Raw genomic sequence first — 57671 nt, 5'->3', positions numbered from 1 at the left:
GATTTAGATGAAGAGGGAAAACTTTTCTATGTTGCAATTACAAGGGCTAAAAAAAGGCTTGTACTAACGTACCCTAATAAAGCGAAAAATTACAATGGTAGTGAGTATAATACAAGTGAGAGTCCCTTTATAGGTAAAATTAATAAAGAATATTTAGACTTTAAATAAGAAGGTTAATTTCAAAAAAATTAATATAATAAATGTTTAATTTTAGCAAAAAAATAGATATAATGATTAACGAGGTATAAAATTATGCCTCGTTAATTTTATATGAAATAGGAGCGTTTAATTATGAATTTTGAATATATAACAGAAAAAAATGTGGCAATAGCAGCAAATATTTTTATGAATAGTTTTAATGTAGAACCTTGGTTTGAAAAGTGGACAGAAGAAACTGGAGTTAAAAGGCTTTCACAAATAATGAGAGGTGAAGGTTCACTTGGAGTTATAGCTTATGAGAATAATGAGCCCATGGCAATGATTGTTGGACATGAAGAAGATTATTATGATGGAACAAGATTTCTTATAAAAGAATTTTGTGTAGATGCTACTAAAAAGGGTGCAGGTGTTGGAACAAGAGTTTTAAAATATTATGTAGATGAGCTTAAAGAGAGAAAAATAGTTCATATAAGTTTATATACTATGAGAGAAAAAAGAGTAGTAAATTTCTATGAAAAGAATGGATTTAAAGAAATAGAAGATTTAGTAATGATGGAACTTATATAATTTAGTCAGGCATTAAAATAATTATATTGAAAAAATAACTTTATATTGGTAATATTTTACTAAAGAGTGAATCCTGTGGAAGTATTCACAGGATTTTTTAGGGGGTATTATTATGAAAAAAATAACTATTTTATTAGTAACAACTATGTTAATGGGGGGGATATTAACTGGATGTCAGGTAGAATCGAGTATAAGTATTGATAAAGATGATGAGAGAGAATTAACTACAGATATATCTCAAATACATAATTTGGATATAGTTATTCCAAGGGGAACAACAAGTCTTGCAATGTCTTTGATGATAGAATCAGATGATGAAAAAAATAATATAGATACAGATGACGCCCATAATTTATATGATTTAGAATATGAAATTACAGAAAGTACAGATGTGCTCATGACAGCTGTTATGAAAGGTGAACCTGATATAGCGATAGTTCCATCAAATATAGCACTAAAAGCTTATAATTCAGGAATGTCATATGAGCTTTTAGGTACAATAGGGTTTGGGTCATTATATTTGATTTCTACTAATGGAGATGAAAATTTTGATGATATAAAAGGCAAGGAAGTTTTTAATATAGGAAAAGGTCTAACACCAGATATAGTATTTAAGACGTTGCTTGATAAAAAAGGAATAAAAGAAGAAGACGTCAAGTTTAGTTATGTTGGAGGGGCAACAGAACTTGCACCAACCATTTTAAGTGGAAAGGCAGAGTATGCAATAGTTCCAGAACCAGTATTATCAGTTATTATGGCAAAAAATAAAAATATAAAAATTATAGCTAGCTTAAATGATGTTTGGAAAGAGAGTTTTAATTCAGAGAATGGATTTCCGCAATCAAGTATAATAATAAAATCAGATTTAGCTCAGAATAAAGAGTTTGTAGATAAGTTTGGATTAAAATTAGATAAATCAGTTGATGAAGTTAATGAAAATCCAGTTTTAGCAGCAGTGCAAGAAATTAAAAATGGATCAAAATTTGAAAATTCTATTTTAGAAAGTTCTATAAAGAGAGCAGAAATAGATTTTATTAAAGTAAATGAAACTATCGATGATTATAATGATTACTACAAAATTTTAAATAAGTTAAATCCACAGAGTATAGGTAAAAAACTTCCAGATGATGAGTTTTTCTATGAAAAGTAAAAAAGGAATTATTATCGCGGTTGTTATTTGGAGTTTAATTTGGGAGGTATTAGCAAAGTTTATAGGGAATGAAATTTATCTTCCACAGCCATTAGAAGTTTTAAAGAAGATATTAAAAATATGTACTGAAGAAAACTTTGTTATAAATATTAGTAAAACTCTAATAACTTCAATTATAAGTTTTAGCTTAGCAGTTATATTATCTGTAATTATAGGGATGTGTTCAAGTTTTAATAAATATGTTTATAATTTTATTTACCCATTAGTTGCTATTTTAAAGTCAATTCCAACAATTATAGTTATTTTAATAGCACTTATATGGCTTGATAAAGAGTATGTTTCTTTTCTTGTGGGAATTATGATAGTTTTTCCTCTTCTATATGAATTAGTAGTAAAGAGTATTATAGATACTGATGTAGCTATACTTGAAATGACAAAGATTTATAAAATAAAACTTTATGATAAGATTAAAACTATTTATTACCCACAAATACAAAGGGAAATTCTTAATATGGGAAGTTCAAGTTTTTCCTTAGTATTAAAACTTATAATAGCATCAGAGGTTTATAGTCAACCAAGTTATGGTATAGGGGCACTTGTTCAGGGGGCTAAAATTAATTTTGATATGGTAGGGATATTTGCATGGACAGTTATAATAATTTTAATTTCTATATTTGTAGATATTTTATTTAAGATTATGCACAAGTCTTTAAAAAGGGTGTGAGATTATGTTAAGTTTTAGGGGTATAAATATATCTTATGGTGAGAATAAAATCCTTTGGGGATATGATATAGAATTTGAAGAAGGTAATATTAATTTTATAATGGGTAAATCAGGTGTTGGTAAGACAAGCCTGCTTAGATATATAGTAAATAAACTTTTAAGTGAAAAAGATATTAGTATTGTTTTTCAAGAAGATAGGCTTATACCTTATATAACTGTATATAAAAATTTAGAGCTTGTATTAAAGGATAAATATAGGAAGGCAGAGATAAAGGTAAGAATAGATAGTATATTAGAAGCTTTTCATTTAAAAGAGTTTGGAAAGTACTATCCAAGGGAACTATCTGGTGGCATGAGGCAAAGAGTAAGTATTGCAAGGGCGATATTATATGATGGTGATATTCTTATTATGGATGAGCCTTTTAAGGGGCTTGATAAAAATACAAAAGATATAGTAACAAGCTTTGTAAAAGAACATATAGATAAAAATAAAAAAACTACGATAATAGTAACACATGATATTGAAGATTATAAAAGGCTAGGTGGAAAACTTATAAATATGACTTAACTAATAGTTGAATTATCATATAGAAACTTATACTATGGCTCCATTGTTTAGATTCTATGGAGTCTTTATATTTGAATTAGACTCGTTTATGGGAAATGGCACTAAGGAAGAACAAGTAGTATGTTTAAAAAAGTTGCTTTTATCACAAAGTTTGGTTTTAAAAAGATGATGTTAAATTCACTTAGGAATGAAAGTAAATATGAAGAGTTATTAAAAAGAAAAGACATAGCATAAATAGTTGATAGAATTAGATAAAAGAAGGTTTTGTAAGGAAGTTGAAATAATCAATTTACTCACTTTTTTAACAAGAATATATCGGTAGTATAAAATTTGATAGATGAATTACAAAGTTATGAAATGTTATAACTAATATTTAGTAGTAATATCAATAAATATTAAAGTTATCGTTTATCTTTTGTTACATTACTTTTAAGTGTAAGTGATATTCTAAGTATAGGAATTTTACGAAGCGAATTATTCGCAACAAGTTTTACAAATATATTTTAGGATGGAGATTTACGAGATGATAAGAAGAAAGAAAGATGGTAAATTAAATAAAACACTAGCGGTAGTGATAGCAGCGCTTGTGGTTGCAGGAATTGGAGCGGGGACATATTTTTATTCAAAAGATTCAAATATGGCACCAAAAGTTAAACATATAGCAACTTTAACAAAAACACAAGAAGCTAAAGTGGTCACAACAACAATAGGTGCTAGCAAGGTTACAGCTACAGATATTACAAAAGCAGCAGCACCAGGCAAGGGTACAGGCCATGGAGCTACTTATGAAGATCCAGGTTATGATGCAGCAACAGGCACATCACCAATATTAAATGATGGAAAAGGACAAGCGGTTTCGACAATAAAATCATCATATACAAAAGTTCCAGACTTAGGGGCAGAAGCAGGTGAGGTATCAACAGCAGACTTAGCATTAATGAAAAAAGGATATGATGCACCTTATAAATTAGGATATGTTAATCCTATGCCAAGTTGGTATCATCCAAATGAAATAATCCCAGGAGAAAATATTATTAAATCAGCTAATAGTTATGCAGTGCCGGTTAACCAAGTAGCATTAATGGTTTCAGGACATTCAAAAATCAAACAAAAAGAAGTATTCTTAACATTTGATGATGGTCCAAGTATAAATAATACACCTAAAATACTTAAAATACTTAAAGATAACGGAGTACATGCTTCATTCTATGTAATTGGTGACCATATGAAAAATAATGGGCCAATACAAAATATTGTAAGACAAGAAATTATGGATGGGGATGCAGTTGGAGATCATACATTTACACATCAATTAGATAAACTTTACCCAATAGTAAATGGAACTTCAACAGTTAATGTTCCAACATTTATGACACAAATAAATGATTGTAAAGATTTAGAGCACTTTGTTTTAGGACCACATTTTGATACTAGAACTTTAAGACTTCCAGGTGGATACATGTCAAGAGTATACTATAAAGATCCACATTTAGCAGAGTTTAATAAAGCTTTAGATCAAGAGGGATGGACAGCAATGGACTGGACATCAGATTCAGGAGTTGCAGCAACAACTAGAGAGATAAGCCCAGCAGCAATGCTTGCAGCTTCAACAAAAGGTTGGAAAGATATGCCTCAAGATGTAATATTATGTCATGATGCAGGTGCTAAAACTGATACAGTTAAAGGTCTTCAAGGTGTTATAACATTCTTTAAAGACCACGGATATAAATTCATGGTAATAAAAAATGCACCAACACAATCATTTGATGGAATAGCAGATAATGATTTTAGTACTGATTCAAATCAAGGTCAAACACCAACTACAAAATCAGGATATTAAGATAAGAAGCTATGGATAATTAAATCCATAGCTTTTTTTGTTGAATAATTAATGCTTTTTTACATTTTTTGTTGTAAAAAAGACTTATATTGCTATAGTTTGATAAAAATATTTTTAAATTACTAAAAAAAAAATATAAATGTAAAAATTATGTTACAATTTTTTGAAGAGATTAGTATAGAATGAATATATAGTTAAGAAATAGAAATACTTAAGATGAAAAGGTTACAAAGGTGGTAAAAAATGATGAATAGAAAAGGCAAGTTGATAGCAATTGCATTAATAGCGGCACTTTCAGTTGGGGGAGTAGGTATATTTACTTACAATAAAATCAATTCTAAAACAGCTATAGCAAATCCTAAAATTAATACAGAGAAAACAGATCAAGTACATAAAGAGCCAAGCTCTACGGATATAATACCTAATAATAATATAATATATTCAGCAAAAAGTTACGGAGTTCCAGCAAATGAAGTAGAAAAAATGTTAGAAGGAAAGGATACAGATAATAATAAACAAGTATTTTTAACATTTGATGATGGACCAAGCAAATATACACCAGAAGTTTTAAAGATATTAAAAGAAAAAGATGTACATGCTACCTTTTTTGTATTAGGATCTCAGTTAGAGAATTCAAGCAAGAACAAAGAATATTTAAAACAAGAGATATTAGATGGAAATGCAATAGCAAATCATACATTTAGCCATAGTTTTAAAAAATTATATCCACATAATAGAGTAGATGTAGATGTATTTATGGGAGAGATAAATAAAACTAACAATATTATGAAAAGTATTTTAGGGAATGATTTTAATGCGAGAGTTTTAAGAATGCCAGGTGGATATATGTCTAGAAGATATTACCATGATGAAAATTTACCAGAATTAAATAGTAAATTTGCAAAAGAGCATATTACATCAATAGATTGGGATGGTGAAACAGGTGATGCCACAGGAAGAAGGTATACACCAGATCAACTTGTAAATAATGCAATAAAAGAAACTAAAAATGACACACATATAATTTTATTAATGCATGATTCTGCAACTAAAAAATCAACAGTTGAGGCACTACCAGATTTAATTGATTATTATAAATCACATGGGTATGCATTTAAAGTTATAGAAAATCCTACAATAGAATCATTTAATACGGCAAAAGAGATTAAAGTAGAAAATACTAAAAAATAGTTAATAAAGTAAATTGAGCACTAATACGATTAAATTTATAGAGTAGCAAAGGAAGAATAAAATATGAGAAAAAGCGCATTGAAAAAATTAATAACAACAGTTATAGTTATCGGAGTTATTGGAGGTTTAGCATATTATGGCTTAAGTGGAAGTGGATCAAATACAAAGATAGCAAATGCAAAAATACAGACTGATAGTGCAATCAAAGCAGCTAAATCAATAAAAACAGCAGAGCAGATAACAAAAGAAATGGAACAAGTAAAAGTGTTAAAAGATATGCAGACAGGACATTGGGCTTCGAATAAAGCATTAGGATATATAAATCCTATTTATAAAGGATATGACCCAAGTTTAATACTTCAAAATGAAAATATAATTAAATCAGCAGATAGTTATGCAGTGCCAGCAAATGATGTTGCAAAGATGATTGATGGGACATATAAAGGAACTCAAAAAGAAGTATTCCTTACATTTGATGATGGTCCAAGCCCTAATAATACACCTAAAATTTTAAATATATTAAAAGAAAATGATGTACATGCAACTTTCTTTGTAGTTGGTAAATTTTTAAAGAGTTATCCAAAACTTCAAAATGTTGTTAGAGAAGAACTTATGAATGGAAATGCGGTAGGGGATCATACTTTTAATCATGAATATACTGAGTTATATCCAAATAATGAGGTTAGTGTATCAAATTATATGAAACAAGATAATGAAACAGCTACTTTATTAAAAGATTTACTTGGACCAGACTTTAATACTAGAATTCTTAGAATGCCAGGTGGATATATGTCAAGAAGATATTATAATGATCCACATCTTACAGCATTAAATAAAGCTTTTGATAAAGAAAATATAACAGCTTTAGATTGGAATGCAGAAACAGGGGATGCAGAAACATCAGGACAATTAGATGTTAATAAGTTAGTTGCAAATGTTCAAAATGCTATTAAAGGAAAAAATCAAGTTATCATATTAATGCATGATGCAGGTGCAAAGGTTGATACGGTAACAGCACTTCCAGCGGTTATAAAATATTTTAAAGCTCATGGCTTTGCATTTAAAGTTATAAAGAATGCACCAAAAAGTTCATTTGAAAATATACCAGTAATTACAAATAGTAACTCAAATCAAGAGTAATTTTAAAAAAAATAACATAATTTACCAATTATGTAGTATAATAATTATAGGTTATTGCAGTAATCTATTTAAGAAGGACAAGCATTGTAAAATGTTTGTTCTTTTTTGTATATTTAAATATTGAACAAAATAGAAGTTTAAACATATATTAGATTATAAGAAAATCTTTATTAAAATAGATAGGAGGTGACTAAAAGGTATGGGCACTAGCAGGTATATAAGAGAGACTAGGGATAAGGATATGATAAACAATTATAGAACAAGTAAACTTTGCGAAAGAAAAAAAGGGTTAAAGTGCGACTATGTAATAGAAGAGGCTGAATATATAGAAAGCGAATATTTAGATATTATGAATATAAAATATGAATCTTCAAGTTATAGATTAGATTGTACCTTGAATAAAATAAAATATTTAAAAATAAGTGGGTATGTAAAGGATGAATTTAATACAGGTGTAAGCGGTGTTATGATTAATTTGTTTAAACAGGTCATATGCAATAGCCAAGTAACTTATTTAAATAAAGCAGATGCTATTTCAGATGCAATTGGTTACTTTCAATTTGTTATTTATAGAGATTACGATATAGATGATTATTTAGTTAAAATAAGTGATGGTGATATCTTAATTTAATAAAATTATTTTATATAATTTTATTAAAGGGAGTAGCAAATTAAGAGAAAAGTGAATATAGTATATTATATTTAAACAACCGGAGGAAAAAGTAATGAGTAAAAATTATTTCAATAGCAATTCAGCATATTATGGTTCAGGATGTGGTGGAAACACTGGGTCAGGAACAGGTTGCGGAGGAAACAGTGGATCAGGTTCAGGCTGTGGTGGAAACACTGGGTCAGGTTCAGGATGTGGCGGAAATGGTGGATCACCTATAGACGAATGTGATGAGTATTTAAGACAGTACGTTGTAGGTAATAGTGTAGATTTTGATATTGACGAATGTGATTCAGAAATTAAAGCTGATATTACAGTTGGAACAAGAGAAACAGTAAGAGTTTGGGGACAAATTAGAGATTGTGATGGAAATTCTGTGCCTTATGCTTATTTAAAATTAGTAAGAGTAAGTAATAATGGTATGGAAGGAATCGCTCATACTATTACAGACTGTAATGGATATTATCAATTTGATATTTGTAGATGTACAGATGGTGGAAATGGAACAAGATTTACAATTTTAGTTGGAAAAGCTGCTAGAGGAAGAGAAAAAGTAGTTTCAACAGGAATTAGTGGAACAAATTGTGGTGGAACAGTTTGTAGTTTAGATAATTGTAATTGTTAATTAAAAATAAAAATTAAATTGATTTATAAAAGTAAAAGCATTTTATATGTTTTTACTTTTACTTTTTATGGAGAAGTTTACATATACATATATCAGAAGAAGTTTTAATGGTGATGTTAGGAGTGGTATATGTGGGAATAAAAATATCAGGGAGAGTATTTGATAGTAGTTCAAGCGAGTATAAAGGAATAGATGGTGTTGATATAGTACTTATAGGTGTAAGAGGGGAAGTTCTAAGAGGAAGAACGGATAAAGATGGTTTTTATTTTTTTGATAATATTAAGGAAGTGGGAGTATATAAGGTAATTGAAGATATTAAAGGAAAAAATAAATTTGGGAATATAAAAAAGTTTAGAAATTCTACAAATTATAAATCTTATAAGATAGAAGTTACAAAAGAGGATATTCTAACTGCAAAATTCATAGAAAATATAAATTTCTCACATGATAATATGAATTCTTTTTTTGTAGTTAAAAATAATGAAAGAGTTGTAATTTCACCGATAGGAGATGTTTTTTTAGTAGATACATTTAATGGAGAAATAATGTTTGAATTTAACATGAATATAAATATGGATTTTTCAAATGTTAATTATAACAAAATGGATGAAAATTATTATTTTATTTCAGGTAATAAAAATAATGAGGTATTTAGATTAACTGAAAACAATGAAATATTAAAGATAGCTAATATAGATGGCCTTTCAAAGTATAATTTAGAAAAAATTATAAGTAATATAAGTGTTGCTGGTGAATTGTATTTTATGAATAAGAATGATGATAAAATATTTGTACTTTCATTGAATCCATATGATAGCGAGTTTTGTAAGTTGAAAAATGATTTTATAAAGTTAAATATGAAAATTAATTTAGATGCATTCACACATAATATTGTTGATAATAATATTTATGGTATAGGAAAAAATACAAATGAACTTAAAAGGATTGATGTTAATAGTGGAGAGGTTACAACTTTAATATTAACTGGTGGTATAGATAGATGTGAGGTAAGTATAATGTTTTCTGATCAGCTCGGATACATATATGCAATTGATAATGTAACGGGGAATATTTATAAAATAATAATAAGTTTAAATGGGGCTAGAGCTTCAAGACTTGGAGATAGAGGGATAGTAAAAGAAGAATTTGGACGGTATTTAAATAAAAAAAATATGGAGAATAGTACAGAAAAACAAGAAAATTCAAAGTTTATAGGAGTACAAGAAAAAAATAATAGTAGGATAGAAAGTTTTGATATAGAAGAGTGTAGTATTGATTACTATGAAGGTGATATTCAAATTAATCAGATAATAAAAAAAGAATATATTGATGAAAATGATATAGGAAGAGGGCGATTAAATAAAAAAGGGACTGAAATTACAGAATTTGAAATTTTAGAAAATGTTGACTATGGATCATTAAATATAAATATAACAAATGGGAATTGGGCATATATTCCTAACTGTAATTTTAAAGGAAATGATTATTTTGTAGTTTCTTTTAAAGAAAATAGTAAAGATATAAAAATAAAGGTTGAAATTATTGTTAGGGAAGGAATTGAAGAAGTTTCGATAGCAAGTTTTAGAGATGATGAGAGAGAAAGTATATATGAGCTACTAAATAATAAGACTATAAATGAAAGAATTAATAATTATATTGAGGGAGAGTTTAATTATAGTATAAAAAATGGTGCTAGAAAAGGAGTTGCACAGATAAATAGAGATACAGGTATTTGGTCTTATGAGCCATATATTGCAGCGGTAGGAGCTGATGATTTTGAAGTTTTAATTTCTAATAGAACCGCTGGGTATAAAGTAGAAACTATAAATTTAGATATATTAAATCCTAAATTATATATAGAAAAAAGTTGTGATAAGGAAAGTATTTCTTTTGATGGGTCTTTAGGTTATAAAATATATGTAAAAAATATAGGAAATATTATAGCTGAGAATGTTATTATAAAAGATTTAATTGATGGAGCACTTTTATTTGAAAAAGGAAGTTTGAAAATAAATAGGGTAGGTCATGAATGCAAAAGTTTAACTTTTATTGAGGTTGGAAAAATAGATATTGATGAAAGTGTAGAGATAGAATTTAAAGTTTATTTAAACAAGGTGATAGAACAAAAAGATGAAGTTGTAAATAGGGCAAGTGCTAGAGGTGAGTTTAAAACAAATAAGTCAGAAGAGGGAGAAATAATAGTATTTGAAAGTAATATGGTTAGAACTAATATTATTTATGGAAATATATCAAATGAAGATGTTTTATTTATATCAGATAAATCTGTTACAACAGTTGGCGATATTATAAATTTTACTGTGAGATTTGAAAATACAGGGAATGTTAATATAGAGAAATTGTTATTGAAAGATTTAGTAGTTCAGGGAACAATGTTTAATAGTGATAGTATTATTGTGGATGGTGAAGAGTTTTATTTTGATACAGGAAATTATGGAGTAGTACTAGATTGTATTAAGATAAAGCAGATTATTGAGATAAAATACAGTCTTAGGGTTATAAGCTCTGATAGAAATATATTAGATTTTACTCCAACTCTAGAATATGAGTATTTAGTAGATTATAAGAAAATTACTAGAAGTTTTACATTTAATACGTTGAGTGTTGCAAATATTGTATCTAAAATACAAATAGAAAAATCACTTAATAAAGATAGAGCAATAGTTGGCGATTTAGTAAGATGTAATATTTTAGTAAAAAATATAGGAGATACTAATGCAAGAGATTTTTCATTAAAAGAGTATTTAGAAGAGGGAATTATTTATGAGGAAAATTTAATAATTGATGGAGAAAAATCTTATTTATCTATTTTAAAGGGAATAGATTTTGCAGTTTTAGCAGCAGGACAGATGGTAGATATTTCTTTTGATATATTGATAAGTTCGGAAATTAAATCAGTTAATAAAGAGGTTAAACTTATTACAACCTCATCATATGATTATATGGTTTGTGGAAAAATATTTAGTGTTGAGCTAGAAAAAGAAGAAGTTTCACTTGAAATTTTAAAATATGATTTAAAGGTGGAAATGAACTTTTCAAAGGAAAAAGTAATCGTTGGTGAAATATTTGAGGTGGAAATTATTCTAATTAATAAAGGCGAGATTACTTTAAATAATGTAGTTGTAGTATATCCTTTTGAAAAAGAATTTGATGTAATATCAGCGGTTTTAGATGGAGGGGAATATTTAGGGGAACTAAAGGCGGGGATAAACTTTCGTGATATTTGTGGCCATAGTGAAAAAACATTAAAGTTTAATTTAAAGGCAACAGATGTTATATATACAAGAAAGAAAACACATATTGAGATAGATGCACAAATACAAATAGATGAGGTTAATAGCAGTAAAATAAGTGGAAGTACAAAAATTGAAAATATATTAGAGCTTTATAATCCTAGTCTTTGCATTAAGAAATATATAAGTAAAGAGTGTGTAATTATAGGAGAAGTAGTTGACCTTAGAATTGTACTTTCAAACACTGGTGATATGCATTTAGAGGAAATTGTTGTAACGGATATTCTTTCAGCAGAATTAGAGTTTGTTGAGGGGAGTGTAAGTATAAATAGTAAGCCAAAGGTAGATGAGAGTATAATTTCAGGTATAAATATAGATAAAATAGAGGTTGGAGAATCAATTGAAATAAAGTGTGAGTTTAAGGTTATTAAAAAGCCAGAGGTAAATGGATATGCATTAATAAAGGCATTTGCAATATATAATTATAAAATACAAAATCAGGAGTATTATAATAATCATGTTGAAACTGAGGAGTGTAGAATTTATATAAACAAAATAGAGGTTGAAATTTATAAAAAATCAGATAAAGATTTTGTAAGGCTTGGAGATGAAATAGCATATGAAGTAACAATTATAAATACAGGTGATAGGGATACTTTAAATGTTCTTTTTATAGATGAATTATTTGAGGGGGTAGAACTTGTAAATAGAAGTTTTTCTATAGATGGTGAATTTGTAAATAATGTTAATATAACAAAGGGAATAATTATAGGAAACATAAATATAGCGGATGTTAAAATAATAAAATATAAGGTAAAGGTTAAAAAAACCAGTTCGAAATTAGATATAAGGACAAAGACTTATGTTAAATATTCTTATATTTTAATGGATGGGTCAAATGGAAGAGATATTAGTGAGATAGAAACTAAAAATTTAGAAACGGTTGATATAGCATTATCTAACTTTAGACAGATTGATAAAGATGAATATTTAGAAATTCCGAAAGAGAAGCCAGATATAGAAGAAATAGATAATGTTATTGCAAGAGTTGAAATATTGAGTACACATTTAGTAGAAACACCTATAGTTAATTCTATAGAGGGGCAGGTCCTAAGTGGATACAAGTTAATTGTGAATGGTGTTATAAATGAAACTATAGAATATACATCAAAAAATGATTCGCAGGCTGTTTATTCAGCTGGTTATGAAATGTTATTTAGTGATTATATAATAATGCCTGTAGGGTTTAATATAAATAGTAGGGTTGAAGTTGAAGGTAAAATAGAAAATATATATCATAAAAGAATAAATAAGAGAGAGTTTTTTAATAATACAACGATATTATTAGTTGCTAAAATTTTATCAGTCTAAAGAATAGGAGGAAGAGAGAAGTGTCATCTGTTATAAGAGATTTAATAGAATATGAAGGTATAGACAATATTGATATTTCAAAAAATAATAATGCATTTAAGCAGATAAGTATAGATGAAATTAGTCTTGTTCCTAGTTATAAGCCTGATATGATTCAGATAACTAGAGTAAGTATAGAAACAAATATTATTGATTCATATCTTATTAAAACACCAGTAGGGAAATCTGTAGAAGGGGTTAGACTTACAGGATATAAATTATTTATATCTGGTAATATAAAAGTTAAAATTCAGTACTTAACAGATCAAAAATGCCAACTAATAAATAATTTTTTTTATGAAACGGCTTATAGTGGTGGGGTTGTTTTACCAAGTGGAACAAGAGAGAAGTCATATATAGCACCAAGTATACTTGTAGAAGATATTTATATTAAAGAGAATGGACCAAGAAGTATTTATTCAAGTATTAGTTTAGTTCTTACAGGAAGTGTTTGTTAGGAGGGAGAAATGAATTTAAAAACAAATATCATAAGTAATGAAAATATATATCCAGAGAATCCAATATATTTTAAAGAATTAGAATTTGCAGAATTCTTAGAACTAGAAAATACAGACCCTGATATTGATTCTGTAAATTCTATAAAGATATGGCCAGAGGTAGAGGATATACAGGTTATTAAAACAGAAATAGGAATATCAAATGAAGGACAAAAATTAACAGGAACAAAATTAATTATAATTGTTAAAATAAATGAAAAAATAACGTATAGTGGAGTAAGTACAGATGAGCCAGTTCATATAATTTATAATGAAGTCTATAAAAGTCTATTTATTATAGTTCCAGAGAATTTAAAGAAGTTAGATATAAAAGCTTTAATAAGAGCTAATAGGGTTTTTATAGCACCATATGTCCAAACTGTATATGCAAGGAAATTTAGTTGTAGAAAAATATATAAAGCAACTTCAATATTTATTGAAGCAAGAATATGCTAAAAGAGCACTTATTAGTGTTCTTTTTTTTTAGAGAAATTTTTTGAATATTGTAAATGATTGCTGTGTAATAATTGAGAAGACAAATTTATATGATATAAATATATAGAAAAAGTGATTTATTTTATTATGAAATATTGGGAGGAGATATTATGCTTAAAAGAGTTACATTAGAAGAGGGAATACAAACACAGATGGGAGAAGTTTTTCAAGCAATTGATAATATGCAACTTGAATATAATTTTCTTATAACAAATTATGAAGGATATTCAATGGATGAGGAGATAGAAAATAAATTATCAAGGAATTATTCGTGGATGAGTGGAAAAGAACTAACAGAGCTTATTAAAAAAGGAGAAGATTTTCAATGGATATGGGGTGTTTTGATAGCATTTTCTAAAGAGATTGCATTAGAGAGTGTATTAAGTTATGATTTGCCAAGTTTAGATGGAAATCCAAAGATATGGGGAGTTGAGCCAATTATCCAAAATCCATTAGGTGAATTTGAAATTATAGCATTTGATAGTTCGCTTACTATGATTGTGAGTAAAAACAAAAAAATCATAGAATTATTTAAGAAAAATTGCCCGTTAGCAAAAGAATTATAAAAATTTTAATATTAAAAGTTAAAAAAATGTAAACAATAAACTATATTTATTGTTAAATAAATTCTTATATGGTAAATTATATTCAATAGAATACGGCAAAGTTAGAGAAATCTAGTGACGCAAAGCTATAGGGACTAAAGTTGTTAAGACCAAGTCAGCCAGTTGCCAAAGAGTACATTTGTATTACTTTTTGTTTGAAGGTATATAAGAAGTGATTTTTATATATTGGAAAAAAGTTACTCTTTGTTTAGAGTAACTTTTTTTATGTACTTCTGAGGGATTTTTTAAAATTATCAGGAGGGAATTGATTATGAGAAAAAAAGTTATTTTGATGATATTTTTAATAAATACGATTAATGGAGTAAGTATAAATAATATTAATCAAAAAGTTAGAAAAAAAAATAATGACCTTGCAAAAGATATAGAAATATATTCACTAGAATCGGTAACTTAGTAGGATTTATAAAATAAAAGGTGTGAAAAGTAGATTTAAGATAAGGTGAAATATAGAGAAAAGGATGTATGTGAAATGTATGCAAGTGAAATGATTTTAAAAGAAATAGTAGATGTAAAGGGGAAAGTATTAGAATTTTTTGAAAATATGTATAACCAAGAGGAATTAACTAGAGTATGTAAAAAATTAAAATTTTTTAGCATAGATAAAGAAATTGAATATAAAGATTTAATAGTTATTATTAACGAAGCTAATAAGTTAAATAAATGTTTATATACAAAAAAAACATGGAGATTTTTAGAAAATGATATAGAGATTACGAGCTCGATAGAAGATATTAAAAACATCACAAAATCTCAAGCACTAGAGCTAAAAGAGAAACTTCGTAATAGTATAGAGTCATTAGTAGAGATTAAAGGAAAAGCAAATTTAGAAGAGTTAATAAGAAAAGCAGAGAAATTAAGTAATAGAGCAAATTTAACAGAATTTGATTATATAGATGCAAAATGGGAAAATTTTATATGTGCAAAAGAATATGCGAAGGTAATTTTTAGTGATATGGATATTACAGCACATTTTGTAGAAGTAGCATATTCATTATTAGAAAATAGTATAAATGGGCTTTTTATTAAAAAGCCAAAATAACAATGCTTCCCTATATTTAAAAATATATTATAAAAGCTACTAAGATTTATTTGGTTCTTACTCAAGTATGGGTATAAAAAATAGTTGTATAATGCAGGAGGGTTTATTAACACGCTCTTGCTATACAACCATTTATTTCTTGGTAGCTTTTATTTATGTTAATTTTATATAAAAACTTGTTAGTTCATTTAATAAGTTTTTATATGCAATTAACAAATTCTTAGCCTCTTTGAAGTGCAAAAGCATATAAAGCAATACTTAAAGTTCCGAATATCGAAAATAAAGTTATTACAATTAAAGATAATCTTTTTCTAACTTCCATTTTTCTTTTACGCTTTAATCTAGCTTTCTTTCTAGCGATAATTTGATTTTTTGTAAGCTGTTTCTTTTTTCGAACAACAGTTTGTTCATTTGGAAGCATCTCTGGTTGGACTTGATAATAGTCATAATCTCTTGCTAAGTTATCATTCATAATAGAATCCCCCTTACACATATAATAAAAAAATATATTTTTTATCATTATACAATGAAATTTAAAATTAATCGTTACATAAATTCAACGTTAAAATGATTAAAAGTGCTTTAATAAAGAGTTATTCTTTATTAAAAAAAAATATATTGAATAATTTCTTGTGAAATTAGTGTATGATTATTAATTTAAATGAAAAAGATGAAAAAAAATAAAATATTATGAAATTCATAGTTTTTTTCTAATAATAAATTTAACTTTAATTAAATTATCCTATATAAATTATTATAAAACGAGTATAATAAATACTAGTGCTATTTTATAAACAGAAACTTTAATAGTTACTGTTGTCTAGAATAAGTTAAGTTCAAAGACTATTTTAGATAGAAATTAGGGGGGCTACTAGTTATAAAATAAAAAGTATACGAAAGATAAAGCTTTTAGGAGGAAGAGATATGGATGTAAGTATGATAGTAACATCACTTAGTCATCTAGCAATAAAAATGGGATACATAGGGATATTTATCTTTATGTTAATAGAGTACGCATCTATTCCAATCCCAAGTGAACTTATATTGCCGTTTTTTGGGATAAGTGCTGCTGAGGGTGGAACCTCTTTACCAGTAATAATAATAGTTAGTACAGTAGCGGCTGTTTTAGGTTCTATAATTTGTTATTACATAGGTTTTTATGGTGGGTCAGCTTTAATAAATTGGATTAAAGAAAAAATTCCAAGTACAGATCCATATTTTGATAAACTTGCAGTTTGGTTTTCTAAATATGGAAAGCAAAGTATTTTAATAGCAAGAGTTCTTCCAGTAATTAGAACATATGTATCTTTAATTGCGGGTGCTGAAAGAATTAAATTTCTACCATTTACAATTTATTCTACAATAGGTATTTTAATATGGAATGTTATATTGATATTTTTAGGATATTTTGTAGGAAATAATCTTACATTAATAAATCAAATATTAGGAAGATATACAAAAGCAACAATCGTTGTTATTGGAATAATAGTTATAATTTATTTGTTTAAAAAGTTTAAAAAGAAAAAATAAATTATTTAGATTTAAAGAAACAGTTTGTAGCAAAGATTACAGACTGTTTTTGATATTTTAGAAGAAAAATATAATTATATATTATTTTAGGGATAAAATAATTAAAATAGTGCTTTATATAAGAGTTTTTTATAGTATAATAAATAATAGGTAAATTTTTAATGAATAAAAATTATATGGGGTTAATCTTTAATCAAGGTTTTGTATATGAAGTTTATACATAAATATAGAGCAGTTAAATAATATCTTTGGAGGATTTTATGGAAAAAATAGCAATAATTACAGATAGTACATGTGGAGTGCCAGATGAATATCTTAAAAAATATAAGAATATAGAAGTCATGAGATTAAAAATAATATATGGAAAAGATGAATTTGTAGATGGATTAGATATACAGCCATCAGAAGTTTATGAAAGACTTGAAAATAATGAAATACCAACAACATCAATGCCATCAGTACAGGATGCAGTAGATGCAATGGAAAGACTTGCAGATGAAGGATATACTCATGTAATCGGAATGTTTATATCAGCAGGTTTATCAGGGACTATGAATAGTTTTAGAATTGCAGCAAATCAGTTTGATGATAGATTAAAGTCATTTATATTTGATTCAAAAATGATTTCAATGGCAGTTGGTTTTCTAGTGATGGAAACAGCAAGACTTGTAGAAGAAGGAATGAGCTATGATAATATATGCAATGAAATTCCAAAGATGAAAGAAAGAATGACAATGTACTTTACTGTTGATACGCTTGAATACCTAATAAAAGGTGGAAGAGTTGGAAAAGTTTCAGGGGCAATAGGACAAATGTTAAATTTAAAACCGATTATAACAATGGATGATGAAGATGGGAAATATACAACAGCATCTAAAGTACGAGGTTCAAAAAAAGCATTATCTGAGCTTATAAAGATAGGAACTGAGGCATTAGATAAAGGGAAATCAAAAGTTGCAGTTATGACAGGAACAATGCAAGGTGAGGCTAATAAGCTTATGGATGCATTTAGAGAACATAAAAATACAACATTTGAGTATATGGGGATGTTTACTCCAGTTATTGGAGTTCATTCGGGACCTAAAATAATAGCTTTTGCTGTTATGAATGAAAAGTAAAAAGGGACTGTATCAGAATACTAATAATTGGTATTCTAATACAGTTTTTTTTTTGCAAATAAATTAAGATATATAACTAATGAGAGAAAAATAAAGAAGTAGAAGCAAAAAGGACTATTTCATAATAGAATTTAATTTCTAAATATGATATAGTCCTTTTTAAAACTAAGTAAGCAGTAATTTGGTCTTCTTAATTAGCAATTTCCAGAAATTACACTAAATAAAGCATTTTTTATTGTTTCAACATTTTCTAATTCATAGTTACTAAAATTAAGTTTGACTTTAGATTCGTCAAGATTTAATGCTTCAGATATCAAACCACCAAGAGTTCTACCACTTCTATCTACTTCTAGATATAAATTAAATCCAGATTCATTTACAGATATTATAAGTTCTACTTCATCAAGCCTTCCATAAAGAGGTCCAGAAGTAGGGACAAATTCAAATTCTTGTACAAAAGGAAGATTATTAATTCTAAAGATACTTTGAATATTTTCAGTTTCTCTAGAACGGAAGCCAAGTTCTGAAAAGGCATTAAATAGGTTTTGCATTTTTTTTGATGGAACTACATTTAGGCTATCACAATCATTTGAATCAATAGCTTTTTCTATATCAAGTTCAGTTGCTACCCAAACTTTATATCTATAAGTTGAAATAGGACAATTTTTAGAAAGTTTAAAAGAAAACGGAATTTGAAGTCTTTCTTCTACGAAGACCATCTTATCAACTTCAACTAAGTGTTTTTGGATATTAGCAGTCGCAATTACTTTTTTATCATTAGATTCTTTTTCATAGTTGGTTCTAACAAAAAGATTAACTCTCTTTATATTTTGTTCAACATTTCCACCTAATATATTTATAACACCAGAAATAGCATCACCTGATGTTACTTGGCTAGAATGAAGAATAGTATCAACTTTAGCACCGCCAATTCCAATACTTGCTAAAGTATTTTTAAAGAAACTCATATTGTACCCCTCCAATAATTAATTATATTTATATTATATTATGAAAAATTGGAAAATAAAAGAAAAAGGTTAACTTTGTAATTCAACAAAGTTAACCTTTTAAAATCAATTATTTTACTTCGAGCCAAAGTGCAGGAACATTAGATGGTTCCCATCCGATAAGTGACATATGAGGTTGTCTACACTCAAAAGTTTTTCCAGCATAAATTACCTTATCACCAGCAGAATAGTTAACCATAGCAGCCCAAGCATCTACAGTTGGGTCTGGGTCTGGAGTTGGATCAGGATCTGGTCCTGGATTTTCACCTTCTTCTACGATTACAGTAGCAGAAGAGCTTGTTTTAGAATCTTTTTCATCAGAAACAACAGCTTTATAGGCATAAGTTCCTTCTGCTTTATCAGTCATTTTTATATTAATAACTTTATCAGTACTTGCATCAGCTGTTAAAGAAACTGTTTTAATAACTTTGTTATTTTCAAAGATTTGAACACTAGTTGCAGCATTATTTTTTGGAATAGTTACTTTTATATTATAATCACCGGTACTAGTTGTTTGATCAGCACCAACTTTAGCAGATATAAGCTTAACTTCATCTGGGATTGGAGGTAGAGGTGGCTTTACTCCACCCTCGAAATCAAATGTAAAGTCTATATTTGTGATATTATGGCCTTTAGAATTTCCTTCCATAGCACCATCTAAAGTTACAGATTTTCCAGCATCAATCCCTGAACTCCAAGAAGCAGGAGTTATTGTATAAGTGTTGCCATCTTTATTGAAAGTTCCACCACTCCAACATCCATCAATTTTTTTTGTGCTATTAAATGCAAGTTTATAATCTGTAATATTAGCACTTGAGTTATTTGCAATTGTTATTTTATAGTTTGCACCACTTCCCCAATCGCTTGTAACTTCAAATTTAACATCAATATCTGTAGGCATAATGCTAGCATTAGCATCAACTTCTACATCTACAGTATCAGAAAGAGAAGTTCCTTTAGCATCAGTAACTACAACTTTGTAAGTATATTTACCATCAGCTTTTGCTTTAACTTCATGAGTTAAAATTTGTTCTTTATTTAAAGTAGCAGTAAGGTCTTTTGAATCAACAAGTTTATCATTTTCAAATATTTCAAGTTTTGTTGCACTTGAATTTGCAGGTGATTTACTTGTTATTTTAAATTCACCTCTATTGATTTTAAAATCAACATCAATAGTTGGAGTTAAAAGACTAGCATCTACAACTGTTATTTCTAATGATTTTGATTCTTTAGAATCTTTTCCACCAGTAAGAACAGCTTTATAAGAGTATTTACCAGAAGTTTTACCTACAACATCAAAAGTAAAGTTTCCACCATTAATTTTATCAACATCAAAAGTTTTAACAATTTTATCTCCTTCAAAAATCTCAAGTTTTGTTCCATTAGAGAACATACCTACATTAGCTGTTAATGTGTATGAACCATAATTTTCAGTTTTATCAACTGAAAGAGTAGGAGCAGATTGTACTGAAGTATCACCATCAAGTGGCTTATCAAGAGAAGTTCTAAGTTGCTTTGTCATTGGGAAGCCTTTTGAATAGTCATCTCCAGTAATTTCCCAAACAATCATTCCACCAAGTCCCATTTGTTTAATATACTCAGATTTAAGAGCCATTGACTCTTCATCTTCATAAGTTAAAACAGTTTTTAGTTTTTCATTGTAAAGCCATGGAGAACCATTAATTTCATCTCTATATTTTGTCCAACCATTTGTATTTTCCATCTTTTTAAGTTCAAACCAAGGGTATTGTCCACTAGGTTGACTTGCTTCATCCCAGCTTCCGCCATGTTGGGAACCATCTGTTGGAGCAAACATACCATTGTTTTCAGGTGTTGCATCAACTCCAGCCCAACCTCTTGAATACCAAGGTGTACCAATACAAAGCTTTTCAGGTGGTACTTTATAATCATCAACAAGTGTTGTTACAGAAGAAACAACATTATATTCATTTCTAATATCAGTAGGCTCTGTTGGAGCTAACTCATTATTAGGATTAGCTTTTAATGGTGCAAGGTGACCTGTGTAGTTATCCCAAGCTCCATGATAATCATAAGTCATAACATTTATTGAATTTACATATTTATGAATTTCATTGAATTCTTGGAATTTCATTTTGTCATATCCAGCAGGCGCACAAACAGTAATCCATTTTTCTTTCATTTTAGCAGCATCAAATTGCGCTCTCATTTCTTTTAAAAGTAAAGTATAATTTTCTGTATCCTCTGGTCCTCCAGGACAACCATTGTCCCATTGATTACCGGCTTCAGGTTTTCTGTCTATACCTGGATATTCCCAGTCTAAATCTATACCAGAGATAAATGGATATTTTTTCATAAGATCTATACAAGATTGTATGAATTTTTTTCTTCCAGCAGGAGTTTTAGCCATATCATGGAAGTTTTCTCCTCTTGTCCAACCACCAACAGATACCATGATTTTTACATCAGGATATTTTTTTGCATAATGTTTATATTCACCAAAGCAACCACTAGGCTCATCAGTGTTATCCCAACCAGCAGAATGTGGTAGGTCCATTTGATAGTCAGCATATTCATCAATTGAGATAAGTTCAAAATTTTTGTCGATTGAGAAGAATGAATGATTGATTACATCAAGGTCTTCCCATGGTAACATATCAGGTGTTAATCTGTGTTTTGCATCGTCATATACTCCCCAGTTAGGAAAATACATAATAGATTTTTTTCTAGATTCAGAACTTGCTTTTTCTACAGTTTCAGTTGCCATTGCAGGAATTGCACCTACGAATAGAACTGCTAACATAAGAAGAGAAAGTACTCTAGATATTCCTTTTTTCATAATTTAAGTTCCCCCTTAAAAAAATTAGTTGTACTAATACATTATATTTACAAAAAATGTAAAAATATATACTATTAATTTAATTTTTCAATAAAAATAATTAAATGGAGTGAAATTAATAGTAATTTAATAATAAATACATTAAAAGTGAAAAAATATATTTTATACTTAGATATGTAGAAAAGATTTATCAGAAAATTATGAATAATATATTCAAAAAATTAATGTTTATAATAAACTTAGGAGAATATAAACCTTTAGCAAATTTATAAATAAATAGATATAAAAGTATCTAAATATACTTTCGAATGAAGAAAGTGTGTAATAGAACTAGCTAAAAAAATAAAGAAAGGGGAAAGCTACTTAAGTACCGATGGCTAGTCGGATCTAAAGACTGTGGAAAAGTAGAGAATAAAAAGCTTTGCTTTTATGTGAATCACTTTGTTGTTCACATAGTTTTATATCAAATTGGAGTAGTGTATGCGAAACAAGGGACAAGGAAGCAGTAAAATTCTTGATATAGACACTTTTGTCTATATTTTAAGTAGCAGGAGAAATAATGGGAGAGAAAATTAAAGTAGTTGTTATTGGTGGAGGTTCAAGTTATACACTTGAAATAATAAAAGGTCTTATAGAAAAAAATGAAGATATAAATATAGGTGAAGTATGTCTTGTTGATATAAAAAGTGGTGAGATGAAGCAGGAGATATTAGCAAGTTTTGGAAGAAAGATGATTGCTAATTCAAAGGCTAATTTCAAAATTACAACTTCAATAGATAGAAGAGACGCTTTGAATTGTGCTGATTTTGTTATTACTCAATTTAGAGTTGGGGGAATAGAAGAGAGAATAAATGATGAGAAAGTATCATTTATAAATGGTGTTATAGGTGATGAAAAATTAGGTGCAGCAGCATTATCACTAGGTCTTAGAACAATACCAGTATTTTTAGACATTATATCTGATGTAAAAGAAATATGTAGTGATGCTTTTGTAATTAACTTCACAAATCCAATAGGAATGATAATTGATGCAGTAGTAAATGAAACTGGATTTAAAAATATAATAGGTGTAAGTATACTTGCAAGTGAGATGACAAGAGGAATTGCAAGTATTTTAGAACTTGATAAGAGCGTTATTAATATAGGGTTTGCAGGAGTGAGTAACATATTATATGCACTATCAATAAATGCAAATAGAGAGTGTTATAATACTAGATTACTAGAAAAATTGGATGTTACAACATCTAAGCTTATGCCTTTTAGCAGTGATTTTGCTAAAGGACTTGATGCTATACCTTGTGTTAATCATAGATATTACTATAAAAAAGAGCAATTCTTAGAAAATGGAATAGAAGAATGTCATATGGGGATAACAAGGGGACAAATAGTTAAAGGTATTGAGGAAGGAATTTTAAGATATTGCGAAAATGAGGAGAATATAGAACTTCCAAGAGGCTTAAATCTTAGAAAAGGTAGTCTTTATAAAGAAGCCCTTATGGATGTTATTGATGGTATTATTAATGATAGAAAGTCTATCCAAGTTTTAAACACTATGAATAATGGTGTTATATCAGATTTATATGAAAATGATTCTGTGGAAGTTAACTGTATAGTTGATTCAAATGGTGTAAGACCTTTATCAGTTGGAAGACTTCCTATAGGGATAAAACCACTAATTATAGAGATAAAATCATTTGAAAAACTTTGTATAGAGGCAGCAATAGCAGGTAATTATTACAAAGCATATCAAGCTTTATGTATAAATCAACTTGTGTCATCAGATGAAAAAGCAAAAAAAATATTAGATGAGTTTCTTATTAATAATAAAGCATACTTACCAAATTTTGAGAAAAAGATAAAAGATATAGAAAGAACAAAAAAAAGAAAAATATGTAAAAGAGATTGTGGAAGTTGTAGGTGTTAGATAAATTTTAGTCAAGGATAATATCCTTGGCTTTTTTTTAGTTAGTTTTAAAAAAATATTTTTAATTTATATAATAATAGATGATTAATGGAAATATATTAGATTGTAAACATTTTTTTAGGAGTAAATATATGGAATGGTTAAATGCATCTAATGTAAAAGAACTTAAAAAACTTGGTAAAATGAGAGATGTTCAAAATAGTATAAAAGTAGATTTAGAAAATTACTTTAAAGAAAAAAAGTCTAAAGATAAAAATATTATAGGGATAATTAAAATAACAAGTAATAGTTGGGACGGTCTTTTAGATAAAATTATAGCGTTAAAAGATTTTTTAAATCAATTTGATAAAGATAAAATTGAATGTAATGAAGAAAACGAATCTATAGAGTATTTTAAGACAGAAGAAGATAAAATTATATTTGCACTTTTAGAACTAGAGGGAAGAAAGAGAAATAACATTTTAGGAATAACAAGAAAATGTTTTATGAGTGAAAAAGATGCTAAGGTTTGGAGAAATAATCTATCTAAAAAAATACATCCTGATAAAAGCAAAAATAAATATGCAACTATGGCAAGTGCAAAAATCAATCAATTGTATACAGAGATGGTAGGTCATGAATGAAAAGAATAGTAAAAATAAAAATTTACCAGCGATTATGGTATATAGTATGAGAGATATTATTTTTGAAAAACCAGAAAAACCAGAAATAGCAGCAAAACAAACTATTACAGCGATAGAAAATTCTTATAATCAATGTTGTTTTTTAGATAGGCGTGGTGTTATGTGGTTTAATGTAGAGAGACTTGATGGAATACTTAGAACAACAAAATGTATTGCAAGGCATATAGTTTCAGAAATACCAGATAGTCTTAAATTATTTGTAGCATCTAAAATATATGTTACAGGTTATGAGGTTGGAAAGCTTATAGATTCAAGAATACAGACAACTGGACTGCAAAGCACTAGAGAATATTTAAAATATTCAGAGTCTATATATATAGCGATAAGAGATTGTGATAGTTCATTCAATATAAGAGCTTCTTTTGCGCTTGAGTCTAAAGAAAAAAGAAAAGGTTTAAAAAGTAGACGGGTTAGAAGATACAAAATAAAGTATGATGAGCTTACAAATGATATTTTAAAGTATGGGGCAGAGTTTTCACATATAAGATCATATGCTATATTTTCAGCTAGTGCAAATGATGTGGAAAATGGACTTATAGTAAATAAACAGATTCATAAAGAAATTACAGCTAAAAATATAAATGATGAAGATGAATTATTAAATCTTTGTATTGAAAATAGTTGGAATACAGAGTGGTATGAGAAATTTAAAATTTATATTTTGAATTAAAATTATATCAAAAACAGAGATGCATATTTAGTGTGAAACTCTGTTTTTTTTATTTTTTAGACAAAAACTATATAAATTTTAAAAAAAAGAGTAGAATAAAAAGTATATAACACAAACAAATTTTAGTTGATTTGCATTGTATATAATATAGCTAAAGAATAAGGTAGGTTTACATATGAGACATTTTGTAGTAGAGAAGAAAAGTAAATCTTATAAGAAAGCAAAAAGAATATGGGAAGAATTTAAAAAAGATATAAAAGAAGAAAATAGATTTTTTAGTGGAAAAAAAATAGTGGAAGTATTAAATACTGAGGAAGCTTTAGATATTTCAACATTTCACACAACAGGCACTAAATTCGTTTTATATAGAGCTAGAATAGGGAATTATGTTAATTTAGATGATTCAGAAATGAAAAGACCTCCGATAGGTATGCATTCTATGGGAAGATGTAACCCTATGGGGATACCGTATCTTTATTTAGCAGATAAAGAAGAAACAGCTATGAAAGAAACAAGAGCACGAATTGGTGATTTAGTAACAATAGCTAAGGTAGAAGTTGGTGGAGTTTATAGCTTTTTTGATTTATCAAGTCAGGAGATAAAAAGTAGTAGTATAAATGAAAGTTTCATATTTGATAAAAAAGTTGCAAATTTGGTATATATCATTAATAGAGATTTTACAAAACGTATAGATGAACATGAAAAACTTGAATATCTCCCGCTTCAGTTCATATCAGAATATATAAAAAATAGAAAATTTGATGGATTTATGTATCAGAGTTCTTTAGACCCTAAAGGAACAAATTATGTTATATTTAATCCTAATAGATATTCAATTATAGAAAAAAGCCTTTATAAAATACATGAAAATGGAGTGGAGAAAATAGTATAAGGTTACAAATATATTATAGTAAAGAGTGATATTGTCTTTGTATTATAAATAAATATTAATTTATATAACTTTATTAAGTCATATTATTTGAATAAAATAAACTTATAGAGAATAAGAGAGTTTGTTTAGTAATTTAATATTGATATTAGTTAAGGAGTGATAGATTATGAATAAGTTAATGGTAAAAGGTGCAGTTGCAATAGCTATTGTTTTAGGTATAGTTTATTTGCTAGTACCTAGCAATAATACAAAAGTTCAAAATAATAATACAACAAAGTCTAGCCAATATGTTAGCTTAGGTTCAAAGGGAAGCACAAGTAGTAATTATGATAATAATGTGCCACAAGGATTCACTGTAAAGGTATCACAACAGGCATTAAATTCTGGAATTTTAAATGATTTTGAAACTGCTATAAAAGATAAGTATATAGGGGATGGAAATGTAGAAATATATATAGGTCAAGCAACTGGGTCATTTGGTGGGCCAGAGCAAGTTATATATGATGTGAATATAAATGGAAAAGAAACTATGGGGCTTACAGCAAGCAGAAATGTAACAAGACAAGGGTTTAGCACTGATATAGAAATGTCACCAATAGTTTTTGGAAATACAAATAATAGTGAAAATTAGGAATAGTCATATATAGTCTTTAAATTTCACATAGAATTCATATTGGATTCATTTTAAATATAGATGACTATTTTAGAATAGGTATTGTAGATGAAAATAATAGATTTTAAGTTGAAGAGGCTAAAGTATAGACCTATTATTATGTAGTATAAATTGAAATGTAAAATCCTAAAATGTAAAACTAAATCGTAAAGAGTAAGGGAGCTGATGTTGTGGGCTCTCTTTTTCTTTAGATAAATTTAAATAAAAAAGAAATTTTACTTATAGAATAGTTGAATTTTGAGGAATATATGATTAAAGTAAAAAATTTAAGGAGAAAACTAATGAAGAAGATATTAGTAGTTGAAGATGATTTACAAATACAAGAACTTGTAAAGGAATTTTTAAAGGCTCAAAATTATCAAGTAGATACAGCTGATGATGGGGTACTTGGATATGAAAAAATAAAAAACAATGAGTATGACCTTATTATAATGGATATTATGATGCCTAATATGGATGGATATTCACTTTGTAAAATGGCTAAGGTAAAAACTGATGCAGCAATTATATTTTTAACAGCGCTTAGCGAGGAACAAGATGAAATAAAAGGTTTTGAATTTGAGTGTGATGATTTTATAACAAAACCATTTTCATTTAATGTTCTTATAAAACGAGTAGAAGCAGTGCTTAGAAGAGGAGAGTCTAATAAAGAGAGTAGGAAGGACTTAAATACAAATATTGTGAGTTTTGAATCTTTAAAACTTGATAGTGATAGTTATAAGGTATATATAGATATGGAGGAGATTGAATTTACTTTAAAAGAGTTTAATATATTAAAAAATCTTGTAGAGTTTTACCCACGAGTAGTAACAAGAGAACATCTTATGGATAATGTTTGGGGATATGAATATTTTGGAGATATGAGAGTTATAGATGCTCATATAAAAAATATTAGAAAAAAAATAACTAAAAATTATATAAAAACAGTAAAGGGTGTTGGGTATGTTCTTGAAAAAAATATGGAATAAACTTGGGGTAAGTAATAAGCTTTTTTTTACTTCAATAACATTAGTAATATTAAGTACTATTGTAGTTTATTCAGCATTATATGCACTTTTCCCAAAAGCTTATTTGTTTTATAAAGGTGAAACTGTAAGTACAGGTGTAAATCATATAATTAGTAACTGTAAAGATGAGAGCACTTTGACAAATATGTTTATAGATTTAAATCAATTTTCATATGATAATAATGTAGACATATTAGTCAAAAATGATGGTGGGATTATATATATAAGCAGTAGATTTCTTGAGAGATTTTCAAGTGATATGTTTACAAAGTCAGAGCAAAGTAAGATAGAAAAACGTTTTAATAGTCAGGGAATTGTTAAAAAAATTAGTTTTTATTCAAAAGCACAAAAGCAACATATGACTCTTGAGGTAAGAATACCAACACAGCCAATATCACAAATTACTAGAGTTATGCTTGTATTTATGCCAATTGTAATAGCAATAACAATTGTAATATCTATAGTTAGTTCCTATCTTTATTCAAAGGCGGTAACAAAACCACTTTTGAAGATAAACGATATAGCAAAATCTATGGCAAAGTTAGATTTTTCAAAGAAACTTAAAATAGATAGTGATGATGAATTATCACAGCTTGCTGTTAGCCTTAATGAAATGAGTAGTAGCCTTGAAAAGAGTATTACAGAGTTAGAAGAAAGTAATAAAAAATTATTGAGTGATATTGAAAAAGAAAAAATAGCAGAAAAGAAAAGAAGAGAGTTTATAGGGACCATATCACATGAACTTAAATCACCTATAACGATAGTTAGTGGGCAACTTGAGGGAATGATTTATAATATAGGTGCATTTAAAGATAGAGATAAGTATCTTCAAAAAAGTTACGATGTTATGCAAGATATGAGGGAACTTGTTGGTGAAATATTAGAACTTAATAAGTATGAGAGTGAAGCTTTTAAAATTGAAATGGAGAAAATAAATCTTTCAACTATGGTTAATGAATCTATTGAGAAAAAAGCATTTTATATAAGAGAAAAGAATATAGAGATGTTAACTAATATAGATGATAATATTTTTGTTTATGCAGATATGAAATTAATTAAAAAGGTTTTAGATAATATTATAGGCAATGCTATAAAATATTCAGAGTATTATACTTGTATAAATATAGATTTATTTAAAGGTGAAAAAGTTGAACTTGAGGTTAGTAATACTGGTGAGGATATTTCAAAAGAGGATTTAGAAAAGATGTTTACACCTTTTTATAGATTAGAGAAGTCAAGAAATAGAAAAACTGGTGGAAGTGGACTTGGGCTTTATATAGTTAAAAATATATTAGATAAGCATACTAATATGAACTACAACATGAGTTCAAAAGATGGAAATATCAAATTTTCATTAGAGGTGGAAATTTAAAAAAAATAGACAAAAGGCAATTTCGGATAAAGAAATTGCCTTTTATCATTAGCGATAAATTAGATTTCAGTATTTTAAAAAAAAGAAAGTTACATTTGTTTGACAAAAATATTAAAAAGATATAAATTATTAATAGAGAATAATTATTTAAAATTACGTTAGGAGAAATAATATGAAAAAAAAGCTACCGAGTAAAAAGGCAGCTTCATTTTTATTACTAAGTCTAATTTTAATATTAGCATTTGGTATGATTAATAAAGTTGATATAAAAATATTATTATTATTAGGGATGGGGCTTACTATCATTGTAACTAGAATACAAGGATATGAGTTTAAAGATATATTAGAAGAAATGAAAGGTGGAGTAGTTAGAGCATTCCCTGCTATGTGCATTTTCATTTTAATAGGGGCGCTAATAGGAAGCTGGATTCAAGCTGGGGTTATTCAAACTCTTGTATATTATGGGCTTAATATAATAAGTGCAAAATATTTCCTTCCAGTTGGCCTTATAGTATGTAGTATTACATCTATTGCGACTGGGACTTCATGGGGGACTGCTGGAACCGTTGGGGTTGCCTTTATGGCTATGGGAGAAGGTCTTGGAATACCAGCACCTCTTACAGCTGGTATGATAGTTTCAGGTGCTTTCTTTGGAGATAAATTATCACCATTATCTGATACTACAAATCTTGCAGCGGCAACAGCAGGGGCGAATTTATATAAGCATATAAAATCAATGCTTGCCACAACTGTGCCATCATATATTATAAGTTTAATAGGATTTTACATATTAGGATTAAAATATTCAGTTAGTACCATGATAAATAATGATACTGTAAATCAAATTAATACAACATTAAGTAAGGATTTTCATATAAGTTTAATTATGCTTATACCAGTATTAGTTGTTCTAGTTTTAAGTATTATGAAAGTTGATGCAATTTTAGCACTCGGAATAGGTGCATTTATAGGAGTTATATTTGCAGTAATATTTCAAGGTTCAAGCATACCAGATGCTTTGAATGTTCTAAGTACAGGTTACAAATCAAATACAGGGGTTCATGCTGTAGATGTGCTTTTAACTAGAGGTGGAATTATGAGTATGATGAGTACCTTTGCATTATCTTTCATAGCACTTGCACTAGGTTCAGCTTTAGAGAAGTTTGGATATCTTGATGTAATGATAAATGTTATTTTAGATAGAATAAAAAGTATAGGAAGTCTAGTAACTTTAACAATTGGAACTTGTCTTTTAACTAATATAATTATGGGAGAAGTTTATCTTGCGATTATAGTTAATGGAAGTATATATAAGAAAGAATATGAGGAGCGAGGGCTTGATAATTCAATGCTTAGTAGAGTTATAGAAGAGGGAGGGACTCTTACAGGACCACTTATTCCTTGGACTACAGCGGGAGCTTTTATATCAGGAGTTTTAGGCGTGCCTACTTTTGCTTATCTACCATATGCACTTTTAAATATAATAAATCCACTTATGTCTATCCTATTTACTTATCTTGGAATAGCAATAGGAAGAAAGAAAAATATAGCTGAAGATAAAAATGAAGCAGCTTAAATAAATTTAGAATGAGGTAGCTAGCGAATAGCTACCTCATTTTAGTTATGCTAAAAAGATATTAAATGCTTTTGTCGAATATAATTATTTAAGAAAAGTATTGAGAATTCAATATTATAATAGAAAAACTTGAAAATATTGTTGTGGTATTAGAAAAATATTATAAATAAATATAATAAAACCCCCACTAGAAAAAATCTAGTGGGGGTAAACTTTTTAAAATATTAAGTAGAAAAGAGTTCCTATAAGCCCTGAACCAAAGATAACAAGTATAGGACTAAGTTTGAATTTCCTAAGTGCAATAAGCCCAGCTACAAATAAACAGAATTCTACAGGTTTAAAGTTTGATAAAACTATATGCTCTTTTTCTGCATTAAATAATGCTAGTGTTAAAATTGATAGTCCAGCAGAGCTTATAAGAGCTACAACAGCAGGTCTTAAAGCGGCTAAAACTGTTTGAACTCCACCAAAGTTTCTATATTTATAATAGTAGTGTGCAAGAGTTAAACAAATTATGAATGATGGAATGATAACCCCTATAGAGCATATAATTGCCCCTGTAGGACCTGCAAGTTTTGTTCCAACGAAAGTAGCAGAGTTTATAGAAATAGGCCCAGGAGTCATTTCTGCTATTGTGACAAGGTCTGCAAATTCAGGTAGAGTCATAAGACCATGCACATTAACTATTTGATTTTGTATTAAAGGTATAGCAGCATATCCACCACCAACACTAAAAAGTCCAACTTGTATAAAGCTAAAAAATAATAATGCTAACATTATAAATTACCCCCTGAATTTTGTTTTGTTCTTTTCATTTCTAGCAAAAGAGTAACTATCCCAATAGCAAGACACATTAAAATAACAGTCATTGCATTAATCCCCATAATATAAGTCATTACAAAAGTTATAACCATAAGTGCTACATATAAATTGTTTTTAGTAGCTATAACATTTTTAGCAAGTTTGATTACAACATCACAAATAACAGCAGCAACTCCAGCCCTCATGACCATTAAAGCAATTGCGATTACTTTATTTTCTCTAAATTCTGTATAGAATACTGAGATTATAGAAATTATAACTATAGGTGGTATAGAAGTCCCAAGAACTGCTACTAAAGAACCTACAATTCCTTGCATTCTATAGCCGAGTATAACTGATGCATTTATTGGTATAGGTCCAGGAGAAGATTGTGAGATAGCTGTTATATCAAGCATTTCATCCTCTTCAATCCACCCAAGTTCCTCAACAAATTTCTTTTTCATAAGAGATACTATTACAAATCCACCACCAAAAGTGCAAGCACTTAGCATGAATGTAGATTTAAATAGTGTCCATAAGATATTAAAATCTAAAGATTTTTTTTCGTTTTCCATAAAATTATCCCCCGTTTATTAAATGAATTATTACTATACTAAGTATATAGGTATGAAAGTAATAAGTGTAATACTTTAAATTTATCATAGTGATAACTAAATACCTATAGAAACACATAATATTTAGTACAAAAAGAAATTTATATTTTAAAAATAGAGTATAATGAAACTTTATGATTAAACAAAAGATAAATTTTATATATAGAAATGAGAGTGATTAATTGACTTTATTAAAAAAACATATTACTAATCTTAAGTATCTATTTATAGTCTTCTTTATGATTGGTGGATTATATACAGGGTTTGGGCTTCTAGAAGCAATTCTTGGGCTTGGGTGTGGAGTAGTAGTTATTACAATGCTTGATAAGGATTATAGTGAGTGCATGCTAATTGAAGCTAGTAGAATAATAGGAACACAACTTATTATAGGAATAGCAGCCTATATAGCAGGATTTAATTATCTAACACTTATATTATTTACATTTGCAGTTGGGTTTGGACTTCACTATATGTACAATCATTATAAAAGTGCACCAAGGACTATGGGGTTTTTATTAAACTATATGTTTCTTGTATACTTTAGACCTAAAACAGCACAGATGCCAAAGCTTCTTTTAGCACTTGTAATATCAGGAATATTTATAATGATTTTATATTATTTATTTACAAAAGAAACTTACTTTAATAAAGATTTTGAAAAAAAGATATTGAATATAAAGTATGAAGATAAAATAGAATTTAATGATTTTAAAAATAGATATTCTATTTTAAATGGAATTGTTTTTGCCATAGCTATTTTTGTTATGGAATATTTTAAGCAATATCATGCGATATGGTTACCTATTACAATTATAATTCTTATGATTCCAGATAAAGGACTTACATTTCAAAAAATTATTGATAGACTACTTGGTACATCAGTAGGGTGTGTTCTATTTATGATAATAGCAAATACAGTTACAAATGATATTGTATTATATATATTAGTAGCTATAGCAATCTACTTTATGTTATTTCCAATGGCTTATTATAAGAGAGCTATATTTATAACATACTTTGCTTTATTTGCAAACCATATGATTTATAAAGGACAGTCAGCATTATATCTTGATATGTATAGAGTTATATTTACAATTGTAGGTGCTTTTATAGTATTCTTGATATTTATTATTGAAGAGGTTATAAAAAAAGCGAGCGAGAGTGAAACTACATAAATTTTAGAAAACTATTTTAATGTAAGTTTAGTCTTATTTTAAAATAGTTTTTGCTTTTAAATATAAGTGTCACATGAATACTATTTATCTATAAATATTTTCTGTATAAGAAGTCCAATAATTGAGCCTATAAGTGGGAAGATAGCAAAAAGAAGTCCAATCCCTAAAAGTCCACCTATCATTTGTACAAATTCAAGTACAGATATATCAATAAAACTTTGGTATGTTATAACAAATACAGTTAGAGTTTTTAAAAGGAATATTATAAGGGGTGCAAGTAAAACTTTCTTTGAGTTAAAGTATACAAAAGTACCAAAGATAGGAAGTGCTAAGAATCCTTTGAAAATCCACTGGTCATTGGTTAATAGCATAGCAGTAAGACCTGCAATAACACTTATCATTAAAATTTTATTATTAGAAGTTTTTTTGATTTTTTCTATAAGTTTAATTTCTGCTATATCATTTTCTGTAGGTGAAATTTTAACTTTTGAAATTTCAATAGGCTGTGAAATGTCATCTAAGTATAATTTACAACTCTCACAGGTTTTTATATGTTCATCAACAATATTTTTACTATCATCTGATAATAAGTCATCAATATATAAACTTATTAAATCTTGTATTACAGCACAATTAATTTCACTCATAATATCATACCCTTTCTTTCAAAATTTCTTTGAGTTTAACTTTTCCTCTATGAAATTTTACTCTAATATAAGTTTCTTTTTTATCTAAAAGTTGTGCTATTTCAAGGTTAGACATATTACAAACAGCACGAAGCATTATAATTTCTCTAAAGTCTTCATCAAGACTATCTATTGCTTTAAATAGGCTTAAAAGTTCTTCATTTTCTATAAGTTTTTTATCTAAATTGCTATCATAACTTAGGTAGCTTTCTACATTTTCTAATGGAACTGTATCAAACTTTTTTTCTTTTCTAAGATAATCTTTAAATACATTTTTTGAAATCCCCATTAGCCAAGTACTAAATTTAGAATTTCCTTTAAATGAGTTAAGCGATTTATATGCTAAGAAGAAGGTTTGTGCAAGAAGCTCTTGTGCTATATAATCATCTTTTGTTTTATATAAAAAGTATATATATATTGTATCTTTATTTAACTTATAAAGCGTTGAAAACTCATCCACAAATAATCCCTCCTTATTTTAATTACATTATTTAACATATAAGAGTATAACTTAACATGAAATAGAATTTTATATGCAGTTAAAATTATTAATTTATTTTACAAAAAGATATTATTTTTCAAGTGTTTTAAAAAGTACTTTTCTAGTTTCAAAGTCAAACTCTCCAGAAATAGATATATCTTGAATTAAATCTACAACCTTTTCATCAGATAAATTAAGTTGTTTATCTGTAATTAAAATACTTTTTCCTATACCATTTTCATCAAAGTTTATACACATACCTTTAAATCCATTATGTTTATTTTTAGCTAGATAGTTTTTTAGAGTGACCATAACTTCAACAATTTCATCAGTGGTATAAGTTTCATCATAGTTAGTACTAAGATTAAGTGCAAATTCATCATCAAAAGATCTATCATACTTAGTATTTCTATCCTTATATTTACCTTGGAAAATCAGTTGGCTATTATAAATTTTAAATTTATCATTGTTTATAACAGCTTTAAATTCATCAGTTATAGCATGCATAAAACTACCACTTAAATCTTGATCTATAATTGATTTTCCATTATCAGATTCTTTATATTCATCATAGAAATACCCAGTAGGATACTGTTTTATTGTAAAATCTAAGCCACCAGATTTTGAAGTTACATTACACGAATAATTTGCATCTTTGAAATTATAAAAAGTAGAGTTTATAGTGAAATCTGTGTGAGGATAAGTAGCATCTATATAATTTTGCACCTTATTTTTAAATAGAGCCTTACTAATTGGATTACCATTTATAGCATTATTAATAAGTAAAAGTCCTGTAACAAGTAAAATAAGTAAAGATAAAAGTATCTTTTTCTTTTTAGTTAGATTTTTAAGCTTTGTAAACATTGAAGTCCCTCCCTTTTTTTTATGTGTTTAGTTAATTAGTGTAAGTTAAGGTGTAGTTGTTTCAATTTTTATGAAAATATTAAAAATATTTAAATAGAGTTTACTTTAAAGATAAGAATATTGAAGATGAGGTGGTTGTAATGATAAAAAATCATATGATCTAGAACTAGAAAAGAAGCTTTAGAAAAATACTTCAACCATAAAAAAGTTAGAGGGTTTTTCTTTTTATAGTATAAAGAAGTTGATGGAAGACGATAATTATAAAAAATAAATATTTCAACAAAACAAATAAAATGGTAGTATTAGTATAATTATGAAATAAAAGGGGGAAAATATGAAGAAGATAGGTATTTTTAAGGTAGTTCCTGAAAAGTTTTTTGTACCATTAAGTAGTCTTAATAAAAGTTTGTACATTGAAGTAATTTCATTATTATATAATTCAGTTCAAAATGGATTATCATATGGAATAGAAAAAGAAATAATGGTTTCAGCAATTGAAGATTTTTTAGAAGGTCAAAATGTTGAAATGATTTTAGAAGAAGAAGAGGAATGTAAAAATACGAGAGAAAAAGCTAATTTAGTGTTAAGAAATTTAATTCAATATGGGTGGATATATAGTGAAGTAACAAGTAATTATAAAACAATAATTAATTTTCATGATTATTCCATAACAATGATAGAAACATTTCTAAAGTTAGTGAATAAGGACAGTGTAGAGTATAGAGGGAATATAATAACTATATATACATTGCTAGTCTCAGGCGAGGATAGAAATGCATGGCTAACATTAAGGCAAGTTTATGAAAATACCAAAGAAATTATTAGTTCGCTTAAGTCACTGAATTCAAATATAAAAAAGTATATGGATAATTTAACTCAAAAAATGAAAGTTGAAGAGATATTAGAAGACTTGTTTGGAAAATATACAAGAGAAGTTTTAGATAAATCATATCATAAGCTTAAAACATCAGAAAATATATCTAGATATAGACCTAAAATTATAGAAATATTATATGAAAAACTTGAAAATAAAGAATTTTTAACTAGTGCTATTTCAGATTATAAAGAAAATGTAGAATCTATTTAAGATGAAGAGGCAAAAGAAGAAATTTCAGAAATGATTGTTAGTATTATAAATGCTTTTAATGACATTGATGATATAACAAATGAAATTGACATAAAAAACACAAAATATATAAGGGCTTCAGTCACAAGAGCAAAATTTTTACTTAATAATTCTAAAGATATGGTTGGAGTTTTAAAAGATATATTAGAGTTTACATGTAGTGAATATAAAAAAGAGGAACTAAGTTTAACTACGGATTCGATAGATATTGTTAGTAATATTTTTTCTATGTATATACAGGGATATTATGATGAAACATCTTTATATATAAGTAATGAAGGAAAGAAAAATTTCAAGTCAAGTAAGATAGAAACTATTGAAATTAATGATGAAGAAAGAAAAAAGAAATTAGAGGCATTCAAGAAAAAGCAAAGTGAAAAGTATTCACCTAAAAAAGTCAATCAATTAGTTGAAAAGCTTTTAGGGGAGAAAAGTATGATAGAAGCTAGTGAAATTGAGATTAATAATAAAGAAGATTATATAAAAATTATTTATATCAGTGTATATGCAAATAATCATTTTTCTAAATATAAAATTAAAAGAAAAGGGCAACTAATTTTAAAGAATGGTTTTAAGTTTAGAAATTTTGAAATATGGAGGGAAAAATAAGATATGTTGTATGAATCTTTAAGTATGAAAGAACAAGCGGAGTTTAAAAGAGTTTGCAATAAAATTTTAGGATGTTGTTTGATTACTAAATACAAGGAAAATTGTAAAAAAGATTATCATTTTATAGAGAGAAATTTAGTGGCAATGAATGAATATTTAGAAGTTTTAGGCTTTGAAATAGAAGTTAATAGGGGACTTAAAATAGCACAGTTAATAAATACATTTGGTTCGAATAGATATAAATTTAATTTAATTGAAAGTATAAGTATTTTAATTTTAAAAATATTATATTATGAGAAACATCAAGAACTTGCAACAACAGACCATACAATTATTGAGGTAGAAGAGTTTCAAAATAAGTTTATCGCTTTAGGGTTTAAGTTAATGGATAAAACAACGCTTAGACAGGTGATAACTAAATTAAAAAGATATAATATTTTAGAGCCACTAGATAGAGAAGTAGTTTTAGGAGATTCTAGACTTATTATTTATCCAACGATACAAGCTTTAGTTAAAAGTGAAAATATAAAGTTTGCATTTGATAAAATACAAACTTATAAAAAAAGGGAGGATGTAGATTTTGAAGAAGTTAACAGGGGTTAGGATTATAAATTGGCATGCCTTCATTAATGAAACTATAGAAATAAATGATTCTGTACTTATATCAGGCGATAATGGAGCTGGGAAATCTACAATATTAGATGCAATTCAGTTTGTTCTTACTTGCTCAGAGAAAAATTTTAATAAGGCAGCAAATGAATCATCAAAAAGAAAATTAGTAGGGTATGTTAGATATAAAACAGGAAAAGAAGGTAAAAAGTTTGAAAGAGAAAATAATGTTGTTTCTCATATAGCATTAGAGTTTTATGAGGAAGAGAAAAAAAGAAAGTTTATAATTGGAGTAGTTATAGATTCTTCATCTGAAGTATCAGCAGATTCTAAATTTTATAGAATAGAAAATATGGAATTGAAGAGTATTGAGTTTATAGATGGTGTACCAAAGAGCATAACAGAATTTAAAAGGTATGCTAGTGAGTTTAAAATACAAATGTTTAAAGCAAGTGAGGCAAAACGAGATTTTAGAAATAGATTAGGTAATTTTAATGAGAAATTTTTTGAGTTGTTACCTAAAGCATTATCATTTAAGCCTATAAGCAATGTTAAAGAATTTGTTTATTCTTATGTTTTAGAAGAAAAAAATATTAATGTAGAAGAACTCAGGGAAAACATAAGGATTTATAGAGAATTTGAATATTTGCTTGATGAAGTTAAAATTAAAGTAGAAAAATTAGAAGAGATAAACTTACATTATCGAAATTGGGAAAAAGGAAAAGAGCTGAGTGATTTGCATAATTATTTAGTGATAAAAGCTGAAGAAAATATTTTAATTGATGAGATGAATTTATGCTTGAAAAATATAGAAAAAAATAATTATTTAATAAATGAAGTACAAGAAAAGAAGAGAAGGAAGAATGAAGAAATTGAAAGTGAAAATAAGTATAGAAATAATATAGAAATTCAAATACAAAGTAATGAAGAATTTAAGATAGTTGAAAAATTACAGAATGATTTAATTCCTAAAATAAGAGAGAAAGAAAAATTAGGAAGAGAAAGAGATATTTTATATAAGCAGATAAATACTCAACAGATATATTTAAAAAATTTATATAAAAATCATAATTTTGAGAGTTATAACTTCAAAAATATTTATGGAGAAGTTTATGAAATGCTTTTAAATATAAGAATTGAAAATTTAGAAATATTAAAATTGAGTTTTGAAAAAAATGCAGAAGTAATAGAAAAAATGAAAAACACCTTATATGGTTCTATAGCGGAGTTGAAAATAGGAAATGAAAAAATATTTGAAGAGTTAAAGAGAATACAAAAAATAATAGGAGAATTAAATAGTAGGAAACTACAGTATCCAGAAGAAGTAGTTAAGCTAAAAGCACTGATAATACAAGAGGCAGAAAAGATTGGGAAAAAAGTTAATCCTAAAATTTTATGTGATTTGTTAGAGATAACAGATACAAGTTGGCAAAATGCGATCGAAGGATATTTAAACAAACAAAAATTTTATTTGATTGTTGAAGAAGAAGATTTTGATTATGCAATAAGTGTGTATGATAAATTTAAGAAAATAAAAAAGTTATATGGTTATGGGATTATAAATATAGGAAAGTTGAGTAAGTTTAAAGAATCAGATGAAAATTCATTAGGAAGAATAGTTAATTCTAAAAATAAATCTGCTAAACAGTTTATAAATAGTATATTAGGAAATGTAATAAGATGTGATAAGGTTTCAGAATTAAAGAGCCATAAAATTTCTATAACAAAAGAATGTATGATGCATAAAAATAATGTAGTCAGGGCTATTAGTCCTAAAAAGTTTGAAATTCCATTTATAGGGAATGATGCGTGGTCAGTGCAATTGAAAAGGAAAGAAGAAGAAGCTAATATATTGAAAGTTAGTTTAAATGAGAAAAATATTGAATTTAAAAGTATTGAAAGTCATCTCAATATCTTGGTTTCAGTCAAATTAAAAGAGATAGCAGAGAAGTTAAATATTATTAAAGAATATGATGAGTTAGAGAAAAATATAGCTAAATTAGAGTATGAAATAAAAGAAAATCAAGAAAAGTCTACGTATATAGACTTAGTTAAACGTAAAGAAGAAATTGAAAAGAAAATTAATGAAATAAAAAAGAAAATAAGTGAGTTAGATAAAAGTCATATTAGCTATATGGCTAATATAAAAGAGAATGAAAGAATAAAAAAAGAAAAAGATGTTTTTTTGAAGAAAAAGATATTTGAACTTGAAATGATTTATACAGAGAATATTGTAATTGCAGAAGAGGGTGAATTGAGATTTAAATTAGAACGAGAAAATAAAACTAATCAGGTTATAAAAAACAATTTTTTTAATTCAAGAAGTAGATATGAAAAGCAACAGTTAGAATCAGAAGATAATTTAAAAATAAAGCAACTTGAGTATAATAATATATATGAATTTGGTGCTGAAATTGGATTAAAGAATATAGCTATATTCCAAAAAGAACTTGATAATCTTAAAAAAAGTAAAATTATAGAATTTGAAGAAAAGGTAAAAGATGCAAAAAATATTGCAGAAGAGGAGTTTAAAGAACATTTTATATCAAAATTAAAGGAGTATATAGAATGTGCTAGGTTAGAGTTTAAAACTCTTAATAAGGGATTAAAAGGAATATTCTTTGGTGAGGAAGAATATGAGTTTAAGTTAGAAAAAAATAATGAATTAACTAAGTATCATGATATGGTTATGGATGAAGAAAATCTTGTACAAGGATTTAATTTATTTACAGGCTCATTCCAAAATAAATATAAAGAATCCTTAGAAGAATTATTTGAGAAGTTAACAATAGATGATAGCAATTCAGAAGAGTATTTAAGGAAGTTTACTGATTATAGAAATTATATGGAATATGATATTTTACTTAAATATAAAGATGGAAGTAAAGCTAAATTTTCTAAAGTTTGTAAGGAAAAAAGTGGAGGGGAAACTCAAACACCTTATTATGTTATAATTGCCTCTTCATTTTTACAGTTATATAGAAATTCATATACAAATAGAGAATCTATGGAACTTATAATTTTTGATGAAGCGTTTGATAAAATGGATGAGGGAAGAATTGTGTCAATGATGCAGTTTTATAAAAACTTAGGATTGCAAGTTATAGTTGCAGCTCCACCACAAAAAATAGAATCAATAGCTCCATATGTAAGTACGACATTACTCGCTATGAAAATGGATAAGAGTAGCATAATTGAGGTATATAGCTATGAAGAATTATAAAAAATTAATTTTAAATAAATTAATTGATAAATATGAAAAAAGTAAGTTATACAAAACAGATTCCCTGAATAATATATATTTTAAGTTTAATGAAAAAACATTACCAGAGTATTTTGATGAATTGGATTCTAGAAAAAAGATGGAAATAGATGCAGTTTGTGAAGAACTAGAGAAATATTCTTTTATAAATCTTTATAGAGGTAGTGGGTTTGATAATCATATAATAAAAAAAGTCAGTTTAAATATTTTAAATACTGAAGATATTTATGTATATTTAGGAAGACTCCCTAAAAAGGGGAGTGAAAATAAATTAATTGAATTATTAGAGGAATATAAGTCAAATATTGAATGTTTAGAAAATTTCACTAAGTTTGTTTTAGAGAGTTTTAGTATAAACAAATCTATAAAAAAATATATGGATATTGAAAAGTTAGGTGAGTGTAAAGATATAATAGTTGGTATTTATTCAGTGATGAAACAAAAAGAAGAAATTCTGAGAAGAAGTTTTTCAATAAAATTGTATGGTGATTCAAAACGATATGAGGAATTAGAAAATAAAGTGTTTAAAATAATAACTGATTTTAGTACAGAAAAAAGTCAGTTAGACTATAACATAATGAAAAATAGCACATATGTATATTTTAGAGGTAATATAAGTTTAAATATAGATGGAAATGAAATGCAATTATCAAATTTATCTAATGGAATAGGAATAAGTTCAAAAGATATAGATAAATTAAGCAATATAGTAATTAAATCGAAAAAATTAGTAACGATTGAAAATCTTACATCTTTTAATAATCTTAAAGGAGAAGATACAGCGATATATCTAGGAGGATATCATAATAAAGTAAGAGAAGATCTTTTGAAAAAAATTTATGAGAATAATAGATTTATTGAATATTATCACTGCGGAGATATAGATGTAGGTGGTTTTAAGATTTTAAGTAATTTAAAGAGAAAAACAGGAATTCCATTTAAGGCATTAAATATGAATATAGATACTTTAAAAAAATATATGGGTTATGGGAAAAGACTAAGTAGTAATGATATAAAAGAATTAAAAAGAATGCTTGAAGTTCAGGAGTATAAGGAGCACTATAATCTTTTTGAATTTATGTTAGAACATAATAAAAAACTTGAACAGGAAATAATTTTTTAGATTTGATATTATAATTATCTTATGGAATGAGAAAATATAAGAAAGGAGGGATGCTGTATGAAATGGAATGAAATAAGAGATAATTATAATAATAAGTGGGTTCTGATTGAGATGCTTAAAGCAAATTCAGTTAGTGGAAAAAGGATTATAGAAGATATGTCTGTAATAGGAGCGTATGAGAATGGTAATGAAGCTCTAAAGAATTATTCTATACGACACAAAGCAGATAAAACTAAGGAAATGTATGTTTATAACACATCTAAAGAGGTACTAGATATTGATGAAAGATTGTGGATTCGAGATAAATGGAATATTAGGCATTGATTTTTTGCAGATAATAAATGCAATAATAGATTTAAATGAGTTAACAATAAAATCTAAAATATAAGCAATAAAAAAACTCTAGTTACTTATGGCTAGAGTTTTTTGTTTCTTATATTTACTTTTTGAGTTTTAAATATTAATAAAAAATTGATTTTAATTCTATGAATTTTTCTTGAGAAAAATGTAAAATTGAAATATTGATTAATACAAGCTAGGGGGAAATATGTTTAATATTTTAGTTGTTGAGGATAATGAGAAAATAAGAAAAGAGCTTTGCGTGTTACTAAAAAATAATGCATACAATGCTTATGGAATAAATGAATTTGATAATGTAGTAGAGTATGTAAAAAATAATAAGGTTGATATTATTTTGCTTGATATAAATTTACCTTTTGATGATGGTTTTAAAATTTGTACAGGTATAAGAGAGTTTTCTGATGTGCCTATCATTTTTGTGACTAGTAGAAATACAGATATGGATGAACTTATGAGTATTACTCTTGGAGGAGATGACTTTGTTACCAAGCCTTATAATACACAGGTTTTACTTGCTAGGATTAGTAGTATTCTAAAGCGTGTTTATAAAAAGACTGATAGTGAGGAGCTAGTACATAATGATGTGAGGATTGATATTTTGACTAGTAGGGTTAATTATTTAGAAAAATGTGAGGAACTTACTAAAAATGAACTTAAAATATTAGTTTATCTGTTTAATAACAAGGGGAAGATAGTTTCAAGGGTTGATATTATGGATTATTTATGGGAAAGTTCTATGTTTATTAATGATAATACTTTAACTGTAAATATAAATAGGATTAGGCATAAGCTTGAAGTGCTTGGTGCAATTGATTTTATAAAAACTAAAAGAGGGCAAGGCTATATTATATGATGAGTGATTTTAGTTTTATAAATTTTTTGCTTGAGAAAAGGCTCGATATAATAATAAAAACTTTTGTTATGAGTAGTGTAGGTATATTTATATATAGTAAGGGTGTAGAGGTAAAAGATATTTTGATGATAGTATCTATTCTTACATTTGTAGATTTAGCTTTGAATTTTATTGAATATAAAAGTAGAAAGAAATACTTAACTTATCTAAATAGTACAATTAATAATCTTGATAAAAAGTATCTTTTAAGTGAATGCATAGATAAACCAAAACTTTTAGAAGATAAAATATATTATGATATTTTGAAAAAAACTAGCAAAAGTATGCTTGAGGATTTTTCAAAGGTTAAAAGAGATAGAATGGATTATAAAGATTATATAGAGAAATGGGTGCATGAAATTAAAACACCAATTTCAGCAATAAAGTTAATTTCAGAAAATAATAAAAATCAAATATCCAATGAAGTTTTATCGGAAATTTCAAATGTTGAATTATATATTGAACAAGCCCTTTTTTATGCTAGGAGTGAAACTTTAGAAAAAGATTATTTAGTTAAAGAGATTAGCTTAAATGAGTGTATAAATAAGGTGCTTATAAAAAATAGAAGACAATTTATTTTAAATGAAATTTCTGTTGAGATGTCGGATAAAGATAAACTTATATATTCAGATGAAAAGTGGATCGAGTTTATTATAGAGCAGATTGTTAATAATTCTATAAAATATAAAAAAGATAATCAGCAAGTTATAGAGTTTAAAGTATCTAAGGTTAAAAATGGAGTTTGTCTAAGTATTAAAGATTATGGACAAGGGATAAAAAGTGAGGATATAGGTAGAGTATTTGAAAAAGGATTTACTGGGGAAAAAGGAAGAGGGAATAATAATTCAACAGGGATAGGACTTTATTTAGTCAAAAAGCTATCAGATAAGCTTGGGATTGATGTATATATAGACTCTGACTTTAATGTTTACACAAATATTGATATTATTTTTCCAAAAGGTGAGTTTGCAAGTAATAATATTTTTGAATAAGTATCTTAAGTGACAATATTGTAACTATAAAGTAAGTTACAATCGAATTTGATTTATGAATAGTGACTTACAATATAGTCAGAGGTGATTTTAAATGAGTAAAATTTTAGATGTTAAGAATATTGAAAAGTATTATGGTAGAGGGGGTAATGTGTTTAAAGCTATAGATGATATAAGTCTTGAAGTTTTAGAAGGTGAATTTGTTGGAGTTATGGGACCATCAGGTTCTGGTAAAACAACACTTCTTAATTTAATTTCTACAATAGATGCGGTTAGTGCTGGAAATATAATTATTTCAAATGAAGATATAACGGATATTTCAAAGAAGAAACTTGCAAAGTTTAGAAGAGAAAATTTAGGATTTATATTTCAGGAATTTAATCTTTTAGACACTTTAACATTGCATGAGAATATAGCCCTTGCACTTACTATAAATAAAACTCCAAAGTTTGATATAGATGCTAGAGTTTTAAGTGTTGCAAAGGAACTTGGAATAAGTGAGTTTCTAGATAAGTACCCATATGAAGTATCAGGTGGGCAAAAACAAAGATGTGCCTGTGCAAGAGCGCTTGTTACAAAACCAAAATTAATTTTAGCTGATGAGCCAACAGGCTCACTAGATTCAAGGTCAGCACAATTATTTATAGAAATGATTTCTGATTTAAACAAGAAAAATACATCAACTATTTTGATGGTTACACATGATAGCTTTACTGCAAGTTACTGCGATAGAATTCTTTTTATCAAAGATGGAAAGATATTTACAGAGCTTGTTAAAGGTGATAATACTAGAAAAAGATTCTTTAATCAAATTTTAGATGTTGTAGCACTATTAGGTGGTGATGTAAGAGATGTACGTTAGTTTAACTCTTAAAAATGCTAAGAAATCAGTAAAAGATTATCTAATATATTTTATAACTATAATGTTATGCTCTAGCTTGTTTTATGCTTTTACATCACTTTCAAGTAGTGAGTATGAGTTTATAACAGAGAGTACATTAAATTTTGAAAATTTACAGATGATGCTAAAATATTCAACTTACTTCATAACTTTAGTACTTACAATTCTAGTTTTTTATGTAAATAGTTATATGGTGAAAAGGAGATATAAGGAGTTTGGAACTTATATACTTCTTGGAATGGAGCAAAAGACAGTAGCACTTATGTTTTTTATGGAAGCAATTGTTATAGGAATATTTGCAATAGTCTGTGGAATAATGCTTGGAACTATATTTTCACAGCTTTTAACTATATCTATTTTGGTAAGTGCAGAGCAAGAGATTTTATTTAACTTTAAATTTTATGGTGATACAGCAATTCAAACTATTATATTCTTTTTGCTAATGTTTGGCGTTATAGGTTTATTTAATATCATTGCACTAAATAAAGTTAAGCTTATAGATTTTATGAATCAAGATAAAAAGACAGATTGTAGATTTAAAAGAAAGGGAATATTCTATATAGTTCTATTTATAATAGCAGTAATTTGCTACTGTGCAAGTTTAAAATCTTTTATGACATTCATAGATTTCTTTGGCAGCAATGCAGGTCATAACTTAATGAAAGCATTACTTGTTGGTGGAGTTTCATTTATAGTTGGGACATACTTTATGTTTTATTCAATTTCCTACATAATAGTTGTAGTGAAAGAAAGGTTTGTAGGCTTTAAGTATAAGGGGACAAACCTTGTTTTACTTGGAGGTCTGTCAGCTAAAATTAAATCATCCCCAGGGATAATGGCAACTATAAGTTTAACATTGCTTTTTGGAATGATAAGTTTTATAGGCTCACTTATGATGGCGCAGTGGGCATCAGGCTATTTAGATTATAGACTTCCATTTGATATAGCAATTAGCAATGAAATATTAGTTGATAATGACGAGTATAGTAAATTCAATATGGATTATGATGCGTATAAAAAAGAACTTAGTAAAGATATATATAAGGGGAAAGATTTTATAGAATTTAGTACTTATTTTATAGAGGATAACTCAGAGTATGAAAAACAAATAGCAATTAAACTTAGTGATTTTAATAAAATGAGAAAAGTATTAGGTTATGATGAAGTTAGTCTAAAGAATAATGAATATATACTACAAATAGAAAAAACAATGCCAGATGAAATTTTAGATGAGTATATAAAAGAAACAGATAATATAAAACTTGATAATCAAAAATTAACGCTAAAAGATGAGGGAATAATAAATGAGAGTATAGGGGAAGGATTCTATGACTTTAATAGAGTTCCATTGATATATGTAGTTAATGATAAGTATTTAGAAAATAAAGAGGTTATATTTTATAATTTTGTAGCTAATTTAGATGATAAAATACCTTTTGAAGATGGAGTAGAATTAAGTAGAAAGTTAGATGAGATTTTTGAAGAATCTAATAATGAAATTATAAAAAATGTAGATGGAAGAGTATATCCATATGCAAGAATTAAAACAGTCGAAAAAAATACAATACTAAATGCAACTCTTGGAATGAGAATACTTGGGATGTATGTAGGGATAGTTTTATTTATGATAAGCCTTACTATTCTAGGACTTAAACAACTTGTAGATTCAATAGAAAATAAAGATAGATTTATAGTACTTGAGAAACTTGGAGTAGAAGAAAAAGATATAAATAAAATAATCTTAAAACAAATATCAATATACTTTGGAGTGGCACTTTTAATTGCAGTAACAGGATTTATATTATTCCTAGCAGGATATTTAAATATATATAAAGAACAAGTTGAAGCTTATATAGGGAATGAGGCATTTATTATGAATATCATAGTTTCATTTATAATAATGATTATACTGTATAGTGGATATTTTCTGATGACTTATCAAAGCTTTAAGAGAAATATTTGGAAATAATTAAAATAATAGAGTCAATGATTAAATTTCTGTTTATATGTTAATATTGATAATATATAATTATGTATATAAACAGAAGTGATTAGGAGAATTTTATGAAATATGATTATGAAAGATTTTTACAAATATTAATAGAAACAAAGGGAATACACAATTCTTTAAATGAGATATTAAAATATGATTATATATATCATTCTAATAAGATAGAGGGAAGCACATTTACAACAGAGGCTTTGCAAATGTTAATGGAAAAGAATATAGTGACAGGAACGCATACTTTAGATGATGTTCAAGAAACTGTAAATTCTTTTTATACATTTGATATGGTTATTGAAACATTAGGAAAAAAGCTAACATTAGAAATGATAAAAGAATGGCATGGTAGTCTTATGTATAGAACAAGGCTTTACGATTTAGGTCTTGCAGGAGTATTTAAAAAGTATGCAAATAAGATTTTAGGAGCAAATTTTGAAACAGCAAGTCCATTAGAAGTTGAAGATAAACTTAGCGTAATAATAGATGATTATAATAAATCAGAAATAGTTACATCAGAAAATCTTGCAAAGTTTCATTTAGAGTTTGAGCAGATACATCCATTCCAAGATGGTAATGGAAGAATAGGACGTTTTATATATTTAAAACAATTATTAGAAAATAAATTACCGCTTCAATATATGAATGGAGATAGCTTAGATGAATATAAAAAAGCTTTAGGAGATTCAAGTATAAATAATATAAAACCACTTGTAAGCTATTTAGAAAATCAAAAGGACTTTATAAATGAAAATATAAATATGTTTTAAAATAAGATTTGTGGAAATGTGAATCAGAAGGTAAAACTATAAGACTGTATTAGTAAGTTAAATATTAATACAGTCTTTTTATATTAAACTTTTGTATAAGTATAGAAAAAAATATATATAAGACTATAATAAAATTAAGAAGTAAATTATAGGATGGTGAAAAAATGAATAAGAAGAGTAAGATAGATTTAGATAAGGATATTGAAGTTATCGAAGCAGAAATAGTAGAAGTTATAGAAGAAAATAATTATATGGCAGAGATTAAAAAATATACAAAGCTTAAAGTATTTATTGATATGGAGAAAGAGAATATTCATCAGGACTTTTCATTACCACTTGCGCTGCTTAAAATGTTTAGTGGAATTGCAAGTATTATTCCAGAGGATAATATAACTAAGATAGGAAAAGAAGGTTTTGACTTTAGAAATTATGATTTTAAGAAACTACTTAAAGATATAGAAACTGGTCAGCTAAGAAATCCTATTATTTATAAATCAGATGATAATAATGGAAAAGTGAAAATTAAAATATATGTAGATTAAATAAAAGGAACGCTCATAGAAGAGGTATTTAAATTTATCATTTTTTATGAGTTTTTTACTAAAAAAAGTGTATGCCAAAATTCTGGCATACACTTTTTAAGTTTATTAAGCTCTGATAGTTTCCTCTATTGGTCCACCACCAAGACATTTTTCTCCATCATAGAATACTACAAATTGTCCTTCTGTAACTGCCTTTGCAGGTGCATCAAACGTAACTTTGAATTTGTTATTTCCAAGAGGAGTTACTGTTACATCTATGTCTTTTTGTCTATATCTAAATTTAGCTGTACATCTAAATTCTTCTGTTGGCTCTATGCCAGAAGTCCAGTTTACATCTTCTGTCACAAGTCCACTAAAGTGAATTTTTGCATTCTTTTCACCTTGAACAACATATAATATGTTATTCTCAACATCTTTTTCTGCAACAAACCAAGGTTCTTCTGAAGTACTGAAACCACCACCGATTCCAAGACCTTTTCTTTGACCTATAGTATAATACATAAGTCCATTATGCTCACCTATAACTTTTCCATCAAATGTTTTCATTTCACCTTTTTGAGCAGGTAGGTATTGGTTTAAGAATTTATTAAAATCTCTTTCTCCAATGAAACATACACCAGTACTATCTTTTTTAGTAGCAGTTGCAAGGTTTGCCTTTGTAGCAATTTCTCTAACTCTACTTTTTTCAAGATGTCCAATTGGGAATAAAGATTTTGATAATTGGTATTGATTTAACATACATAAGAAGTAAGTTTGATCCTTATTAGAATCTTTTCCTCTTAGTAGTTCAAATTTACCATCTTCATTTGTATTAACCTGTGCATAGTGACCCATAGCAATATAGTCAGCATCAAGTGTTAGTGCATATTCAAGGAAAGCCTTAAATTTAATTTCTTTATTACAAAGAACATCAGGGTTTGGTGTTCTTCCTTTTTTATATTCAGATAGGAAATATTCAAAAACATTATCCCAGTATTTTTTTACAAAGTTAACTGTATAGTATGGAATATCAAGTTGACTACAAACTCTTGCAACATCTTCATAATCCTCTGTAGCAGTGCAGATTCCCTCATCATTTTTCTCATCCCAGTTTTTCATGAAAAGCCCTATAACTTCGTATCCTTGCTCCTTTAATAAAAGTGCTGATACTGATGAATCAACTCCACCAGACATACCAAGTATAACTCTTTTCTTTTGTTTATTTTCCACGTAAAATCATCCTTTCATTTTTAAAATTAAGTTTTGCTTAACATAAAACTGTTTATATAAAAATATAAAAGTGTTTTATGCTTAACTTTTTAACAAATAAAGTAAAGATTTATGTTTTAAAAAGCACCTAAACTTATATGTAATTATAACTTATTTAAATAATAGAAACTTTTAAAGATAATAGTTTCATTATATATAATAATTATAACATCCTCGTCAAGTATTAAGATATTTTTTTATTTTTAGAACTTGCAATAGGACTTACATTCTTTGATGTGAAATTATTTGGGTTTATGGGAATGTTCATAAGTAGAATATGCAACTTAAAAAGATAGCTTTAGCGCTTTTTATATTGAATTAATAAATTTTTAGTTGGATTTTACTAATAAAAATATAGATTTTAGAGAAATTATCTATAAATTTATAAAAATTTATTGATTTTTCAAAAGAATAGGTAAAAGTTAGTGCTTGATACTAAGATATTCTAGTGATAGAATAAAAATAACAAATGAGAATGATTATCTCTAGAGAAAGAGATAGTATACAAGGGAGATGTAAATGATGGAAAGAGAAATAAATATAAATGATATAAAAAAATACCATGAGAAATTAAAAGAAGTACCAAATTCAAAAATAATAAAAAATGCAGTAATGAATAATGGTATAAATGATACATGTAAGAATAATAAGGTTATAGCAAAAAAACTTGCTAGAAACTTTTCAATAGAAATTAAAACAGGTGAAGTTTCAAATCAAAAACAGAGCGGAAGATGTTGGTTATTTGCAACTCTTAATACATTAAGACATGATTTTGCGGTTAAGCACAATGTTAAAAATTTTGAATTTTCACAAAATTATTTATCATTTTGGGATAGATTTGAAAAGGCTAATGCTTTTTATAACTTTGTAATAGAAACAGCAAATGAGCCACTTGATAGCAGAATTGTAAACTTCTTATTCAAAAATTGTAATGAAGATGGTGGACAATGGGATAATTCAGCAGCTTTAATTAAAAAGTATGGAATGGTTCCAAAGTATGCAATGCCAGAAACAAAAGCTAGTGAGGGAACAAAAGAGTTTACTCAAATACTTGGATTAAAACTTAGAAAAGATGGTATGAATCTAAGAGCTATGATAGAAGATGGACAAGCTAGTGAAAGCATAGATAAAACAGTGAGAAAAATGCTTAATGAAGTATATAGAATGTGTGCATATGCATTTGGAGAACCACCTCACAAATTTGACCTTGAATTTAGAAATGAAGCAGATGAATATATTCAAGATTTAGAGATTACACCAAAAGATTTTTATGAAAAATATATTGGTAGAGATTTAGATGAATATGTTGTTATAATAAATGCACCAGATAAAGAGTTTAATAAAACTTACTGCATACCATTTGAAAAGAATGTTATAGGTGGACAAGATGTTAGTTTCTTAAATCTTGACTTAAAAGAATTTAAAGAAGTACTATTAAATCAAATAAAAGATAAAGAAGTTACTTGGTTTGGAGCAGATGTTCTGCAAGGTATGTCAAGAGATGAAGGATTCCTTGAATCAAAATTATTTGATTATAAAGGGTTATTTGATGTTAACTTTAAGATGTCAAAAACTGATAGATTAAGATACTTTGAAGCTGTAACAGCTCATGCTATGACAATAACAGGGGTTAACCTTGTAGATGGTGAGCCTAATAGATGGAAAGTTGAGAATAGTTGGGGTGAAAAGCCTGGAGATAAAGGATACTTTGTAATGAGTGATAGATGGCTTAATGACTATGTATATCATATTGTAATAAATAAAAAGTATCTAACAAAAGAACAACTTGAAATGTTAAATGCAGAAAAAATAAAACTTACACCTTGGGATTCAATGGGGTAAGATATTAATTATAAAATAAAAATGGCTATTTCAAAGTGGGTTAGCTACTAAGATAAATTATCTATGTAGTAGAGTTAACCGAGTAGTTTGAAATAGCCATTTTTTTATTATGTTAAGTTTAAGGTATATCAGATTCATAAGTGAAAGTGACATTATTTTCACCAAAAGTTACAAGACCACTACCATTATTGTCAGGTGAGTTAATAGAAAATGTTTGGTCAAGAAGCCAATCTTCTGAATTAATTTTAGATTCATTTATAGATGCTAAAAATGAGTCATATAAATCATCAGCATTATGAATATCAAAAAGTTCATTAAAAACAGAAATAGCAACTTCTTTAGACATATTCCATTTAAAGTCATCTAAATCAATTTTTATTAAATTATCATTAAGAACCACTATAGAGGTTATAATAGTATGAAGTTCTCTATCAAATTTGATTGTATAATCGAGCTTAATATCACCAAGATTAAACTTAGAGGCATATACACTTTCACTAGCTTTATCCTGTATCGTAGCAGGTGTGCTTAAAATACCAGCAGAATATAAATTTACTACTATTTTAGTTTCAGCTTCAAGTACATCTTTATCACCTTTAGTAAAACGCATTTCTGATTCATCGGGTCTTATGAAATTTCCAATTTGATTAATTAAAATATCTTTTCCTGAATCTAGTAGATTTAAAATTTCATTTATATCTAATTTTATAATTTCCTTTTCTAGAATTTCTTCATTTGTAGTATTATTAATATTTGTTTGAACAACTTTTTCAGATGTTGAACATCCAATAAATAAAGTAAAGCATGTTGTCATAGTTAATAAAATGGTTAATAATTTCTTTTTAATCATAAAAACTCCTAATTATATAAAATATGGGTATCATTTATAGTTATATGCACAAATAAAGAATATTATTCCAAGTTATTAAAAGTTTTTTAGAAAAATTTTAGAAAAAGAAAATACCCTATTAAAATTATATTTTAATAGGGCATTTTTTTATATTAGTTACTGAATAATTTTAAATCTTCATCAGTAACACTGCTATCATTTTTTACTTTATCAAGCTCAAACCAAGTACTCATAACTCTTTCAAACTCTGTAAGTTCTTCTCTTATTTTTTCAACATCCCCAGTAGGGTCTATATCAAGGTGAAGTTTTTCTGCGCCAAAGATATATTTGATTGTTATATCATTTAAGTTTTCTGTAAGAATATTCTTAAACATATCTGGTTGTGAGAAGTTTTCAAGTGTTTCAAGTGATAATAAGTAGTTTATAAATTGATTCTCACCATCTAAAAGACTAGCATCTTCAAAGAATTTTATAAGAAGAGGTGACTTTGTGTAGTGAAGATATTCAATTAAAGCATTACTTTGTAGGTTACCTTCAAGTAATGGTGGGAAGCTATAAAGTTTCTCATTTTTACTTATTGAGTAAAGGTAAGTTCTATAAAGTTTTTTAAGCTCTTCATCAAATGAAATATCATAAGCATTCTTAAAATCAGTATCTAAAACTTCTAGGGCTTTATGCTCATATAAAGAAGCTAGACCTTCTGTAACCCAAAGGTTAGGTGGCATATGGAATACTGAATGATTAAGTCTTGTGTCCATAAATGCATGGAACATTCTATGTGAAATTAATTGGTAATCTCTTTTATTTGTAAAATCAAATGTAGCACAAATATTTGATTTACTACTTCCAGCAAATAGCTTTTGTGCAAATTCTGTTTGTAGTGATGTTAAATTAAGCTCTATTTCAGTTTTAAATAAATCAGCATAATAAGCATAGATTTTATTTAAATTGTTTTTTGTAACATCATCAACTTTAAAGTTTGTGTGCAATTTAAAGTTATTATTTATATTATGAGTATCAACTTTTGTGAAAACATAAGAAGACTTCATAACTTCAAACATATTACCCCAAATACTTGCAAAAAGAGAACTTTCAGTTCCATTTTTATAAGGAACAATAGCATTCTCATAAGTATCAAAATCATAAGAAATTTTAAGGTCGAAACCTAATTTGTTTTTGTTGCTAGCAAGATTTAAAGTTTCAAATGGAAGTAAAAGTGCTTGTTCACCAGCAAATGCAACCATATCTTTTGTAACTAGACCATAAGCACCATGCTTTGCAAGGAATCCAACCTGTACTGCATATTCTAATTCAAAAGATTTTGCACCATTTATTTTGAAATGTATAAAATCTTTATCTTCTTTATATTCAACTTTGCTTTGTATATCTAATACTTTTGATTTACTTCTAAAAAGATGTAAAACTTCCATAGCTGGTATATCTTCAATAAATAATTTCACTTTTAAAGTCATGTCCGTAGTAGAGTTAATTCCTATATTAAAGTTAATTTTCATGTTTTTCATATGTCTCTCAATCCCCTTTTGTAAATATTTTCATAACTATAATTTTATTATAATAAATAAATCCCTTAAATGGTATATGTTTCATATTAATTTAAATAAGTATACATAATATAGTAATAAAATTTATGAGTAAATAGAAAAATATATCAAAATAAGGATAGTAGGCATATTATATTATGAAATAAAAAAAGGCGATAAAGTGGTGAATTTATATGTTTAAAAAAGATAGTTCAATAGATGAAATAATAAAAACATTAAATAATAAAAATAATGAAGTGAAAATGGCGGTAGGAGCTAATTTAAAGTTAGAAAATTTAGTTAGTAGTGAATGGACTGTAATAGATGATGTAGTTGAGTATAAGATTATTGCAAGCAATATAGGTGATATAAAGCTTGAAGAGATAATTATATATGAGGAGTTTAGAGGTGGGATAGGATTTATAAAAGGAACATTAAAAATAAATAATATTCCTTTTAAAGAAGGTAATATTCTCTCGGGGGTAGAAATAGGTGATTTAGAGATTGGAGAAACTAAAATTATAGTTTTTGAAGTGGAAATTCTTTCGGATGATACTAGAATTGTAGAAAGTCATGCAATTGGAAATGCTAAGTTTAAATTACCTATAGAATTTATTATTAGATGGTGTAAGAGTAAGAGTGAAGTAGTAGAAACATATGTAAATAAAGCAAGTTTATATATATCAAAGGAAGCAGATTTAAAAGAGGCAGGGTTAAGTGACACAATCACTTACAAGGTAACATTGCTAAATGATGGAACTTTAGGGGCAGATTCTATTATTTTTAAGGATAATTTAGATAATAGCACTAAATTTATAGAAGGAAGTTTTAAAGTTAATAATGAAGTTATCCATTCTGTAGATATAGAAAATGGTGTGAAAATAAATGGTTTAGACCCAATAGAAATTTTAATAATTGAGTATAAAGTAGAAGTTATAGATACCAATTGTACTGGCATTATAGAAAATAGAGGAAATGTTAAATTTCAGTATATGTTGCAAAATGGAGAATGTGGAAAAAAGGATTTTGAGTATACACAAGTAATAAATGCTATAAAATCAAGAATATCATCATTTAAACAAGTTAGTTTAGAATCAAAATTAGAACTTCCAAAATGTAAACCAGATATAGAAAGTGTAAATGAAGTAAGAGGAGAAGCTATTATTAAAGGGTGTCATATTATTGAGACAGGAAAAGGAATATCTCAGGAAGGTCAAAAAATCACAGGATATAAGTTGATTGTTAGTGGTTTTATAAATATAATACTCAACTATACTGCAAATGAAGAGGAACAAGGGGTACATGCAGCTAACTATAAAATATATTTTACAGAGTTTGTAGTTTTATCAGAAAATTTTGTTGCGGGAAGCAAAGTGGCAGTAAATGGTTTAGTAGAGGATGTATATTATAATTTATGTGAAGATAGGTCAGTGTTTGTAAATGCAACAGTATTATTAGATGTTAAAATCGGGAATTATATTTAAATGCATAGAGGTAACTAAAATAGTTACCTCTATACCTTTATGGATTATAAGTAAACAAAAAAGTATCCAGCCCTTTTTCTTTAAGTTTAGATTGTCTTTCATTAGCTTTAATTCTAGAGTTAAAACTTCCACAGATTACTCTAAAGTAAGTAGTACCATCCTTTTTATATGCAAGAAGAAAAGTATCAAAACCAACTTTTTTAATTTCAGCTTGTCTTTTGAGAGCTTTATCTTTTCTTTCAAAACTACCACAGACTACTCTTAAAAAAGTTTTTGTAGGTAGAGGTGGCTGTGGAGCTGGAATTTTATTATCTATAGGAGGCGCAATTACTGCATTTGAATCAAGAACTCTTCTAGCTACGCCATCCCATCTATAAAGATTTCTCTCACGAACATTAAGGCCAGTTCTAGGAGATTCAATCATATTATTGTTTCCAGTATAAATAACAACATGATAAGGAGAATTATTTTTATCCATAAAGAATATTAAATCTCCAGGTAAAAGGTCTGCCTTGTTATTAATTTTTTCACCTTTTTTAATTTGGTCATAAGTAGTTCTACCTACATTTATTCCAACTGCTTTGAAAATATAATTAACATATCCAGAGCAATCAAATCCAGTAGTAGGATTGTTACCACCCCATGCGTATGGAGTTCCTATAAGTTTTCTAGCTTTTTTTAATACTTGTTTAGCTGTTGCCATATTAACCTCCCTTATTTAAATGAGTTTGAATAGTTAGTATTATAGTATGAGTATTTAGGTGGAAATGTTTGCTTTTTAAGGTAGTTTTATAGATTTTTTTATATTAAAAAATTTGCTAGATATGCTATTGAAGGAGAGGTAGAAGATATAGGATGAAGTTATGGTGGATATTGGTGAGATTAAAGTGTAAAATTAATGTAACAAAAAGAAATGAGGTAACAAATAATGGATGGAACAAATAGAGTAAACATAAAAATAGGTGGAAAAGTAAGAGGTGTTCAAAAACAAGATCAAAGAACAGGTAAACTTACAGAAGGGATAGTTGGAAGAATACTTACAAAATCTCCAAATCATCATCATGGAATAAAAGTGATGCTTGATAGTGGAATAGTTGTTAGAGTTAAAGAAGTATTATAAAAGCTTTTAGAATATATATTATTTGAGATTAATTAAAATTAGGCGATTATTAATGTTAGATATAATAGATATTTTAATTTCTAAAAAAATAGATCCAGAAATTTTTTAAACAGATTGGACCAATTATAAATACATAGTTATTGTTCAAAGAAGAAATAAAGATAAGCCTCTAGCAAAAAAAATGCTAGGGGCTTGTTTATTTAATCATCATATTCAACTATACTTAAAACCTCTTTTGGGTCGTAAATTGTAACTTTTACACAAGATTTATCATCACAGACATATAGTGTGAAGTCATTTAAATGACCTATACCATTACTATAAAGTTCTCGAGCATTATCTACAATATGTCCTTTTACAAGTCCTCTAAGCTCATCATGTCTATAAGTTTTTTTTATGTTATCAGCATATAAGACTTTTACTTTTTTGAAGTTTGTATTTTCTAAAATATTTTCCACATAAATATCAAATAAGATTCTACTAATTTCTCTATTTATTTTATAATTAGCGATTTCTGTAAGTAAAAGTTCACCTTCTATAGCGAGTGCCATTGTA

General features: G+C 27.2%; 53 protein-coding genes, 1 pseudogene and 1 riboswitch (1 of these 55 running past the window's edge). Of the genes and pseudogenes, 41 read left to right on the top strand and 13 right to left on the bottom strand.

Annotated features, from left to right (window positions below; all coding sequences use genetic code 11):
* The 16 genes from Q0V24_RS07455 to Q0V24_RS07380 all read left to right on the top strand — a co-directional run.
* On the top strand, nt 1-168 hold the final stretch of the coding sequence (locus tag Q0V24_RS07455; RefSeq protein ID WP_297520016.1) for a 3'-5' exonuclease. Its footprint begins 2460 nt before the window's first position; only the last 168 of its 2628 coding nucleotides appear in the window; the start codon falls outside the window, past its left edge; it ends in the stop codon at nt 166-168.
* A gap of 123 nt (nt 169-291) precedes the next feature.
* Nucleotides 292-726: a GNAT family N-acetyltransferase gene (locus Q0V24_RS07450; RefSeq protein WP_297520014.1), complete on the top strand. Its 435-nt coding sequence runs from the start codon at nt 292-294 to the stop codon at nt 724-726.
* A gap of 112 nt (nt 727-838) precedes the next feature.
* Nucleotides 839-1876 carry an ABC transporter substrate-binding protein gene (locus tag Q0V24_RS07445; protein ID WP_297520012.1) on the top strand — a complete coding sequence of 346 codons (1038 nt, stop codon included), beginning with the start codon at nt 839-841 and terminating at the stop codon, nt 1874-1876.
* Nucleotides 1866-2600: an ABC transporter permease gene (locus Q0V24_RS07440; RefSeq protein WP_297520010.1), complete on the top strand. Its 735-nt coding sequence runs from the start codon at nt 1866-1868 to the stop codon at nt 2598-2600. Before Q0V24_RS07445 ends, Q0V24_RS07440 begins: the two co-directional genes overlap by 11 nt.
* 4 nt (nt 2601-2604) lie before the next feature.
* Complete coding sequence (locus Q0V24_RS07435; RefSeq protein ID WP_297520008.1) at nt 2605-3168, top strand: ATP-binding cassette domain-containing protein; 564 nt, start codon at nt 2605-2607, stop codon at nt 3166-3168.
* Between the two features lie 523 nt (nt 3169-3691).
* Nucleotides 3692-5008 (top strand): polysaccharide deacetylase family protein, encoded by a 1317-nt coding sequence (locus Q0V24_RS07430; protein ID WP_297520006.1) that lies wholly within the window; start codon nt 3692-3694, stop codon nt 5006-5008.
* A 243-nt stretch (nt 5009-5251) separates the two neighbouring features.
* The gene (locus Q0V24_RS07425; protein WP_297520004.1) at nt 5252-6199 is read left to right on the top strand and encodes a polysaccharide deacetylase family protein; all 948 of its coding nucleotides are present in this window, start codon (nt 5252-5254) and stop codon (nt 6197-6199) included.
* Between the two features lie 63 nt (nt 6200-6262).
* Nucleotides 6263-7339 carry a polysaccharide deacetylase family protein gene (locus Q0V24_RS07420; protein WP_297520002.1) on the top strand — a complete coding sequence of 359 codons (1077 nt, stop codon included), beginning with the start codon at nt 6263-6265 and terminating at the stop codon, nt 7337-7339.
* A gap of 199 nt (nt 7340-7538) precedes the next feature.
* Nucleotides 7539-7970, top strand: coding sequence for a hypothetical protein (locus Q0V24_RS07415; RefSeq protein WP_297520000.1), 432 nt, complete (start codon nt 7539-7541; stop codon nt 7968-7970).
* Between the two features lie 94 nt (nt 7971-8064).
* Nucleotides 8065-8634, top strand: coding sequence for a hypothetical protein (locus Q0V24_RS07410; protein WP_297519998.1), 570 nt, complete (start codon nt 8065-8067; stop codon nt 8632-8634).
* 131 nt (nt 8635-8765) lie between these two features.
* Nucleotides 8766-13256, top strand: coding sequence for a hypothetical protein (locus Q0V24_RS07405; protein WP_297519997.1), 4491 nt, complete (start codon nt 8766-8768; stop codon nt 13254-13256).
* A gap of 20 nt (nt 13257-13276) precedes the next feature.
* Nucleotides 13277-13753, top strand: a complete 477-nt coding sequence (locus Q0V24_RS07400) for a hypothetical protein (RefSeq protein WP_297519995.1) — start codon at nt 13277-13279, stop codon at nt 13751-13753.
* A 9-nt stretch (nt 13754-13762) separates the two neighbouring features.
* Entirely contained in the window at nt 13763-14248 is a 486-nt protein-coding gene (locus Q0V24_RS07395; protein ID WP_297519993.1) for a hypothetical protein, read from the top strand.
* A 149-nt stretch (nt 14249-14397) separates the two neighbouring features.
* Nucleotides 14398-14853, top strand: coding sequence for a hypothetical protein (locus Q0V24_RS07390; protein ID WP_297519991.1), 456 nt, complete (start codon nt 14398-14400; stop codon nt 14851-14853).
* 84 nt (nt 14854-14937) lie between these two features.
* Nucleotides 14938-15023: riboswitch (cyclic di-GMP riboswitch) on the top strand.
* A gap of 140 nt (nt 15024-15163) precedes the next feature.
* A complete protein-coding gene (locus Q0V24_RS07385; protein WP_297519989.1) occupies nt 15164-15307 on the top strand; it encodes a hypothetical protein in 144 nt (47 codons plus the stop codon).
* Between the two features lie 45 nt (nt 15308-15352).
* Entirely contained in the window at nt 15353-15952 is a 600-nt protein-coding gene (locus tag Q0V24_RS07380) for a hypothetical protein (RefSeq protein WP_297519987.1), read from the top strand.
* Between the two features lie 220 nt (nt 15953-16172).
* On the opposite strand, the gene Q0V24_RS07375 is transcribed toward Q0V24_RS07380, so the two are convergent.
* Entirely contained in the window at nt 16173-16424 is a 252-nt protein-coding gene (locus tag Q0V24_RS07375) for a hypothetical protein (protein WP_297519984.1), read from the bottom strand.
* A gap of 452 nt (nt 16425-16876) precedes the next feature.
* Here Q0V24_RS07375 and Q0V24_RS07370 point away from each other — a divergent pair, with 452 nt between their 5' ends.
* Nucleotides 16877-17482, top strand: a complete 606-nt coding sequence (locus tag Q0V24_RS07370; RefSeq protein ID WP_297519982.1) for a DedA family protein — start codon at nt 16877-16879, stop codon at nt 17480-17482.
* A 260-nt stretch (nt 17483-17742) separates the two neighbouring features.
* A complete protein-coding gene (locus Q0V24_RS07365) occupies nt 17743-18600 on the top strand; it encodes a DegV family protein (protein ID WP_297519980.1) in 858 nt (285 codons plus the stop codon).
* Between the two features lie 194 nt (nt 18601-18794).
* Here the strand turns inward: Q0V24_RS07365 and Q0V24_RS07360 are convergent, their stop codons facing one another.
* Both Q0V24_RS07360 and Q0V24_RS07355 read right to left on the bottom strand, forming a co-directional pair.
* The gene (locus Q0V24_RS07360; RefSeq protein WP_297519978.1) at nt 18795-19568 is read right to left on the bottom strand and encodes a sporulation protein; all 774 of its coding nucleotides are present in this window, start codon (nt 19566-19568) and stop codon (nt 18795-18797) included.
* A 109-nt stretch (nt 19569-19677) separates the two neighbouring features.
* Nucleotides 19678-22425 (bottom strand): glycosyl hydrolase family 18 protein, encoded by a 2748-nt coding sequence (locus tag Q0V24_RS07355; protein ID WP_297519976.1) that lies wholly within the window; start codon nt 22423-22425, stop codon nt 19678-19680.
* Between the two features lie 559 nt (nt 22426-22984).
* Here Q0V24_RS07355 and Q0V24_RS07350 point away from each other — a divergent pair.
* The 8 genes from Q0V24_RS07350 to nhaC all read left to right on the top strand — a co-directional run bounded on the left by Q0V24_RS07350 (nt 22985) and on the right by nhaC (nt 31222).
* Nucleotides 22985-24349 carry a 6-phospho-beta-glucosidase gene (locus Q0V24_RS07350; RefSeq protein WP_297519975.1) on the top strand — a complete coding sequence of 455 codons (1365 nt, stop codon included), beginning with the start codon at nt 22985-22987 and terminating at the stop codon, nt 24347-24349.
* A gap of 131 nt (nt 24350-24480) precedes the next feature.
* Nucleotides 24481-24972, top strand: a complete 492-nt coding sequence (locus Q0V24_RS07345; RefSeq protein ID WP_297519974.1) for a hypothetical protein — start codon at nt 24481-24483, stop codon at nt 24970-24972.
* Complete coding sequence (locus tag Q0V24_RS07340; protein WP_297519973.1) at nt 24965-25702, top strand: hypothetical protein; 738 nt, start codon at nt 24965-24967, stop codon at nt 25700-25702. Before Q0V24_RS07345 ends, Q0V24_RS07340 begins: the two co-directional genes overlap by 8 nt.
* A gap of 175 nt (nt 25703-25877) precedes the next feature.
* A complete protein-coding gene (locus tag Q0V24_RS07335; protein WP_297519972.1) occupies nt 25878-26594 on the top strand; it encodes an RES family NAD+ phosphorylase in 717 nt (238 codons plus the stop codon).
* 166 nt (nt 26595-26760) lie between these two features.
* A complete protein-coding gene (locus tag Q0V24_RS07330; protein WP_297519971.1) occupies nt 26761-27225 on the top strand; it encodes a hypothetical protein in 465 nt (154 codons plus the stop codon).
* A 323-nt stretch (nt 27226-27548) separates the two neighbouring features.
* Nucleotides 27549-28235 (top strand): response regulator transcription factor, encoded by a 687-nt coding sequence (locus Q0V24_RS07325; RefSeq protein WP_297519970.1) that lies wholly within the window; start codon nt 27549-27551, stop codon nt 28233-28235.
* On the top strand, nt 28210-29646 hold the full coding sequence (locus Q0V24_RS07320; protein ID WP_297519969.1) for a HAMP domain-containing sensor histidine kinase: 1437 nt from the start codon (nt 28210-28212) through the stop codon (nt 29644-29646). Before Q0V24_RS07325 ends, Q0V24_RS07320 begins: the two co-directional genes overlap by 26 nt.
* Before the next feature lie 172 nt (nt 29647-29818).
* Nucleotides 29819-31222 carry a Na+/H+ antiporter NhaC gene (nhaC, locus tag Q0V24_RS07315; RefSeq protein ID WP_297519968.1) on the top strand — a complete coding sequence of 468 codons (1404 nt, stop codon included), beginning with the start codon at nt 29819-29821 and terminating at the stop codon, nt 31220-31222.
* A 216-nt stretch (nt 31223-31438) separates the two neighbouring features.
* On the opposite strand, the gene Q0V24_RS07310 is transcribed toward nhaC, so the two are convergent.
* Together Q0V24_RS07310 and Q0V24_RS07305 are read right to left on the bottom strand one after the other, a co-directional pair.
* Nucleotides 31439-31999, bottom strand: coding sequence for a chromate transporter (locus Q0V24_RS07310; protein WP_366938283.1), 561 nt, complete (start codon nt 31997-31999; stop codon nt 31439-31441).
* The gene (locus tag Q0V24_RS07305; RefSeq protein WP_297519966.1) at nt 31999-32598 is read right to left on the bottom strand and encodes a chromate transporter; all 600 of its coding nucleotides are present in this window, start codon (nt 32596-32598) and stop codon (nt 31999-32001) included. Before Q0V24_RS07305 ends, Q0V24_RS07310 begins: the two co-directional genes overlap by 1 nt.
* A gap of 221 nt (nt 32599-32819) precedes the next feature.
* On the opposite strand from Q0V24_RS07305, the gene Q0V24_RS07300 reads away from it, so the two are divergent.
* A complete protein-coding gene (locus Q0V24_RS07300) occupies nt 32820-33812 on the top strand; it encodes an FUSC family protein (RefSeq protein ID WP_297519964.1) in 993 nt (330 codons plus the stop codon).
* Between the two features lie 80 nt (nt 33813-33892).
* Here the strand turns inward: Q0V24_RS07300 and Q0V24_RS07295 are convergent, their stop codons facing one another.
* The 3 genes from Q0V24_RS07295 to Q0V24_RS07285 form a co-directional block, all read right to left on the bottom strand.
* Nucleotides 33893-34459: a zf-HC2 domain-containing protein gene (locus Q0V24_RS07295; protein ID WP_297519962.1), complete on the bottom strand. Its 567-nt coding sequence runs from the start codon at nt 34457-34459 to the stop codon at nt 33893-33895.
* A 4-nt stretch (nt 34460-34463) separates the two neighbouring features.
* Nucleotides 34464-34958 carry an RNA polymerase sigma factor gene (locus tag Q0V24_RS07290; RefSeq protein WP_297519960.1) on the bottom strand — a complete coding sequence of 165 codons (495 nt, stop codon included), beginning with the start codon at nt 34956-34958 and terminating at the stop codon, nt 34464-34466.
* A gap of 111 nt (nt 34959-35069) precedes the next feature.
* A complete protein-coding gene (locus Q0V24_RS07285; RefSeq protein WP_297519958.1) occupies nt 35070-35843 on the bottom strand; it encodes a hypothetical protein in 774 nt (257 codons plus the stop codon).
* Between the two features lie 334 nt (nt 35844-36177).
* Between Q0V24_RS07285 and Q0V24_RS07280 the strand changes: the two are divergent.
* From Q0V24_RS07280 to Q0V24_RS07230, 11 genes and pseudogenes are all read left to right on the top strand, one after another.
* Nucleotides 36178-37578 (top strand): annotated as a pseudogene (locus Q0V24_RS07280) (Wadjet anti-phage system protein JetA family protein).
* A 24-nt stretch (nt 37579-37602) separates the two neighbouring features.
* The gene (locus Q0V24_RS07275) at nt 37603-38181 is read left to right on the top strand and encodes a DUF4194 domain-containing protein (protein ID WP_297519956.1); all 579 of its coding nucleotides are present in this window, start codon (nt 37603-37605) and stop codon (nt 38179-38181) included.
* Nucleotides 38159-41410: an ATP-binding protein gene (locus tag Q0V24_RS07270; protein WP_297519954.1), complete on the top strand. Its 3252-nt coding sequence runs from the start codon at nt 38159-38161 to the stop codon at nt 41408-41410. The genes Q0V24_RS07275 and Q0V24_RS07270 overlap by 23 nt, the downstream gene beginning before the upstream one ends.
* Nucleotides 41397-42572 carry a Wadjet anti-phage system protein JetD domain-containing protein gene (locus tag Q0V24_RS07265; RefSeq protein WP_297519952.1) on the top strand — a complete coding sequence of 392 codons (1176 nt, stop codon included), beginning with the start codon at nt 41397-41399 and terminating at the stop codon, nt 42570-42572. Before Q0V24_RS07270 ends, Q0V24_RS07265 begins: the two co-directional genes overlap by 14 nt.
* A gap of 57 nt (nt 42573-42629) precedes the next feature.
* The gene (locus Q0V24_RS07260; RefSeq protein ID WP_297519950.1) at nt 42630-42896 is read left to right on the top strand and encodes a hypothetical protein; all 267 of its coding nucleotides are present in this window, start codon (nt 42630-42632) and stop codon (nt 42894-42896) included.
* Between the two features lie 223 nt (nt 42897-43119).
* The gene (locus tag Q0V24_RS07255) at nt 43120-43785 is read left to right on the top strand and encodes a response regulator transcription factor (RefSeq protein WP_297519948.1); all 666 of its coding nucleotides are present in this window, start codon (nt 43120-43122) and stop codon (nt 43783-43785) included.
* A 68-nt stretch (nt 43786-43853) separates the two neighbouring features.
* Nucleotides 43854-44816 (top strand): ATP-binding protein, encoded by a 963-nt coding sequence (locus Q0V24_RS07250; protein WP_297519946.1) that lies wholly within the window; start codon nt 43854-43856, stop codon nt 44814-44816.
* Between the two features lie 94 nt (nt 44817-44910).
* Nucleotides 44911-45678 (top strand): ABC transporter ATP-binding protein, encoded by a 768-nt coding sequence (locus Q0V24_RS07245; protein ID WP_297519945.1) that lies wholly within the window; start codon nt 44911-44913, stop codon nt 45676-45678.
* Complete coding sequence (locus tag Q0V24_RS07240; protein WP_297519943.1) at nt 45668-47686, top strand: ABC transporter permease; 2019 nt, start codon at nt 45668-45670, stop codon at nt 47684-47686. The genes Q0V24_RS07245 and Q0V24_RS07240 overlap by 11 nt, the downstream gene beginning before the upstream one ends.
* 95 nt (nt 47687-47781) lie before the next feature.
* The gene (locus Q0V24_RS07235) at nt 47782-48489 is read left to right on the top strand and encodes a Fic family protein (RefSeq protein ID WP_297519940.1); all 708 of its coding nucleotides are present in this window, start codon (nt 47782-47784) and stop codon (nt 48487-48489) included.
* A gap of 164 nt (nt 48490-48653) precedes the next feature.
* Complete coding sequence (locus Q0V24_RS07230) at nt 48654-49031, top strand: hypothetical protein (protein ID WP_297519938.1); 378 nt, start codon at nt 48654-48656, stop codon at nt 49029-49031.
* Between the two features lie 105 nt (nt 49032-49136).
* Here Q0V24_RS07230 and mnmA read toward each other — a convergent pair whose 3' ends face one another.
* Entirely contained in the window at nt 49137-50240 is a 1104-nt protein-coding gene (gene mnmA / locus Q0V24_RS07225; protein ID WP_297519936.1) for a tRNA 2-thiouridine(34) synthase MnmA, read from the bottom strand.
* A gap of 558 nt (nt 50241-50798) precedes the next feature.
* Here mnmA and Q0V24_RS07220 point away from each other — a divergent pair.
* Nucleotides 50799-52121: a C1 family peptidase gene (locus tag Q0V24_RS07220; RefSeq protein ID WP_297519934.1), complete on the top strand. Its 1323-nt coding sequence runs from the start codon at nt 50799-50801 to the stop codon at nt 52119-52121.
* Between the two features lie 118 nt (nt 52122-52239).
* Here the strand turns inward: Q0V24_RS07220 and Q0V24_RS07215 are convergent, their stop codons facing one another.
* Nucleotides 52240-52971 (bottom strand): hypothetical protein, encoded by a 732-nt coding sequence (locus Q0V24_RS07215; RefSeq protein WP_297519931.1) that lies wholly within the window; start codon nt 52969-52971, stop codon nt 52240-52242.
* Nucleotides 52972-53123: 152 nt separating this feature from the next.
* Complete coding sequence (locus tag Q0V24_RS07210; protein WP_297519929.1) at nt 53124-54494, bottom strand: hypothetical protein; 1371 nt, start codon at nt 54492-54494, stop codon at nt 53124-53126.
* 212 nt (nt 54495-54706) lie between these two features.
* Between Q0V24_RS07210 and Q0V24_RS07205 the strand changes: the two genes are divergently transcribed.
* A complete protein-coding gene (locus Q0V24_RS07205; RefSeq protein ID WP_297519927.1) occupies nt 54707-55996 on the top strand; it encodes a DUF11 domain-containing protein in 1290 nt (429 codons plus the stop codon).
* Nucleotides 55997-56033: 37 nt separating this feature from the next.
* On the opposite strand, the gene Q0V24_RS07200 is transcribed toward Q0V24_RS07205, so the two are convergent.
* The gene (locus Q0V24_RS07200) at nt 56034-56699 is read right to left on the bottom strand and encodes an NlpC/P60 family protein (protein ID WP_297519925.1); all 666 of its coding nucleotides are present in this window, start codon (nt 56697-56699) and stop codon (nt 56034-56036) included.
* Nucleotides 56700-56924: 225 nt separating this feature from the next.
* On the opposite strand from Q0V24_RS07200, the gene Q0V24_RS07195 reads away from it, so the two are divergent.
* A complete protein-coding gene (locus Q0V24_RS07195; RefSeq protein ID WP_297519923.1) occupies nt 56925-57116 on the top strand; it encodes a YwbE family protein in 192 nt (63 codons plus the stop codon).
* A gap of 200 nt (nt 57117-57316) precedes the next feature.
* Here Q0V24_RS07195 and Q0V24_RS07190 read toward each other — a convergent pair.
* A partial coding sequence (locus Q0V24_RS07190) for a hypothetical protein (protein ID WP_297519921.1) occupies nt 57317-57671 on the bottom strand: 355 nt, incomplete at its 5' end.

The organism is uncultured Clostridium sp., from assembly GCF_947039605.1.
Classification (GTDB): domain Bacteria; phylum Bacillota; class Clostridia; order Clostridiales; family Clostridiaceae; genus Sarcina.
The sequence above is the reverse complement of the archived record's forward strand: the minus strand, read 5'-3'. Positions and strand labels throughout refer to the sequence as shown.

Excerpts from the sequence above, each read along its gene's own strand:
- Q0V24_RS07415 (WP_297520000.1), top strand. The coding sequence starts at position 7,539 with ATGGGCACTAGCAGGTATATAAGAGAGACTAGGGATAAGGATATGATA.
- Q0V24_RS07295 (WP_297519962.1), bottom strand. The coding sequence starts at position 34,459 with ATGAGTGAAATTAATTGTGCTGTAATACAAGATTTAATAAGTTTATAT.
- Q0V24_RS07325 (WP_297519970.1), top strand. The coding sequence starts at position 27,549 with ATGAAGAAGATATTAGTAGTTGAAGATGATTTACAAATACAAGAACTT.
- Q0V24_RS07245 (WP_297519945.1), top strand. The coding sequence starts at position 44,911 with ATGAGTAAAATTTTAGATGTTAAGAATATTGAAAAGTATTATGGTAGA.
- Q0V24_RS07425 (WP_297520004.1), top strand. The coding sequence starts at position 5,252 with ATGATGAATAGAAAAGGCAAGTTGATAGCAATTGCATTAATAGCGGCA.
- Q0V24_RS07340 (WP_297519973.1), top strand. The coding sequence starts at position 24,965 with ATGAATGAAAAGAATAGTAAAAATAAAAATTTACCAGCGATTATGGTA.
- Q0V24_RS07395 (WP_297519993.1), top strand. The coding sequence starts at position 13,763 with ATGAATTTAAAAACAAATATCATAAGTAATGAAAATATATATCCAGAG.
- Q0V24_RS07330 (WP_297519971.1), top strand. The coding sequence starts at position 26,761 with ATGAATAAGTTAATGGTAAAAGGTGCAGTTGCAATAGCTATTGTTTTA.
- Q0V24_RS07195 (WP_297519923.1), top strand. The coding sequence starts at position 56,925 with ATGGATGGAACAAATAGAGTAAACATAAAAATAGGTGGAAAAGTAAGA.
- Q0V24_RS07250 (WP_297519946.1), top strand. The coding sequence starts at position 43,854 with ATGAGTAGTGTAGGTATATTTATATATAGTAAGGGTGTAGAGGTAAAA.
- Q0V24_RS07205 (WP_297519927.1), top strand. The coding sequence starts at position 54,707 with ATGTTTAAAAAAGATAGTTCAATAGATGAAATAATAAAAACATTAAAT.
- Q0V24_RS07385 (WP_297519989.1), top strand. The coding sequence starts at position 15,164 with ATGAGAAAAAAAGTTATTTTGATGATATTTTTAATAAATACGATTAAT.
- Q0V24_RS07215 (WP_297519931.1), bottom strand. The coding sequence starts at position 52,971 with ATGATTAAAAAGAAATTATTAACCATTTTATTAACTATGACAACATGC.
- Q0V24_RS07210 (WP_297519929.1), bottom strand. The coding sequence starts at position 54,494 with ATGAAAAACATGAAAATTAACTTTAATATAGGAATTAACTCTACTACG.
- Q0V24_RS07370 (WP_297519982.1), top strand. The coding sequence starts at position 16,877 with ATGGATGTAAGTATGATAGTAACATCACTTAGTCATCTAGCAATAAAA.
- Q0V24_RS07350 (WP_297519975.1), top strand. The coding sequence starts at position 22,985 with ATGGGAGAGAAAATTAAAGTAGTTGTTATTGGTGGAGGTTCAAGTTAT.
- Q0V24_RS07345 (WP_297519974.1), top strand. The coding sequence starts at position 24,481 with ATGGAATGGTTAAATGCATCTAATGTAAAAGAACTTAAAAAACTTGGT.
- Q0V24_RS07305 (WP_297519966.1), bottom strand. The coding sequence starts at position 32,598 with ATGGAAAACGAAAAAAAATCTTTAGATTTTAATATCTTATGGACACTA.
- Q0V24_RS07265 (WP_297519952.1), top strand. The coding sequence starts at position 41,397 with ATGAAGAATTATAAAAAATTAATTTTAAATAAATTAATTGATAAATAT.
- Q0V24_RS07430 (WP_297520006.1), top strand. The coding sequence starts at position 3,692 with ATGATAAGAAGAAAGAAAGATGGTAAATTAAATAAAACACTAGCGGTA.
- Q0V24_RS07420 (WP_297520002.1), top strand. The coding sequence starts at position 6,263 with ATGAGAAAAAGCGCATTGAAAAAATTAATAACAACAGTTATAGTTATC.
- Q0V24_RS07200 (WP_297519925.1), bottom strand. The coding sequence starts at position 56,699 with ATGGCAACAGCTAAACAAGTATTAAAAAAAGCTAGAAAACTTATAGGA.
- Q0V24_RS07240 (WP_297519943.1), top strand. The coding sequence starts at position 45,668 with ATGTACGTTAGTTTAACTCTTAAAAATGCTAAGAAATCAGTAAAAGAT.
- Q0V24_RS07355 (WP_297519976.1), bottom strand. The coding sequence starts at position 22,425 with ATGAAAAAAGGAATATCTAGAGTACTTTCTCTTCTTATGTTAGCAGTT.
- Q0V24_RS07275 (WP_297519956.1), top strand. The coding sequence starts at position 37,603 with ATGAAAGAACAAGCGGAGTTTAAAAGAGTTTGCAATAAAATTTTAGGA.
- Q0V24_RS07230 (WP_297519938.1), top strand. The coding sequence starts at position 48,654 with ATGAATAAGAAGAGTAAGATAGATTTAGATAAGGATATTGAAGTTATC.
- Q0V24_RS07285 (WP_297519958.1), bottom strand. The coding sequence starts at position 35,843 with ATGTTTACAAAGCTTAAAAATCTAACTAAAAAGAAAAAGATACTTTTA.
- nhaC (WP_297519968.1), top strand. The coding sequence starts at position 29,819 with ATGAAAAAAAAGCTACCGAGTAAAAAGGCAGCTTCATTTTTATTACTA.
- Q0V24_RS07450 (WP_297520014.1), top strand. The coding sequence starts at position 292 with ATGAATTTTGAATATATAACAGAAAAAAATGTGGCAATAGCAGCAAAT.
- Q0V24_RS07445 (WP_297520012.1), top strand. The coding sequence starts at position 839 with ATGAAAAAAATAACTATTTTATTAGTAACAACTATGTTAATGGGGGGG.
- Q0V24_RS07320 (WP_297519969.1), top strand. The coding sequence starts at position 28,210 with ATGTTCTTGAAAAAAATATGGAATAAACTTGGGGTAAGTAATAAGCTT.
- Q0V24_RS07435 (WP_297520008.1), top strand. The coding sequence starts at position 2,605 with ATGTTAAGTTTTAGGGGTATAAATATATCTTATGGTGAGAATAAAATC.
- Q0V24_RS07390 (WP_297519991.1), top strand. The coding sequence starts at position 14,398 with ATGCTTAAAAGAGTTACATTAGAAGAGGGAATACAAACACAGATGGGA.
- Q0V24_RS07365 (WP_297519980.1), top strand. The coding sequence starts at position 17,743 with ATGGAAAAAATAGCAATAATTACAGATAGTACATGTGGAGTGCCAGAT.
- Q0V24_RS07410 (WP_297519998.1), top strand. The coding sequence starts at position 8,065 with ATGAGTAAAAATTATTTCAATAGCAATTCAGCATATTATGGTTCAGGA.
- Q0V24_RS07235 (WP_297519940.1), top strand. The coding sequence starts at position 47,782 with ATGAAATATGATTATGAAAGATTTTTACAAATATTAATAGAAACAAAG.
- Q0V24_RS07220 (WP_297519934.1), top strand. The coding sequence starts at position 50,799 with ATGATGGAAAGAGAAATAAATATAAATGATATAAAAAAATACCATGAG.
- Q0V24_RS07360 (WP_297519978.1), bottom strand. The coding sequence starts at position 19,568 with ATGAGTTTCTTTAAAAATACTTTAGCAAGTATTGGAATTGGCGGTGCT.
- Q0V24_RS07440 (WP_297520010.1), top strand. The coding sequence starts at position 1,866 with ATGAAAAGTAAAAAAGGAATTATTATCGCGGTTGTTATTTGGAGTTTA.
- Q0V24_RS07260 (WP_297519950.1), top strand. The coding sequence starts at position 42,630 with ATGAAATGGAATGAAATAAGAGATAATTATAATAATAAGTGGGTTCTG.
- Q0V24_RS07335 (WP_297519972.1), top strand. The coding sequence starts at position 25,878 with ATGAGACATTTTGTAGTAGAGAAGAAAAGTAAATCTTATAAGAAAGCA.
- Q0V24_RS07310 (WP_366938283.1), bottom strand. The coding sequence starts at position 31,999 with ATGTTAGCATTATTATTTTTTAGCTTTATACAAGTTGGACTTTTTAGT.
- Q0V24_RS07375 (WP_297519984.1), bottom strand. The coding sequence starts at position 16,424 with ATGAATGATAACTTAGCAAGAGATTATGACTATTATCAAGTCCAACCA.
- Q0V24_RS07255 (WP_297519948.1), top strand. The coding sequence starts at position 43,120 with ATGTTTAATATTTTAGTTGTTGAGGATAATGAGAAAATAAGAAAAGAG.